Source organism: Streptomyces sp. NPDC088785 (assembly GCF_044750685.1).
GTDB lineage: Bacteria > Actinomycetota > Actinomycetes > Streptomycetales > Streptomycetaceae > Streptomyces.
In genome coordinates this window covers 1-56,258 of record NZ_JBIVKH010000017.1, presented here as the reverse complement: position 1 = coordinate 56,258, position 56,258 = coordinate 1, and the positions used below count along the sequence as shown (strand labels likewise).

Sequence of the window (56,258 nt, the reverse complement as noted above, 5' to 3'; positions counted from 1 at the left end):
ACACCAGCCTGCAAGGAGATTGCACGAATGGCCGGGGCGCCCGCGCGGAGACGAAGCTCGCGCCACAGGAGTCGTTCCTCTGCCCCCCGCGCCTCCCCGAGCGAGTACACCTGGCGTGATTCCAGCTCCCTCACGATCTCATCAGTCGACGCTGCCCCGATCGCCGACTTGAGAGCGTCAGAGACCTCGCGGCTGCTGTTGCTGTTCGAGGGAGCCGGCGGCTCCTCCACCGGCTCACCTGTCACCGGCCTCGACAGTAGTACGTCGAGCCACTCTTTCAACCGCTCATTGTCCGGATCGCGGTCGAGGGAGCGCCTGGCCTCCCGAATTGCGTGGAGCACTTCGTCGTCTTCCGATACACGGAGCTGCATCCTGTCCGACTCCACAGTCCGCGCCACCGTGGCACCATCCGGAGCTTCCAGGGACAACTCCCCGCGTGTCCGCAGTCGTGAACGCTCGACCTCGTCCTCGACCTGGGTTCTCTTCTGCATCCACTCAGCCTCGTCGCCATCCCAGGCGCGCACGAGTGCTGCGAGTACAGGGACTGACGGAATGCGCTGGCCTCGCAGAGCGGCATGAAGGGTCGACGGGGGCATGTCGTTCCTGGCGGCGATGGCCTGGATCGTCATGGCGTCGAACCCCGCGCTGTCACGCAACTGGCGCAGGGCAATGGCAAACCGGGCCTGAGGACCGTCATCAGGCGAGAGGGGCGTGGCACGACGTGGCATCTGGTCTACACCTGTTGTCTCGCGTAGAGCGCGTTTTATGCGCGGATTATCTCGCCCCTCTTATGCAGCGCCAAGGTCCTTGCGAGACTTCAACTCTCAATCCAGCGGCCGCCGGACGTCCCTAGCCTCGCAAGCATCATGAGGACGACCGGCGGCAGACCGCCGCTCTCGCGGCAGACAGGACGCAATGGTGCTGACGCCCTCTCCCCATGATGACCCCCGTATCCCCCTTCGCCGCAAGCCCCGTCTCAAGCTCGTCGTGATCGGCGTGATCGTGCTCGGGGCGGCCGCGGTGCTCCCGCCGGAGCATGTGAGCGCGGTCGCCGAGGTCGTAGGCGCCGCCGCCGCGTCATCGGTGATCCTGCGCGGCAAGCGCGGGAACGAACCGGCACTCGGCTAAATCTGTGCACGTCAAGGGCTCACCAGTTGAGGCTGGTGGGCCCTTGACGTGTGCGCCTTCCTGCCTACCTGGTCTTGGGGTCGTGCTCGCGGATGGTGCTGCCGGGGTACCGCTTGGAGACGCCCTCAGCGACGCTCCTGTGCTGCGAGGAGAACACGACCTTCTCCTTCGGCTGTTGCGTCTTCGGGTCGGTCACGGTGGTGACGACCTCGAGCTTCTTCTTGTTCTGGCAAGCGCACGGCATCAGTTGCCTCCCTTCGGTGCGGCGCTCGCGGTGAGCGCGGCGTCGGTTCCGGCGACGAGGGCGGCCATCTCCTCGATCTCGGCGCGGCGCTCGTCCTGGAGTGGCTGGTCGGGGGACTCGCGCTGGTCGAAGGAATCGACCTCGTTGCCAGCCGCGTCACGACGTCCGTGCTTCTCAGGCCGGACTCCGAAGACCCCAGACACACCGTGCTGCGCGCGCTGACTCCAATCCCGGCAAGGAATGACGACTTTGCTGCGATCGCAGAACTGACGGAGTTCCGCACGACACTGTGGAAAGAGTCGCCCACCGTTTTCCTGCCGCCCGCAAAAAGCTCGATCGCCTGAAGATGGGCAAGACCAGCGCCGGATAGACGCCTGGTCACTACCCGCGCTCAGAACAGGGCCATCGTGCCGAGCGGCCCCATGAGTGCCTCTTCCTGCTCGGTCTCGTCGAACTCCAGTTGTGCGGCGAACCGGGCAGGTCCACGATGTCGAGAGAGCCCTCGCAGGACACCAGGGCGCTGCCGAAGCGCTCGGGGCGCTCGCTCGGGTCGTGGCCCCACGGGCGGCCCTTGCTGGGCCGTCCGGCCACTATCCCGGCGGCGATCTTCCTGCCGCATGTTCCACACGCGATACGGGGCATCTTCACGCAAGCCAGTCTGACGTTGCCCGGCCTGCCGCGTACAGTGGAATGGCTCTCTAATCGCCTCCGTCGCTGAGCCAGACGTGCGCGTCCTCACCTCTGTCAGTTCGCGGTCATCGCTCACCTGTTCGGGCTCAGCTCGCTTCCCGATGACGTAAGCGGAATCAACCACTTCCGCAAGCCGGGGCTTTCTTCACCTCGGGATTATCGAGCATGAGACTAAACCATTTCCTCTCTACGGGTATTTCCATGCGGGTTTCGAGGGTGAGATGGCCGTTACCGGCACGTCGCCACTTCCGTCCATTGGCATCCGTGAAAAAAGCAAAGCTCACCCCCTGCACTATCGATGCATCGATAATGACCTCTCCGCCAGGCGCCCCCGCAAGCTCCCACCACTTGACACTGCTCTCCCTGAAGACTAGTTCCGTGCAGGGCGCCAGACGGGAAGTAGTCAGGCTGATTTCTGCCCCTTGATCATCAACCACGCTAGGGATCCGAACAAGTCCATAAACCCGCACATATATCGTGGGAACCGGATCTGGAGATCGGTTCAAAAGGTGCACTTCCCAGAGGCTTGTGGGCTTTTCGCAGCCCTTCTCCCGGCACTCTCCGCGGCCCGTCACCGACTCATAGGAATGATCGACTATCCAAACAGAGACGTTCTCCGCCTGAGCGCGTTCCTTTTGACGGCTCTCCTCCTGGGACTGGTGGAGCTGGTCTTTCGCGGTCTGCTGCCCCAGTAGGTTGTGACAGCTTGAGCCCAGAGCCCTCCGATGGCGGCGAGAGCGGCGATGCTAGTGGCGGTCATGGTGAGGATGTGGGACCACCTGGCGTTATGAAGACGAGCGAGTATCCGCCTCAACCGGGACGTCTCGGGGACAGAGTCGGGAGTCGGGTCAGGGTCGGGAGCCGGCTCCGGGTCTGGTCCTGGGCCTGGATCCGCCGCTGGAACGGGGCCTTCTTCACGCACACGGGCTCGCACCCGGGCGGGTGCTGTGCGCTGCCTGGCCAGTCGTAGCCGGACGCGCCTCTGCGGCTCACCAGTCATGTTCGCCCCCCACACGCTCAACTACTGTTCTACAAGACGCTAGTTCGGCTCGTGCGGCTCCAGTTAGTTTCCGATTCTGCGCCCGTAAGCGGCTGCTGCGCTGTTCGCCGGGTTGGGCCGGATGAACCGCCCTGGCTGCGGGGCCTGCGGGAGCGGCGGGTGCACGATCGCGCCCTGGTTGGCCTCCGGGATCAGGCCGTAGATAAGCACGCACGAGGAGTCGATGCGGCCCGGCGAGTCCGGGTCGGTGGGCTGCCATGTCGCCCACTCGCGCTCGAGGTCAGTGAACAGGCTGCGGAAGCGCACCTTGTCCTGCACCATCTGCTGCGCGATCGGCTCCGCGCGCAGCAGCTTGCCCTGCTTGGCGTGCACCGGCTGGATCGCGGGCATCAGCACGTCCTTCGGGATCGTGCCTTCGCGCTGGAGCATCTCCCACGACGTACTGATCGCGAGGACGCACATGTCGCGGCCGAAGTTCCACTCGACGTAGATGATCGCCGCGTTCGTCTCGTAGGCGAGCATCGCGGCCACGGAGGACCACTCGGCCGACGGCATCGACCCGGACCTGTCGTGCGTGACCCACACGCGGCCGTCGTCGCCGAGGAAGCCGCCGATGACGCCGGCGACGTCACGGCCGCCGCCGGACGGGTCGATCGACACGGCGATCTTCTGCGGCTCGACCTTGGTGGATCCGTCGCGGATGAGGCGCAGCAGGTCCTGGGAGACCAGGGCGCCTTCGGACGGCTGCGGGTCGCCCTGGGCCATGGAATGCCAGTCACGAACGTCGGAGGTCTTCTTGACGTCGGCCCACCAGGCGAGCAGCGCCCGCCGGTTCTTCGTGCGGATCTTCGGGTGCGGAAGCGGATCGCCGTCCTCGCGGCCGAGCGGGTCCGGCCCGAACTTACTGGGGTTGGCGATCGCTGGAAGGTGGTCGACCTTCCACCGGCCGCCGTCCTCCAGCCGTCCCTCCTCCTGCAGACGCCGACCGCAGAAGTCGTCGGGGTGCCAGCGTGTCTGGATCGCCACGACGGCGTTCCGGTCCGGCTGCAAACGGCGCAGGGCGGCCGACGACCACCAGTCATGGACGTGTTCACGCAGCCGCGGTGACTCGGCGTCCGCGCGGTCCTTGTGCGGGTCGTCCACGACGAGCGCGTTCACGTCGAAGCCGGTCAGTCCCGAGCCGATCGACACCGAGCGAACACCGCCGCCCTTCGTGGTGTCGTAGTCCTGCGCGGCCGCCGAGCCGGCGAGCAGCGACAAGTCGTACTCGCCGCCGTACTCGGCGATGTACCGGCGAATCGCCTTGCCGCGCCGCATGGCGAGGTCGTCGGAGTACGAGGTGACCGCGACACGGTCCTCGCCGTGCAGGCACAACCGCCAGAACGGGAACCACTCCGCCGCCAGCGACGACTTGCCGACCTGGGACGGCGTCCACACCATGAGCCGGTCGAAGTCACCGCGCTCCAGGCCGACCAGGGCGTCGGCGATGACCCTCAGGTGTGGACGCACCCGGTAGACCCGTTCCAGGCCCCGGGCGAGCGTCACCGGGTCACGCAGCAGGTCCCGGGCCACCGCCTCCTTCGCGGCGGACAGCCGCTGGTACACCTCAGTGTCGTCGAGGTGCGCCATATCGTCGTCGGCCAGCAGATTGCTCATTCGGCAACGCCGCCTTCGCCGCCCGGATCAGGCAGGTCGTCGTCGTCCTCGTCGTCCCCGTCCAGCGCCTTAGTGCGACGCTGCACCGCGCTGGTCAGCTCCTCGATCCGGGCCATGCGCTGCTCCGCCGGCATCTGCGCGAACTCGGCGAGCTGCACGGCGAGCGGGTTTCCGCCGGGGCCGGTCACCGCGATCGTCGCGCCCGGGTCACCGAAGAGGACGCGCCGGTGCCGCATGGCGACGTCGAGGACGCGGATGAAGTCGCCGACGGACATCGACGCCGCGTCGAGCGTCCCGAGGCGCTGCGCCGGCTTGCCGACCGCCGCGCCCAGGATCCTCGCGTCGCTCTCGGCGGCTTTCCGCCGCTCCTCGACCCACCCGGCCTCGTACAGCTGGTCGAGATGTCGGTCCCACGACTCTGCGCGCTCCCGCCACCGGCAGGTGGCCGCTGCCTTCCGGACCGTCACCGCGTGGAGCTGTAGCCCGTCCGCAGCCTTCTGTAGGGTCCGGGTCCGGCCGAGGTCACGGTAGGTGACGAACTGGCCGTGCTTGCGAGGCGTCTCGTCGGGCTGCTGCTCCCATGGGTCGAGGGTCGAACTGAGCGTGATCGCGGGCTTGGTGGCGGTCATGGTGGCCTGCGCGGGGGTGTCGAGGTACTGGGTGGCCCACAGTTCGAGGGCCTTGTACCGGTGCTCGGCGGGGACGTCGCCATGGGCTACAGCCTGCTGGAGTGCCTTTTCGACGACTGCGGCGGCCTTGGTGGGCATGGCGTCGGTGTGGAAGAGGGTGAAGAGGGGGGCCATGCCGTGGTGCTTGGGCTCTCCTGTGTCGCGGTCGTACCAGACGTCGACGAGTTCGTCTGCGTGGTTCTTTGAAGCTCTCCAGGATGAGGCCGAAGGCGGTGGCGACGTTGGTGACGTCGGCGCTCTTGGAGGCGAGGTCGAGGGCTGCCATGGTCTGGTCGTACTGGCGGGGGGGGCGGCGACCCAGATCGCGTCGGAGGACGCGGCGAGGCCGAGGGCGTCGTTGAGGACGCCTTGGGCTTCCTTGAGGTCGTCGGGGAGGAACACGATCGCGAGGGTCTGGAAGGCGAGGTTCGCTTCGCCGAGTGAGGGGCTGTCGAGGTCGGCGAGGAGTTCGAGGGTGGCGTCGTCGAGGCCTGCGTACTGGCGGAGGTCGAGGTCGTCGATCTGCTCGGACAGGGTCTTGAGGATGGCGGGGTCGTCTTCGCCGGCGATGGCGTTGTGCGACAGCTGGATGGCGATCCGCTGGGATTCGGTGAGGGGGTCGCTGGTCTCCAGCCAGGTGATCTCTTCGATCCCGGCCTCGACGGACGCCTTGGTGCGGTGATTCCCGGACAGGACGATGCGGTCGCCGGAGGCCACGTCATGCCAGACGAACGGGGTGGACGTGAGGACCTGGTCGCGGCGCAGGTTCCTGACGAGCTGCTGGTACTGCTCGTGCCTCATGAACCGGGCGTTGAGGTCGAGGGTCTTGAGGGTGCGGAGGTCGCCGGTACGGATGTCGATCTTCACTTCTTCACGTCCTTGCCGTAACAATTCTTCCACTCGCGGAGGACCTCGGCGAGCGGCTTGCCGGAGAACGGCGCCCCGTACTGGAGCTGGTACTGCTGCGCGTAGTAGGAGTCGTTCGGGTCGATGCCCTTGGCCCAGTCCTCCTTGAGCACGTCCTTCTGGTCGCGCTTGAGGAGGCGGAGCACGCCGCGGTACTTCATCGACACCGGCCGCTTCGTGACGCCGTGGTGGCGAGCGACTGGTAGCGGCGGTGGCCGTGCCGCCACGTGAGCAACTGGGCTTCCCGGCTGATGGCGGCCATGACGATCAGCTTGGAAAGCTTGGCGTAGCGGCTGGTGGAGACCGGGAAGTCGGACAGCATGTAGACGGTGGGCTTCTGGGGCAGGTGTGCGCCCCAGTTCCCGAGGGTCGGCGCCCGCGAGTAGGCGAAGACGCCGACGAGCTTCTTGTCGACGAGGACGGCGACGCCGAGCGACTCGGAGCCGGGCCGGATGTTCGCGTTCATGTACGCGGAGCGCAGCGCGGCGAACTGGCCGCGGGTGAGGACGGCCAGGCTGTCGTCGGCGCAGCAGACGTTGTACACGTCGGTGACGTTGGTCCAGAGGGATACGTGCTCGCGGACGATGAGGCACATGTCGGATGGGATCGAGCCGTGGGACATGGGGCGGCTCCGGAGGGCGGTCGGCGATCAAGGGGGCGCAGATGGTAGCCGAACAGGCAAAGCGCGCATTCCGCCGCTTCGAGGAGGCCGACAAAGGGGCGAGGCCCTCGGTCCGCCGCGGGAGGGGCGGGCCGAGGGCCTCGGCGTGGAGCACCGGCCGGCGCGGCCGGATCTACGACATCGGCGTGCCGTCGTCTTCGCCCTTCCTAGCGCGCTTCTCGGCGAGCACCCTCTGAAGGGCCCGATGGCGGAACGTCCAGGAGGAGCGGTCCCCCCTATGGGAGCCGGTGAAGACGCCCAGGATCTTCAGGATGCCGTTCACGACTGCCTGCCTGACGGGCGGTGCACCGAGGACGGCCCCGACCGTCGCCAACATCTGCACATAGCCGAAGCCGTCCCTGAAGAACCCGTCCCGGATGCCCTGCACCACGAACGGGATCATCAAGAGGCCACCCACGATCGCGGCTGCACCGGCGCCACCAATCGCGGTCTTCCGCATGGTCCGCGCCGTATCTCTGGCGGCCGACGCCTTGGATGCCCGCCGACCAGCAGCCCTGCCGGGCTCTGCGGCTGCCGGGCGGCCGGAACCGGTCTCGGACCCGGACCGTCCCTCGTTCTCGTCGCGAGGCCGCACCACCTCGGGCTTGCGGCCGCTTTCGACTCGAGCTGCGTTGAGAAGTTCAATCCAGAAGGCGTCGCCGGGGAAGTCGAGATCGCAAATCCCGTGCCAGGTCCGAAGCACATCGATCATCGGCCTGAAGAAGCCGTCCCAGGTCGGCCACCGCGGGTTGCCCGTCAAGAACCGGGACAGCCCCGCCTCGGAGATGTAGGCCCGCGCGGCGAGCTCCTTCCCGTTCATGTCGGCCTGATCCATGTACTTCCGGAGCGTGCGGATCAGTTCCGCGCGGTGAGGCGGCACGCTGTCCGGCAACGGCTTAGGAGGGCGGCCAACTGGTCGCGGCGCCTCGTCATGGATGTCGGTCACAACCACCCCAGCGCGTGCGCTACGCCCAGAGCTACCAGGACGGCGAGGATCTGCATCGCGAAGAAGATCAGGGGCTTGGTGACGTCGACGGACTTGAGGCGCGGGAAGATCAGCTCCGGGTGAGAGTTGACGATCTTCGCGAGCGCGGCCAGCCGCTCGGCCACGACGGCCAGGAGGAGGGCGAGCAGGAACTCCCCCCAGACACCCCAGTCTTCGAGTAGCACTTCCAGAAAGTGAGTCATCTCTTCCTCATGCAGTGCACACATCTCGTGCGGGCGTGCCGTCATTCGGCCTTTGTGTACCGATGGCGGCGGGAGATGCGAGACTGCGGGGGCTGTGGGAGGGGCACGGATGCGCCGCGCGTTGTGGAGACCCGATGGAGCTGGTGCCCCTCCCAGGTGTACTGAACTGCCGCTGAACTACCCGGTGCCCAGCGGTTTTCAGTGACCCTAGCGCCGCCCGAGACCGGAAAGCGCCAAAGCGGCCCCTACGGGCAAGACGGGCAATTATTCGGCGAGTTGGAAGATCCTCTTCCGCTGTCGCGACGGCCCCGGCCAGCGCATCGGTATCTGAACGCCGAGGCCCCCGCACCCGTCGCGTACGACGGGCCGGGGGCCTCCGTGGAGCGCCGGCCAGGACTTGCACCTGGATCTCTCGGCCGGAAGCCGAGCGTGCTGCAATTGCACCACCAGCGCGCGGTTCGGCTGCGCCGCTGCTGAGGACAGCCGATCCGTCCGGGACTATACACAGCACTCCGATTCGGGGGCTTTGATCCGCGTCCGTCTGGTGGATGGGTGCAGGATTCCGGCCGCTGGGAGGGCGTGGATACGTCTGTGGCCGCCTTTTGGCGGCCACGTGGAGAGGGAGAGTGCTCGGGGGGTTGTTCGGCTTAGGCGGGCATGGACGCTTCGAACAGTCCGGTCTGGACCGGGGTCGGAGGCGGAGCGGGCGCCTGGGCCGCGCGGTGGGCGAGGTGCTCGGCGACCGTCCAGTTCCACCAGCCGAGCCGGTCCGAGCGCGGGCCGCCTTCGAGGGGCAGCCGGTCGGCGCGCACCTCGTGCACGGTGCCGTCGAGGATCAGCCACACCTCGCACCAGTCGCCTACTGCGGTGACCATGGCGAGGTGGTGAATGTCGCCCCAACCGGGGTGGAGGCCAGCGGGCCTGACCCACGTCCAGGTGCCCGCGCCGACGTCGCCCGGGCCGCCGATTCGGTGCCGTGGGATCGGCGGGCTCTGACGTCGCCGGCGAGCGAGCTTCGGTGGGTAGGAGTGGCTCGGCGGGTAGTGCGGGCGGCGGCCAGCTCGGCGGCCTGCCACAAGACGGTGTCCTTCTCGCCATAGCAGCGCTCCCCCAGGTGCCAGCTTCTCGGGCCGCGCTTCTCGCGGTAGACGGTCTGGCCGCACGTGCACGGGTCGGAGGTCAGGTGGTCGGCTGCCTCCCGGCATGGCCAGGTCGTGGAGCAGGCGCGGCAGATTCAGCCGTCGCGGATGCTGGGCAGGTGCTCGTCGGGCAGGCGAAACGGACGCATCGGGGTCCTCTCTGGGCATGGGCGAGGCCCGGGACGGTGCGTCCCGGGCCTCAGTTGGTCTGCTGCTCAGCCGCGGTCGGACCAGCGCATCCACGGCCACAGGCCGCCGATCGGGTAGCGGCCTTCGGCGTCAGGGGTGACGGTCTCGGTGCCCTCGTCGTCCCGGTAGGTCTTGTCCCAGGTGAAGATGAGGCCGGAGCCGCCGTCCCAGGTGACCGTCAAGCCGCAGCCGGCGTTCAGGGTGTTCAGGTGGTCGGCGATGCGCGCGGCGACTTCGCCGGTGACGCTGATCGGCTCGTGCGGGCCCCAGACAGGCGAGGCGGGTCGTGCCGGGTAGGGGCCGTAGTCGCTGCCGTCGACCGTGAACAGCTCGTTGGCGCCGTCGGGTTGCGGGGTGCAGGGCCAGACGCGGCTGAGGCCGTACTCGGCGAAGATCGCGGCGTCGGGCTCGTGCTCGAAGCGCACACCGTCCACGTCGTGACCGCATCGGGCGTGGAGGACTCCGATGCTCGTGGTGCGCAGGGTGACCCCGTCGGCTTGCCGGAACGTCAGCAGCGTCGCCAGCCCGGTATCGACGCGCTGCGCTGGACCCGCCCGGTCCGGCCCGGCGACCGGCTGTCGATCCGGGCGACGGTGCGCGCGGCACGGCGGTCGCGCTCCAAGCCGGACCGGGGCCTCGTGCACACGGACGTCGAGGTGCTGAACCAGCACGACGCGACCGTGCTCACGCTCACCGCGATGAACCTGCTGCGGGTCCGCGACGCCGGCTGACCCGGGTCGCACAGAGCGCCCGAACCGGTCCAGGAACGTTCCTGCGAACGGTGTCCCAAAGCGGCGCACCAGCCGTTACGGTGTGCCCGAGTCCCCGACGGGCGGCCGCCACCGGCCCGCGCGTCCGGGGCCCGTCTCAGTCGGGGGGCGACGGGGTTGGGATCGACGGGGTGGTCGACGAGCGCGGGTCCGGGCGTGGACCGGCGGCGGCGCGGGCGCTCGGACGTCGCGGGCATCGCCGTCCTCGGCGCCTGCGCGATCTGGACACTGATCTCGGCGACCGCCCGCGCGGGCCGCCCCGAGGGGGTGCTGCTCGCCGTGCTGGCCGTCGCCGCGGGGTACGCGGGCGGGCGCATCGCCGGTGGGCTCGCACCCGTCGCCACGTGCGGCGCGGTCGCCGCCGGCGGCCTGGCTCTGGCGGTCGCGTCCCCGCAGACGGTGCCCGTTCCGGACAGCTCGGCACCGCTGGGCGGCGCCGGGGCGACGGCCGCGCTGCTCGTCCTGTCGACGGGCGCCCTGTGCTGCGCGGCCTGGTCGGCACGGACCCGGCGCCCGCGGATCACGTTGCACCTGCTGTCCGCCGGGACGGTCGTGGTGGGCGTCCTGGCCGGTTCGGCGGCCGGGGCCGCGGCGAGCTGCGCCGTCGCCCTGTGCTCACTCGCGTCCGCCCGCAGGCGGCGCCGGGCGAGGGCGCTCGCGGGGCTCGGCGTCGGCACGGCCGTGGTGGCGGGACTCGGCCTCGCGCTGGCCGACGGCGCCCTGCCGCCGGGATGGGCGTCGTTCCTGACCGACGGGCTGTCCGAGCGCCGGGTCCGGCTGTGGCGCCGGGCGCTGGAGCTGGCCGAGGCCCATCCGGCGCTCGGCACGGGACCGGGCCGGTTCGAGGACGTCAACGGGGTGCCGGCGCCGTCGGAGGTGCCGGACGCCCGGCCGCACTCGGCGGTGCTCCAGACCGCGGCGGAGCAGGGCTTCGTCGGGCTGGCGCTGCTCACGGCCGCGTACGGCTGGCTCCTGTACGTCCTGTGGCGCTCGACCCGTCCGACACCGGTGGTCCTCACCGCTGGTGCGGCCCTGACGGCGGTGGCGGTGCTGGCGACGCTCGGCAACGCCCTCAGCTTCACCGCGGTGACCGCGGGCGCGGGCCTGCTGGCGGGCATCGCGACCGCCGTGCCCCTCGGCGACGACGGGGCGCCCGCACCGGCCCGTCCCGGGGAGGGCTCCCCCGGGAAGCCGTCGTGAACCGCGTCGCGCCGCGACCGCGCCGGGTGTCGGGATCCGGTTCCGTGTCCGCGTTCGTCTCCGGGAACGACGCGGCCGCCCCGGAGGAGCTCCGGGGCGGCCGGGTCGGTCGTCGGACGGGCGTCAGGCGGCCGGGCGGGCGGGGGACGGCTTGAGGAGGTCGCGGATGTGGCGCACCGCGCTCTCCGCGTCGTCGACGGTCACCGTGAACTTCCTGCCGTCGCCGAGGCTGAGCACCAGGCCCTCGCCGCGCCGCACCACGACGGCGGTGCCGATCTCGGGACGCCAGCGGTAGCCCCAGCCGCCCCACTGGCGCGGCGTGACGCGCGGCGCGAAGTCGGCGTCGACGACGTGGGCGAGCGGGATCCGGCGGCGCGGCAGCCCGACGTGGCCGCAGCGCACTTCGAGGTGGTCCTTGTCGACCTTCACCGCGACGTGCAGGAAGGCGAGCGTGCCGAAGAGCACGAGCAGGCCGACGGCGATCAGCCCGACCACGGACATCGCCAGGGCGGCGATACCGGTGGCCCACGAGTTGTCCACGGCCAGCTCGATGCCGAGGGCCAGGCAGGCGAAGCCGCCCAGGGCCAGCAGCCACTGCACACGGTTGTGTGCGCGGCCGGTCCAGATCTCGGTCACCCGCTCGGACGTGCGGCGCCCGGGGTGTGCGTCGGCGGCGTCGTTCCTCATGCCTTCGAGACTACTCATGTTCCGCCGTGCAGGCACCGCCTCGCGGAGAGTGACTGCTCCGGATCGGTGCTCCTGGTCACCCGGCGTGGCTGACGGCCTGGAGCGCCCGCCCCTCGGCATAGGTGAGCGCCGCCTGCGGAAGCGTTTCCGCACGGCCGCTGAGGAGGACGGTGAGCCCGCTGCGCCCGGTGGCCGCGCGGGCGCTCCCGCCGGCCCGGCGCAGCGCCTGCGCGGCGACGGCACCCGCGCTGCCGTGCAGCGTCGGGGGCTCGGCGCCGGGGCGCCGCACCGCCGCGCGGATCCGCTCCGCCACCAGCTCGTAGTGGGTGCAGCCGAGGACGACGGCCCGCACGTCACGCGGGGTGAGCGCGGCGGCGGCGGCGATGGTCCGGTCGATGGCGTCCTCGTCGGCCCACTGCACCGCGTCGGCGAGTCCGGGGCAGGGCACCTCGGTGACCTCGACCCCGGCCGCGAAGTCCCGGATCAGTCCGCGCTGGTACGGGCTGCCGGTGGTGGCCGGCGTGGCCCAGATGGCGAGCGGCCCGCCGAGGGACGCCGCCGGCTTGATCGCGGGGACGGTGCCGATGACGGGGATCCCCGGCTCCAGGCGGTCCCGGACCGCGGGCAGGGCGTGCACGGACGCCGTGTTGCAGGCGATGATCAGGGCGTCCGGGCGGTGCGCGGCGGCCGCCTCGCACACGGCCAGCGCCCGCTCGGTGACGTCCTGCGGGGTGCGCGGGCCCCACGGCATGCCGTCCGGGTCCGAGGAGAGCACGAGATCGGCGTCGGGCCGCAGGCTCCGTACCGCGGCGGCGGCCGCGAGCAGTCCGATTCCGGAGTCCATGAGCGCGATCTTCACCCGGAAACCATAGACGATCGCTCCGACAGAACCGCGCCGGTGGGGCAGACTGCGGCGGATGGACGTCGTTGTGTGGATCACCGCGGCCTCGCTCGCCGCCTGGCTGTGGCTGCTGCTGTGCCAGGGGTTCTTCTGGCGCACCGATCTGCGGCTGCCCGCGCGGACGGACCCGGAGCGCTGGCCGGACGTCTGTGTGGTGGTCCCGGCCCGCGACGAGGCCGAGGTGCTGCCCCGGAGCCTGCCCTCCCTCCTCGCCCAGGACTATCCGGGCCGCGCGGAGATCTTCCTGATCGACGACGGCAGCTCGGACGGCACCGGGGAGCTGGCCCGTGCCCTGTCCGACCGGTGCGGCGGGCTCGCCCTGACGGTGGACTCCCCCGGCGAGCCGCCCGCGGGCTGGACCGGGAAGCTGTGGGCGGTGCGGCACGGCATGGCGCTGGCACGCGCGCGTGGCCCGGAGTTCCTGCTCCTGACCGACGCGGACATCGCGCACGAGCCGGAGAGTCTGCGGGAGTTGGTGGCGGCGGCCCGCACGGGCGGGTTCGACCTGGTCTCGCAGATGGCCCGGCTGCGGGTGGCCAGCGGCTGGGAGCGGCTGGTGGTGCCCGCGTTCGTGTACTTCTTCTCGCAGCTGTACCCGTTCCGCCGGATCGCCGACCAGCGCTCGCGCACGGCCGCGGCGGCGGGCGGCTGCGTCCTGATCGGCGCCGAGGCGGCCGAACGGGCGCGGATCCCGGACGCCATCCGGCAGGCGGTCATCGACGACGTGTCGCTCGCGCGGGCGGTGAAGCGCTCCGGCGGCCGCATCTGGCTGGGGCTCGCCGAGCACGTGGACAGCGTGCGCCCCTATCCGCGCCTGACGGACCTGTGGCGGATGGTGTCGCGCAGCGCGTACGCGCAGCTGCGGCACAACCCCGCGGTGCTGCTCGGCACCGTGCTCGGGCTCGCCCTGGTGTACCTGGTGCCGCCCGCCGGGGTGCTCTGCGGCCTGGTGGCGGGCAACGGCGCGGTGGGCCTGTCCGCCGGACTCGCGTGGGCGGTGATGACGGCGACATACATCCCGATGCTGCGCTACTACCGGCAGACGCTGTGGCTGGCTCCGCTGCTGCCGTTCACCGCGTTCCTGTACCTCCTGATGACGGTGGACTCCGCCGTGCAGCACTACCGGGGCCGGGGCGCGGCGTGGAAGGGCCGGACGTACGCCCGGCCGGACGCCACGGCCTGACCCCCGCCACCGTCCCACTCGCCTCCCTGCGGGCGTCCTACTTGCGGCCCGGGGTCCAGTCCATGCCCCAGTCGTAGGCGCGGTCCACGGTGCGCTGCGGGCTGACGCCCCGCTCGGGCACCAGGTAGCGGGCCTCGCGGCGGACGGTCAGGTCGGCGCCGTCGTGGGTGATGAGGGCGAGCGCGCACACCGTGGAGGGGACCGTGCACTCGTCGAGGGAGAAGTCGATCGGCGCCCCGCCCAGGGGCGAGAGGGTGACCGTGGCGTGCAGGTCGGCGAAGCTGCGCGCGCCTTCGTAGATGGTCACGAAGATGAGCACGCGCCGCAGCGCGGCCTTGTGGTCGAGGTTGATCGTGAGGTTCTCGCCCGCGGCCACGCCGCCGGTGCGGTCGTCGCCGTCGAGGTGGATGTACGGCGGCTGGTGCAGCGCCCCGAAGGCGTTGCCCAGCGCCTGGACGACGCCCTTGCGGCCGTCGGCGAGCTCGTACAGGGCGCACAGGTCGAGATCCAGGTCGCGGTGGCCGGCGGTCGCCCGGCCGCGCCTGCCGCCCCAGCCGCTGAACTGCTTGCGCGTCTCCCAGTTGAGGTTCACGCGCATCGCCCCCGAGGTGCCGCCCTGCTTGGCCAGGGAGACCGAGGGGGCGGCCTTGGTGAGCGTCACCTTGGTGAGGCGGACGGGCCCGGCGGCGGGCGGCGGCGTCGCGGGCATCGGCGGTGGCGTGGCGGGCGCCGGTCGGGCGGCCGTCCGCTGCGGCTCGTCGACCGTGATCCCGAAGTCGGTGGCGAGTCCGGCCAGGCCCGTGTCGTAGCCCTGGCCGACCGCGCGGAACTTCCAGCCGCCCTGGCGCCGGTACAGCTCCCCCAGGACGAACGCCGTCTCGACCGTGGCGTCCGTGCTGTCGAAGCGGGCGAGCTCGGCGCCGGAGGAGGCGTCGAGGACGCGGATGTGGAGCCCGGGCACCTGGCCGAAGGCGCCGCCGTCGGCCGACGCGGCGAGGACGATCCGCTCGATGTCCGGCTCCACGCGCGCGAGGTCCACGGACAGTGTGTCGGTCACGGCGCCGGACGTGGTCGTCTTGGCCTCGTGCCGTACCGCGCCGGACGCGTGGGCGGGCTGGTTGTAGAACACGAAATCCGCGTCGGAGCGGACCCGCCCGGCGGCGAGCAGGAGCGCCGAGGCGTCCGCGTCGGGCACGCCGGGGCCGCCGCGCCACCCCAGTTCGACGCGGACCGCCGACGCCCCCACCGCGACGTTCGTTCCCTTGCCCATGCTCATGTCTGTCCCCTTCACCGGCGGGACCGGCGACGTGATGACCCGCCGAAAACTCGCCCTTTACACGAATCTAACGCCGCACAACGACCGTTTTTGCCGAGTTCGCTCGCATTGGGGATGCACGGTCACACCCGACCCGCAAAAGAACCCTCTTATCGGGCTACCCCATCGACCACATCGTGGGCTTAACTTATGTGCCATGACCTCCCCCCGCTCCACCTATGGCGGCGGTTACTACTCCGCGCCGTCCTTCCCGGACACCCCGATCTACGACTCCCTCGTCGCAGAGCGGGGCACACCCCAGATCGCCCCGATCCGGGTCCCCTCCGCGTACGACACCGGTAGCCATCTTCCCGCGCTTCCGGCCGCGTTGCCCGCACTGCCTTCCGGTCCCTCCGCCCAAGCGCCGCAGTACGGCTACCCGCCCCAGCAGTCCGCGCACATGCAGCCGGCGCAGATGCAGCCCGCGCACATGCAGGCCGCCCCGACCGCGTACATCCCGCAGCAGACGGCCGCGCCGCGTGGCTACCAGGGCCAGCAGCACCAGCCGCAGCGGCAGGCTCCCGGCACCGGCTACGAGGCGATGCGCCCGGCCGCGCCGCGGCCCGCGCCCGCCCCGTACGAGGATCCGTACAACCGTCAGCAGTACCGGGGTTACTGAGCGGGAGGCCGTCGCGACGGCCTCCACGCACGGCCCGCACATGGGGTTGTCGGTGCCTGCTGGCAGGATGGCCCCATGTCGCAGCAGCCTGTGCTCAGTTCGATCCATGTCTACCCGTTGAAGGCGGTTCGGGGGCACGCACCGCGCGAGGCGGTCGTGGAACCGTGGGGGCTCGCGGGGGACCGGCGCTGGGTCCTGGTCGACGCGTCGAACAAGATGATCACCCAGCGGCCGCATCCGCGGCTCGCGCTGGCCGCCGCCGGTCTGCTGCCCGGCGGCGCCCTCAGGGTGTCCGCGCCCGGGACGCGGTCCCTGACGGTCGAGGTGCCCGCGCCGGGTCCGACGGCCACCATCGAGGTGTGGCGCGACAAGGTGGAGGCCGTGCCCGCGGCGGACGCGGCGCACGCCTGGTGGAGCGCCCGCCTGGAGACCGAGGTCCGCCTCATGCATCTGGACGATCCGGCGACCCGTCGCCCGGTCGATCCCGCGTACGCCCGGCCCGGCGAGACGGTCAGCTTCGCCGACGGCTATCCCCTGCTGCTCACCACCCTCTCCTCCCTCGACGCCCTCAACTCCCTCATCGCCCAGGGCGACCACGCGGACGAGGGCCCCCTGCCCATGAACCGTTTCCGGCCGAATGTGGTCGTCTCGGGCACCTCCCCCTGGGCCGAGGACGACTGGACCAGGGTCGCGATAGGCGAGGTCACGTTCCGGGTCGCCAAGAAGAGCGGCCGCTGCGTGGTGACCACCACGAACCAGGAGACGGCGGAGCGCGGCAAGGAACCACTGCGCACCCTCGCCCGGCACCGCCGCTTCGGCGACCAGCTGTGCTTCGGCACGAACCTGATCCCGGAGTCGACCGGCCCGGTCCGGCTCGGGGACCCGTTCACCGTCATCGAATAGCGTCGAATAACCGTCACCCGGAAGGGGAACCCGGCGGCACGTCGGACGGGTTGGGGGACAATGGGCAGGGCCGGAGACACCGGCGCGTGGGCGCTGCCGTCCGGGCTGGGACGGACGCGGAAGGGGGGCGGACTGTGCGGGCGATCACCGGGATCTGGCGCTGGCGGCACAATCCACTGCGCCGCGGGACCGATCGGGCCGAGGCCTGGATCGCGCTGGCCGCACTGGTCCTCATCGTCGTCGCCGCACCGGTCGCCGGTGTGGTGGCGGGCTCCCTCTCACGCGACGCGCTGTACCGCTCCGTGAGCGAGCAGCACCACCGGCGGCACGAGATCACCGCGACTGTCGTGCGCACCGTGGCCCAGCCGCCCCTCGACTCCGACCCCGAGACCTCGACCGCGCGGGACGCGCACAGCCGCGTGGTCGCGACCTGGACGGCGCCGGACGGCACGGCGCACCGCGACCGGGTCGTCGCCGCCCTCCGGTCCCCGCACCGGGGAGACACGTTCCCGCTGTGGACCGACGAGCGGGGCCGCGTGGTGGGCCGTCCGCTGGACCGGGCGACCGCGGCCACCCACGCGGTGCTGGCCGGGTTCGGCACGGCGGCCGCCGTCGGCGCCGTCCTCGAGGGCACGCGCCGGCTGGTCGTGTGGCGGATGGTGCGTCGCCGGTACGCGCGCTGGGACCACGCCTGGGACATCGCGGGCCCCGACTGGGGCAGGACCGGCACGGGCAGCTGACGGGGTCGCCACTCCGGTCAACTGCCGTGCCCCGCGCGCGCTACGGTGGACCCACCTTTCTCAGGAAGTGCGCCCGTCAGGGCGTGAGCAGGACCCGCGTACGACGAGGTGGGGGCACAGCACCGTTATGGCACAGGGCACGGTCCAGGTGACGCACACCGGCACATCACGGTGGCGGCGTCGCACAGGTGAGTACGCGTCGTTGGCCGCCGCTCTCGAAGCGGCCGGAGACGGCGACGTGCTGACCGTCGCCCCGGGCACGTACCGGGAGAATCTGATCGTGCAGCGCGCGGTGACGCTGCGCGGCCCCGAGGGCTCCCCCGGCTCGGTGCGCATCGCGCCGGTCGACGGGGTCCCGCTGACCGTCCGCGCGTCGGCGACGGTGCAGGACCTGCACGTGGAGGGCCAGGACTCCGCGGCCCCCGCGCTCCTCGTCGAGGAGGGCGCGCCCGAGCTGATCGACGTGCGGGTCGTCACCCGCTCCGCGTCCGGCATCGAGGTGCGCGGCGGGGCCCGCCCCACCGTGCGGCGCTGCACCGTCGACAATCCCGGCGGCATCGGCATCGCCGTCCTGGACGGCGGGGGCGGCGTCTTCGAGGAGTGCGAGGTCGTCGCGGCCGGGCAGGCGGGCGTGGCGGTGCGCGGCGGCGCGCACCCGCGCCTGGAGCGCTGCCGGGTGCACCACGCGTCGGGCTCCGGGCTCTCGGCGACGGGCGAGCACAGCGGCCTGGAGGCCGTGGGCTGCGAGATCTATGAGATCAAGGGCTCGGGCGTGCAGATCACCGGCCGGGCCACCGCCCACCTGACCAACTGCGACGTGCACCGCACGACGGGCGACGGTGTCACCCTCGACACGGACGCGGTGCTCACCCTCGCGGACTGCCACATCCACGACATCCCGGAGAACGCGGTGGACCTGCGCTCCCGGTCCGTCCTGACGCTGACGCGGTCCACCGTCCGGCAGTTCGGGCGCAACGGCCTGTCGGTGTGGGACCCGGGCACGCGCGTGGACGCCAATCAGTGCGAGATCCACGACAGCACGGGCGACTACCCGGCGGTGTGGGTCAGTGACGGCGCGACCGCCGTCCTGGACGCGTGCCGGGTGCACGACGTGCCGGACGCGCTGTTCGTGCTGGACCGCGGCTCGCGCGTGGACGTCGTCGACAGCGATCTGTCGCAGGTGCGCAACACGGCGGTGTCGGTGAGCGACGGTGCCACGGCGCAGCTGGACGACTGCCGGATCCGGGAGGCCGCGACCGGCGCCTGGTTCCGCGACCACGGCAGCGGCGGCACGCTCGCCAACTGCACGGTCGACGCGATCCAGACGGGTGTCATCGTCACCAAGGGCGCCGACCCGACGATCGACCGCTGCACGGTGACCTCCCCCGCCGAGGCGGGTTTCTACGTCTCCGCGGGCGGCCGGGGCACGTTCCAGGGCTGCCGGGTGACGGGCAGTGAGGGCTACGGCTTCCACGTCATCGACGGCTGCCGCACGACCCTGAAGAAGTGCCGTACGGAGCGCTGCTCGCGGGGCGGCTACGAGTTCGCGGAGGACGGCCCGTTGGTCGAGGAGTGTACGAGCGACGAGAGCGGCGGGATAAGGCCCGGGGCGCCCGCCGCCCCGCAGCCCGCCGTGCAGACGCAGTCCGCGACGCAGACCGTGGGCCTGCTCGGCGGGCTCCCCGAACAGCGGGCCGAGGCGCCCGTCGAGGAGCCGCCCGCCCGCTCGTCGGACGCGGTGCTCGGCGAGCTGGACACGCTGGTGGGCCTGGAGAGCGTCAAGCGCGAGGTGCGGGCGCTCACCGACATGATCGAGGTGGGGCGCAGGCGGCAGGAGGCCGGGCTCAAGGCGGCCTCGGTCCGCCGCCACCTGGTGTTCACGGGCTCCCCCGGTACCGGCAAGACGACGGTGGCCCGGCTGTACGGCGAGATTCTGGCCTCTCTCGGTGTCCTGGAGAAGGGGCACCTCGTGGAGGTGTCCCGGGTCGATCTGGTCGGCGAGCACATCGGGTCGACCGCGATCCGCACCCAGGAGGCGTTCCAGCGGGCGCACGGCGGTGTGCTGTTCATCGACGAGGCGTACGCCCTGTCCCCCGAGGACTCGGGGCGCGACTTCGGCCGTGAGGCGATCGACACGCTGGTGAAGCTCATGGAGGACCAGCGGGACGCGGTGGTCGTGATCGTCGCCGGGTACACGGCGGAGATGGAGCGGTTCCTGTCGGTCAACCCCGGGGTGGCGTCCCGCTTCTCACGGACCATCACGTTCTCCGACTACGTGCCCGACGAGCTGCTGCGGATCGTGGAGCAGCAGACGGACGAGCACGAGTACCGGCTCGGCACCGGGACGGCGGAAGCGCTCCTGAAGTACTTCACGGCGCTGCCCAAGGGCCCGGCGTTCGGCAACGGCCGCACGGCCCGGCAGACGTTCGAGTCGATGGTGGAGCGGCACGCGGGGCGGGTCGCCCAGCTCGGCGAGCCGAGCACGGACGACCTGACGCTCCTCTACCCGGACGACCTGCCCGAGCTGCCCTGAGTCCGCGGGGTGGGCACCGCGTGCCGCAGGCGGGCCAGCAGGCGGGCCCGCTCCTCGGCGAAGACCGGGTCCGCCTGGTAGTCGCCGTGGCCCAGGATCGGGGCGGGCAGCGGGTGCCGCTCGGTGCGGCCGTAGGCGAGCGGGTCCCGGAGGGCGGGGTGGTCGACCGCGGGGCCGCAGTCGCCCGGCAGGTCGATCGGGCCGCCGATGGGGTCGGTCTCGCGGTGCAGGTTGCGCCAGCAGTCGACCTGGCGGTGCAAGGACGCCAGGGCGGCCGGGCCGAACTGCGCCGGGAACCAGCGCCCGTAGAGCCGCTCCAGGGGCGAGCCGTAGGTGAGCAGGCCGACGCGTCGCCGTACCGACGGCGGGAGCTGCCAGGCGGCGGCCGCCGCGAGGACGCTGCCCTGTGAGTGGCCGGAGAGGATGAGCCGGCCGCCGGTGGTGCGGGTCCAGGCGGCCATGCGCCAGGTCAGGTCGGGCACGGCGCGCTCCGCGTAGCAGGGCGGTGCGAAGGGGTGGGCGGCGCGCGGCCAGAAGGTGCCGACGTCCCACAGGATGCCGATGGTGCGGCGGGCCGAGGGGTCCTTGTAGGCGCGGCGGCCCCAGGTCACGAACAGTATGAAGCCGACGCCGATCAGCCAGGAGCCGAGCGCCTGTGCGGTGTCGGCGGCGCCCTCCAGCAGCGGGAACGTGCCCTCGGCGGCCGTTCCCGGGACCTGGTCGGTGGCCCAGGCCCCGGCGACGGCGAGGCCGCCGAGGAGGAGCGTCACGGACGAGACCACGCCGATGATCACGGGGGTCCGGTCGGTCAGGACAGCCCGCGCGCGCGTGCCGGCGATGGCCGACGTCCGGGCGTGGTCCGGGCGTTCGCCGTCCGGGCCGGCGTGCGCGTCCAGGTGGTAGTCGCTCACGACGCGGCGCGTCTCGGCCTTCTTCCTGCGCAGCGTGCCCACGGCGAGGACGGCGCACACGACGGCGAGGACGACGAGCAGCGGCGGGATGACGGACGCCTGCCAGGACAGCAGCACCGGCGGGCCCGGGATCAGGCCGCTGGTGCCGTCCAGCCAGTCGGCGACGCGCTGTGCGACGCCGCCGGTCATCACGCCGCCGAGGGCGCAGGCCAGCATCGCCGTGGCGGGTCCGCCGAGGCCCCGCAGGGCGGTGCGCCGGTCGACGGCCGTGCGGTAGATCGCCTTCGCCACCACGGCGAGGAGGACCACGAGGGCGACCTGCGCGAGGGCGATCGCGCCGAACGCGGCGTCGCCCGGCAGCCGTCCCGAGGAGTGCCAGCGGGGGCGGGACCAGCCCGCGTAGAGCATGGTCAGGGCGAGGAGGGTCAGGGCTCCGTAGGGCAGGACGCGGGCCAGGGTGCGGTCCAGGTCGAGGTCGAGCCGCTCCTCGGTGCGGCCGCGCAGCACGACGACGGCGAGGACGGCGAGGAGGCCCGCGAGGAGGGCGCCTTCGAGCACCCGGCCAAGGACGTCGAGGAGCACGGGGCCGCCCGCGCGCCGATCGTAGCGGGCGGCCGAGGTGCCGACGGCCGCCGCCACGGTCAGCAGGCCCGCCGCGGTGTGGGCGGCGCGCAGCCGGGAGACCAGCCGGCGTCCGTACCAGAATCCGGGCCTCGCCAGCGCGTTGTCCGCGGAGCCGTCGTCCGGTTCGGGCTGGTGCGGCAGCGGGCGCTGGGCCTCGTACGCGCTCCAGGTGCGGTGGGCGAGGTACCAGAGCAGGACGGTCAGTCCGGTGGGCACGAGGGCGGCGAGGGCGAGCCTGCGGCCGGGCTGGCTCCACCAGCCGTCGGCGAGGAAGCCGAGCCAGGTCCTGCGCGCGGCGCAGGCCGGGGTGCCCGCGCACTGCCAGGCGGTCAGGTCGAGCGCGACCTCGCAGGCGGTGGCGACGAGCAGCACGGTGAGGGTGAGGCCGGCGAGGCGGACGAGGAGGCCGTAGAGGCGGACGGTGCGGGTCCTGCGCAGCGCGTTGGGGCGCATCCAGTGGGCGAGGTTCACGACCATGAAGGGCAGCAGGATCAGCCACAGGGCCCGTGAGCCGTTGCCCGACGTGAGGTTGCACCACACGTACGCTTCGGGGACGGGTCGGCCGCGGTAGTCGTCCGGTCTGCTCTCGGCGTCGACGTCCTCGGCGCGGCGGTAGACGGCCGCGGTCCCGTCGCCCGAGACCCGCACGGTGCGCGGGTCGCCGAGCATCTCCGCCGGTGTGGTGCCGCCCACGCCGTGCACGAGGAGTTCCAGCGCGGTCCCGTCCGCGACCGTGCTGGTGGTGTGCTGTTCCGGCGTCGTCGCCATGTGGGTCCCCCGTTCCGACGGACACCAGGATTCCGCCTCCGCACCCCCGCGCGCATCCCCCGTCACGGAATCTCCTCGCTCCTTTCGAGCCGAACCTCCTGGTGGCGGGTGCGGGTGGTGGGACGGGTGTCGGTGGCGCGTGCGAGGATGACGGGATCCCCGCCCCGGTGGACCGGGGCCAAGGGGACGATGCGAAAGGACCCGACGGGACGTGAGCGAGAATCAGAACCTCCTCGCGGAGCAGCGCCGCGCCCTGATCCTCGACGAGGTGCGGCGCCGCGGCGGCGTGCGGGTCAACGAGCTGACGAGGAAGCTCGGCGTCTCCGACATGACGGTCCGGCGGGACCTGGACGCGCTGGCCCGGCAGGGCGTGCTGGAGAAGGTGCACGGCGGGGCGGTCCCCGTGGTCGAGGCGAGCAGTCACGAGCCGGGCTTCGAGGCCAAGTCGGGTCTGGAGCTGACGGCCAAGGAGGACATCGCGCGGGCCGCGGCCCCGCTGGCCGCGCCCGGGACGGCGATCGCCCTGTCCGGGGGGACGACGACGTACGCGCTGGCGCAGCACCTGCTCGACGTGCCGGACCTGACGGTGGTGACCAATTCGGTGCGGGTGGCGGACGTGTTCCACGCCGCGCAGCGCACCGCGGGCACCCGGCAGGGCGCGGCGACGGTGGTGCTCACCGGTGGGGTGCGTACGCCGTCGGACTCGCTGGTGGGGCCGGTGGCCGACCAGGCGATCGCGGCCCTCCACTTCGACGTGCTGTTCCTCGGCGTGCACGGGATAAGCCCGCAGGCGGGTCTGTCGACGCCGAACCTGGCGGAGGCGGAGACCAACAGGCGGCTGGTCCAGTCCGCGCGGCGGGTGGTCGTGGTCGCCGACCACACCAAGTGGGGGACGGTGGGGCTGAGTTCCTTCGCCGCGCTCGACCAGGTGGACACGCTGGTGACGGACGCGGGGCTGCCGGTCGAGGCCCGGCTGGAGATCCCCGAGCAGCTGCGGCTCGTCGTCGCCGGTGAGCCGGACGGCCCGGGGCACCGCGCGCCCGGCGCGGACGGATGACCCGTCGTCCCGGTGTGTTCCGCGTCCGTACGGGACGCGGCACACACCGGGGCGACGGGTGGAGCCGCCGCCTCAGGACTCGGTGGGCTGGTGCACCGCGTCCAGCGCGTCCGCCGCTGTCGGGCAGAAGGTGAACACCTGGTCCAGGCCGACGATGCGGAGCAGGTGCATCAGGTCGTGGTGGGGCGCGGCGAAGACCAGCCGGGTGCTGGTGTCGTGGGCGCGCAGATGGGCCTTGATCAGCGCCGTGATGCCGGTGGAGTCGCAGTACGTGAGTCCCGCCAGGTCGATGACCACCGGGGTCTCGGGGGTGAAGGGTGCCTGGTCCACGACTGCCTGGAACTCCGGGGCCGTGTGGTGGTCCACTTCCCCCACCAGGGTCAGCACACTGGCTCCTGAGGCGTGTGGCAGCAGTGTGACGGTCAAGGTGTGGTCAGTCACCTGTTCTCCTGTGAGGACGTGCTGAGGAAGGCTGTGGGACGGGCCGCGCGGAGGCGGCACCGATCCCCCTGCCCACAACGGCGTGAAGTGTGCGTACGAGGTGGTCGATGCGTTCCGGCGGTCCGCCCGGGCGCGAAGAGCGGTGGGCGCGCCGCAGCGCCGCGCCCACCGGCCCGGTGCGGACGACTCGCTGCACAGCTGTCATGGTGCCCCTCCACTTTGAGCAGGACCGATGCGGCTGCCGCCCCCCGTTGCGGCTGGCTTATCCTACGGAACGCGTCAGAGCCTCCGGAACGAGTACAGGGCCGGGAGGCCCGGTCCGATGCGCGTACCGCCCCGCGGCACCCCGCACCGACCGCTCGCGCTGTTCTTCAGGGGTCGGGTGAACGAAAGGGTGTCCGGTGACCATCAGGGATGAGGGCGGGTCCGCTGTACCGACAGGACCGGGGACCGGTGTCTTCGCCGCCGACGAGAGGGTCGGCGCGGATCTCGCCAGTGTCGACTGGGCGGCGACGCCGCTCGGCGCGCCGGAGGACTGGCCGCAGAGTCTGCGGACGGCCGTCAGCATCCTGTTGTCCTCCAAGTTCGCCATGTGGATGGCGTGGGGGCCGGAGCTGACGTTCTTCTGCAACGACGCCTACCGCCGCGACACGCTCGGCCAGAAGTACCCCTGGGCGCTGGGACGGCCCTCGCGGGAGGTGTGGGCGGAGATCTGGGACGACATCGGTCCGCGGATCGACGCCGTCCTGACCACGGGCGAGGCGACCTGGGACGAGGCCCTGCTGCTGTTCCTGGAGCGCTCGGGGTACCGCGAGGAGAGCTACCACACGTTCTCCTACAGCCCGCTGCGCGACGACGACGGCCTGGTCGTCGGCATGCTCTGCGTGGTCAGCGAGGAGACCGAGCGCGTCATCGGCGACCGCCGGATGGGCACCCTGCGCGACCTCGGCTCCGACCCCAGTGTCGTCACCACCGAGCACGAGATGCTCGACTTCTCCTGCGCGCAGCTGAGCCGCAACCCGCACGACCTGCCGTTCACCCTCACCTACCTCTTCGAGGACGACGGCAGCGCACGCCTGGCCGCGTCCACCGGGGTGCCGGCCGGCCACCCCGGGGCCGCCGAGCGCGTCCCGGCGGACTCGCACACGCCGTGGCCGAGCGCCGCCGCGGCCCGCGGCGAGACGACCCTGATATCCCTGGCCGAGGGCTGGCCGGCGCCGGCCGGTGCCGCGGACGCGCAGGCGCCCACCCAGGCGCTCGCCCTGCCGCTGCAACGCCAGGGCGGATCCCCGTACGGCTTCGTGGTGGCCGGCCTGAACCGCTTCCGGGCCCTGGACGAGGGCTACCGCGGCTTCGTGGAACTGGTCGCCAAGCACCTGGCGACGGCGGTGGGCAGCGCCCGCAGCTACCAGGCGCAGCAGCGCCGCGCCGAGGAGCTGGCCGAACTCGACCGGGTGAAGACCGCGTTCTTCTCCAACGTCAGCCACGAGTTCCGCACCCCGCTGACGCTCATCATGGGGCCGCTGCAAGAACTGCGCGGCCGGTTCGCCGCCTCCGACAGCGATGCCGACGCGCAGGTGCGCGAGGAGCTGGACCTCATCCACCGCAACGGGCTGCGGCTGGGCAAGCTCGTCAACACGCTGCTGGACTTCTCCCGCATCGAGGCCGGCCGGATGCGGGCCAGCTACGAACCCGTCGACCTGGGCGCCGTCACCGGCGAGCTGGCCAGCGTGTTCCGCTCCGCCGTCGACCGGGCCGGGCTGGACTTCCAGGTGGCGTGCGACCCGCTGCCCGCGCCGGTGTACGTCGACCGGAGCATGTGGGAGAAGGCCGTCCTCAACCTGCTCAGCAACGCGCTGAAGTTCACCTTCGAGGGCGCGATCCGGGTCACGGTGGAGGCGGAGGACGGCGCCGCCGTGGTGCGCGTCGCCGACACGGGGATCGGCGTGCCGGCCGCGGAGATGCCGCGTCTGTTCGAGCGGTTCCACCGCATCGAGAACGTCCGCTCCCGCTCCAACGAGGGCAGTGGCATCGGACTGGCCCTGGTCAAGGAGCTCATCGGCCTGCACGGCGGCGAGATCACCGCCCGCAGCGTCGAGGGCGAGGGCACCTGCTTCACCATCCGGCTGCCCTTCGGCTCCGCCCATCTGCCCGAGGACGCGGTCCGCGGCGGTACGGTCACCGGCGCGCCGTCGCTCACCGCGGACCCGTACGTCCAGGAGGCCCTGCGCTGGCTGCCGGGCGAGGCGCCCGGCGGCACCGCCGCCGGGGGGCCGGTCCTGTCCGACGCCCCCGCGCCGTCCGCCGGGCCCGGGGACGGCGTGCCGGCCCGGGTGCTGGTCGCCGACGACAACGCCGACATGCGCGAGTACCTGAGCCGGCTGCTGCGCGGCGCGGGCTACCGGGTCGACACCGTCGGCGACGGCCGCGAGGCCCTGCGGGCCGTCCGCGCGCAGACCCCCGACCTCGTGGTCAGCGACGTGATGATGCCGCACATGGACGGCCTGGCCCTGGTGGCCGCCCTGCGCGACAACCCGCGCACGGCGTCCCTGCCGGTCGTGCTGCTGTCGGCCCGCGCCGGTGAGGAGGCCTCCATCGAGGGCCTCCAGGCGGGCGCCGACGACTATCTCGTCAAGCCGTTCGCCGCCGCCGAACTCCTCGCCCGGGTCCGTGCCAACGTCGAACTGGCGCGGCTGCGCACCCACCACGCCCGCTGGCGCACCGCCCTGGTCGACTCGCTCCAGGAAGCCTTCTTCGTGTGCGACGAGGAGGGCGCGGTCATCGAGATCAACACCGCCTTCACCACCATCCTCGGCTACGGCACCGACGGTCTGCCCTACCGGCCCGTCCACCCCTGGTGGCCGGACGCCGCCGCCGACCCGGTCGGGCACCAGCAGGTCGCCGAGGCGTTCGGCACCCTCCTGGACCGCGCGCAGGGCAGCTACACCATCCCCGTGGACCACCGCGACGGCCACCGGCTGTGGGTCACCGCCACGTTCAACCAGGTCCAGGATCCCGACACCGGCCGCACCGTCGTCGTCGGCACCTTCCGCGACGTCACGGCGGAGCATTACGCGATCCAGCGCGAGAGCGCCCTCGCGGCCCTGCACACCACCCTGTCGCAGGCCACCAGCCTGCCCGAGGCGCTCGCCGGCGCGCTGGCCCAGCTCAAGACCCTGTGGCGCGCCCAGTGTGTGACGGCGGCCGTCTTCGAACGCGGTGACGAGCCGACCCTGACCGCCACCGATCCGGCTCCGGAATGGCGGCAGCTGTCCGCCGACCGCCGCCACGCGCTCGACGAGCTGCGCGGCCGGACACCGCTGACGCCCGCCGCCGCGCCGGGTTCGGCCGCCATCGCCCTCGAACACCCCGACGGCCCGCTCGTGCTCTGGGTGGACCTCGGCGAGCAGCGGCCGTTCTCCGAGCAGGACCAGCTGCTGCTGTCCCTGCTCGCCGGGCACCTGGCCCAGGGGCTGGTCCGCGCCCACCAGATCGACCAGCAGCGCGAGACGGCCATCGCCCTCCAGCGCGCCATCCTCGGCCCCTCCCACCTCCCCGACGGTTTCGCCGTCCGCTACGAACCCGCCACCCAGCCCCTGGAGGTCGGCGGGGACTGGTACGACACGGTCGCCCTGCCCGACGGGCGCATCGGCATCGTCGTCGGCGACTGCGTGGGCCGGGGTCTGGAGGCCGCCAGCGTCATGGGCCAGCTGCGCAGTGCCTGCCGCGCGCTGCTGCTCCAGGACGGCAGTCCCGCGCAGACGCTGATGGCGCTCGACCACTTCGCCGCCGGTGTGCCCGGCGCCCTGTGCACCACGGTCTTCTGCGGAGTGCTCGATCCCGGGACGGGGCGCCTGACGTACTCAAGCGCCGGTCATCCCCCGGGGATCCTGGCCCACGCGGACGGCACCACCCAGCTCCTGGAGGACGGCCGCTCCACCCCCCTGGCGGTCCGGCCCGGCACCCAGCGTCCGGAGGGCACCTGCGTCATTCCCGCCCGCTCCACTCTGCTGCTGTACACCGACGGGCTCGTCGAGCGCCGGCGCCGCCCGCTCGACGTGGGGATAAGGCAGGCGGGCGCGGCGCTCCAGGACGGCCGGGAGTCCTCGGTCAACGACCTCGCCACCGACGTCATGTCGCGGCTGGCCCCCGCCAACGGCTACGACGACGACGTCGCGCTGCTGCTGTACCGCCACCCCGCGCCGCTGGAGCTCTCCTTCCCCGCGGAGTCCGCCCAGCTCGCGCCCGTCCGCAAGGCGCTGCGCACCTGGCTGGCCCAGTGCGACATCCCGCCGGGCACCGTGCAGAACATCCTGGTGGCCGCCGGCGAGGCGTGTGCGAACGCCATCGAGCACGGACACCGCGACGCGCCGGGCGCCGCCGTCCGCTTCCGGGCCGAGGCCCTCGTCGGGGACCTGCGTCTGACGATCGCCGACTCGGGGCGATGGAAGACGCCCGAACCCGAGCAGAACTCCCACCGTGGCCGGGGGCTGGGACTGATGCGTGCCCTGATGCAGCAGGTCACCGTCACCCCGGCGCCCACCGGGACCACCGTCCACATGCACACGAGGATCGCCTGATGACCACACCTCTGACCCTCACGCCGGGCCGCAGGCCGGACGGCGTCGCCGTCCTCACCGCGGTCGGCGAGATCGACATGAGCAACGCGGCCGACCTGGTCGCCCTGCTCGACAGCACGCCCGGCCCTCTCGTGCTGGATTTCAGTGCCGTGGAGTACCTCGACAGCGCGGGCCTGAGCGTGCTCTTCCCGCACGCCGACCGCATCGAGCTGATCAGCAATCCGCTCCTCGACCCGGTCCTGACGGTGTCCGGCCTGTCCGACCTCACCACGACCCACTCCGCCGGCTGACCCGGGAGGCTCCCGGGTCAGCCGCCGGATCCCGCGCCCTCGCACCGGGGGGCGCTCTCGCGGCCGATACCGCTCGACGGACGCGGTACAGACATCTGACGGGTCGCCAGCTAGGGTGACCGCACCCGGTCGACCGGGCCGTCGCCGCTGCCGCTCGGGCGGGCCCGACCCCGGGATCGTCGTCCTGTCTGGGGGCTGAGCGCTCATGGCACGTCATCTTCTCCCGGTCGGTCTCGACTTCGTCGAGACCGCTCCCCTGCGGCTGGTGTTCGCCCGCGAGGTGTCCGCGCCGCCGGGGGCGGTGTACCGGGCGCTGGCGGACGACGTCGAGGGCTGGCCGCAGTGGTTCTCCGCGGTGACCCTGGCGCGGCCGGCCGGGACCGGCCCGGACGGGCCGCGGCGGGAGGTCCGGCTCAGGGGCGGCGGGCGCTTCCTGGAGACGATCGTGGCCGCCGTGCCCGGCGAGGTCTACGCGTACCGGGTCGACGAGGCCAACGCGCCGGGGGTGCGGGCGCTGCTGGAGGAGTGGCGGATCACGCCGGTGCCCGGCGGGGCCCGCGTGCAGTGGACGTTCGCCGCCGACGGTGCCGCGCTGTTCCTCGCGGGGATGAGGGCCGGCCGGTCCGGGCTCGGCCGGGCGTTCCGGGACGCGGTGGGGAACCTCGAACGCCGGTTGTCCACCGCCGCCGCGTGACGGCCCGGCCCCTGTCGGGGCCCGGCCCCCGGCGCGGCCGGTCCTCGCGGCGGCGCCCTCAGGCCGCGGGGTCGCCCGACGCGAGCAGCCGCTCGATCGCCTCCCGGTACGGCGCCACGTCCAGTCCCTGGTCCGCCAGCCACTGGTCCGAGTAGTACTTGTCCAGGTAGCGGTCGCCCGGGTCGCACAGCAGGGTGACCACGCTCCCCCTGCGGCCCTCCGCGACCATCTCGGCGACGATCTTGAGGGCGCTCCACAGGCCCGTACCGGTCGAGCCGCCCGCCTTGCGGCCGATGACGGCCTCCAGGACGCGGACCGCGGCGACGCTCGCCGCGTCGGGGACCTTCATCATCCGGTCGATCGCCCCCGGCACGAAGCTCGGCTCCATGCGGGGACGCCCGATGCCCTCGATGCGGGAGCCGCAGTCGCTGGTGGCGTCGGGGTCGTTCGTCGTCCAGCCCTCGAAGAAGCACGAGTTCTCCGGGTCGGCGACGCAGATCCGGGTGTCGTGCTGCATGTAGTGGACGTAGCGCGCGAGGGTCGCCGAGGTGCCGCCGGTGCCGGCCGTGGCGACGATCCACGCCGGACAGGGGTAGCGCTCCAGCTCCATCTGCCGGTAGATCGACTCGGCGATGTTGTTGTTGCCGCGCCAGTCCGTGGCCCGCTCCGCGTACGTGAACTGGTCCATGTAGTGGCCGCCGGTGCGCGCCGCGAGCGCCGCCGCCTCCTCGTACATCGTCCGGGAGTCGTCGACGAAGTGGCAGCGCCCGCCGTGGAATTCAATCAGCCGGCACTTCTCGGCGCTGGTCGTCCGGGGCATCACCGCGATGAAGGGCACCCCGATGAGCTTGGCGAAGTACGCCTCGGAGACCGCCGTCGAACCGCTGGACGCCTCGATCACGGGGCGGTCCGGGCGGATCCATCCGTTGCACAGGCCGTAGAGGAAGAGCGAGCGGGCCAGGCGGTGCTTGAGGCTGCCGGTGGGGTGGGTCGACTCGTCCTTCAGATAGAGGTCGATGCCCCAGTGCTCGGGGAGCGGGAAGCGGAGCAGGTGGGTGTCGGCCGAGCGGTTGCTGTCGGCCTGGACCTTGCGCACGGCTTCTTTCAGCCAGCTTCGGTAGCCCGGGTCCGTGTGATCGACGTCCAGGGTCGGCATCGGCTCCGCGGGCGGCTGCTCCCCGCCCCCGGTGCGGCCCTGCTCCATGGTGCTCACCACGCGGCTCCTTCGCGTCGTTCCGAGCGTCGGCCCCGCGGACATCCCCTGCGGGGAGCGCCGGTGGAACCGCTGCCGGGTCGGTCGAAGATGACCGGACGCCTCGATCATAGACACCTTCCACACGCTTCTCACCTGCATAAACGCACCTTTGGGAGCCTCAAAGGCACGCCTGGCCACGCGGGCGGGCGCGGCGGGGGACAGGCGCGGATTCCGGATGCGTCCCCTGGCGCGCGCGGCGGCCACCGGCACACTGGTGCTCCCGGCGCGGTGCGTGCAGACTGCACCGCACACAGGCACTCGGAGGGGGCGACGCGGCATGGCGGAGCCGGAGTTCACGGCGACGGGCGTGCGGATCGGGCGCGGACTGCGCTCGCTGACCCGGGCCGGTCAGGTCCGGATCACGGACGGCAGGCTGGAGCTGCTCACCAGCTACGGCAGCGAGATAGACAGCGCGCCGCTGGGCGAAGTCCGTGCGGGCAGGCCCTGGTTCGGCGCCGAGGACCGCGCGACCGCCGAGGTCGACGGCAGGCGCTATCTGCTGCGGCTCGGCGCGGAGCGCCAGGGGGACGCGGGGCCGCCGTCGGCCCGCCGGTTCATCGACGCGGTGCGCAGGGCGACGGGGGGCGCGGCGTAGCGTCGCCGGCCACCCGCACCCCCGCTCCGCCCCCGCGTCGGCGCGGGCCGAAGTTGCACGCCCGCACCCCCTGGGTCACTCTGGTCACACATCACTACTCAGGGTTTACCGGCGATCACGCTGCGAACCAGCCCGCCGGTCACCGCAGCGGGCGACCCTGCCGTGTCACGGTCGCTCCGCTCGATCCGATCTCGTCTTCTTCCGGACCCAATTCGGGGAGTCGCAGCCGTGATCAGCCAGCCGAGCAGGCATTGCATGGTGGAGCTTCAGGCCCTGCCGTCGCGGATCGGCCAGGTCCGCAGAATCGTTTCGGCGCAGTTGCGCCACTGGCATCTCGATCCGTTGATCGACCTGGCGGCGCTCGGGATCACCGAGCTGCTCACCAATGTCCACCGGCACGCCGAGCCGGACAAGCGGTGCACCGTGGAGCTGGAGCTCTTCCGCAACTGCCTCACCCTGTCGGTGCGCGACCACGATCCCCGGCTGCCGGAGGTGCGGACCGCGGACTCGCTCGCGACCTGCGGACGGGGGCTCGCCATGGTCGCCTCGGTGAGCAGGAGCTGGGGAGTCAGGCCGCACATCGACGGCGGCAAGGTCGTCTGGTTCGCCCTTCCGGTACCCTCGCCCGCGGTGGCGCTGCCCTCCCTCCCGGTGTACGCGACGGCGGCCGCGCTCCGCGCCGAAGCGCCCCGGCATGCTCCCGCCCGGTCGGCCGTCGCAGGCTGACCGGGCGGTGATGTCCTTCCGGCCGTCCCCCGGCGAGGGTTCCCGGGGTCGACGGCGGGCGTGAACCCGCCCTGCTGTCCGGCGTGTCCGGCCGGGTCGCGCCCCACGCCACGACCACGCACCCGCGTCCGCCGCCGCGCCCTGAGCGCGGCGGCGGACGCGGGTGCGTGGTCGTGGGGAGCCGGTGCGTGGGGGCGCGGGAGGGGGCCGGGGCGAGGACGGGCGCCTCGGCCCGACGGGCCGCCGGGGTCGGCGTGGGCCCGTGTCGGGTTCACCCGTTCGGCTCAGTCGGGGTGACTCGCCCGAGGCCGCCCCCTCCCCAGCAATCACGCCCCGAACGGCCCTCCGCCCGGCATTCTCGCTACTGGGGGTGAAGCTCCTTGTTGCGCGCCGTCCGGTTGTCGCGCGCCATGGAGACAAGGCACATGGCCAAGCAGGTGGCTCCCGGCCGCCCCCATGTTCCGGAGGGAGTGATCACGCATGACGCAGGGCGAGATCAACAACCCCGATGCCCTTGTCGGGCTCACGGCCTACGACCGCACCGGGGAGAAGATCGGCAGCGTCGAGCGGGTCTACCTTGACGACCGGACCGGCAAGCCTGGCTGGGCGACCGTCAAGACCGGCCTCTTCGGTATGAAGGAGACCTTCGTTCCGCTCAACGGAGCGTCCCGCACGGACGACCGCCTCCAGGTGATGTACACCAAGGAGGCCGTCAAGGACGCGCCCCGCGTCGAGGCCGACCAGCACCTGGACGAGGACGAGCAGCAGGAGCTGTACGCGCACTACGGCCTGACCAGGCCCACCGGCGCCGCTGCCGGTGCCGCCGGAGCCGCCGGCAACCGCCCCGAGCGCCCGGCCGCCGCCCCCGGTGTCCACGGCGCGGCGGGAGCGGCGGGTGCGGGCACGGCGGCCGGTGCCGCCGGCCACGCCACGGGCGAGTCCACCGGCCGGCACGCCGCCGGTGCGCGGGAGCCCGCGCTGCGCGGCGCCGCCGACACCCCGGAGAAGGAGACGGAGCTCATCCGCTCCGAGGAGCGGCTGCGCGTCGGGGTCGAGGAGCAGGAGGTCGGCCACGCGCACCTGCGCAAGGTGGTCGAGACCGAGAACGTGACCACGTCGGTTCCGCTGTCCCACGAAGAGGTCCGCGTGGTGCGCGAGCCGATCACCGAGGCCGACGGCAGGCGCGGCACGATCGAGGAGGCGGAGACCGAGGTGACCCTGCACGCCGAGCGTGCGGTCGTCAGCAAGGAGACCGTCCCGGTGGAGCGCGTCCGTCTGGAGACGGAGAAGGTCACGGAGACGAAGGAGGTCTCCGACACCGTGCGCAAGGAGCGGATCGAGTACGACGACCCGAAGCACGACCGCGGCCTGCCCGGTGAGGGCAAGCCCGGCCGGGGCGGCCCGCGCCGCTGACGCGTCGCGCACCCGTCACCGGCACCGCACGACGAGGGCGGGCCCGGCCGTGAGGCCGGGCCCGCCCTCGCGCCCGACGGCTCAGAGCGCGCCGCCCTTGCCGCCCGCGGCGCTCCGCCCGAACTCGGCGTCCAGGACGGACAGCCGGCGCCAGTACTCGTCCTCGTCGATCTCACCGGCGGCGAACCGGCGGCCGAGCACCGCGATCGGCGAGCGCTCGTCGACGACCGGTCCGGGGCGCCACGGGCCGCGGCGCCCGCGCCAGACGGTGCGGCGCAGCAGCGTGCCGACACCGATCGCCACGGCCGCCCAGATCAGCGGCAGGAACAGGATCCACGGCCCGGGGCCGTCGCCGGGGCCGAACTGCGCGAGGGTCTGCATCTGACTCAACTCCCTTGATGGTGGTGGTTCGAGCCTCCCGCCGCGAGGGGGTCCCCGTCGTCGTACGGCCAGCGGCTCTCCGCGTACCCCCGTGGGAGTACGTCCGGGAGGCGACCGGACTTGCCGTTGTAACTACTAGTATGTACGGTACGGTCATGAAGACCAGTACGCAGGAGCGGTTGATCGAGACCACGCGCGAGCTGCTGTGGGAGCGCGGTTACGTCGGCACCAGCCCGAAGGCGATCCTCGAAGGTGCGGGGGTCGGGCAGGGCAGCATGTACCACCACTTCACCGGCAAGCAGGACCTCGCGCTCGCCGCCATCCGCCGCACCGGCGAGGAGATGCGGGCGGCCGTCGACGGGCTGCTCGGCGCGGACGGTCCGGCGTACGACCGTATCGCGTCGTACCTGCTGCGCGAGCGCGAGGTGCTGCGCGGCTGCCCGGTCGGGCGGCTGACGATGGACCCGGACGTGATCGCCAGCGAGGCGCTGCGCGCCCCGGTCGCCGAGACGATCGCGCACGTCAGGGACCGGCTCGCGGCCATCGTCGAAGAGGGCGTCGACAGCGGCGAGTTCGCCGCGCACCTGGTGCCGGGCGACATCGCGGCGGCGGTCGTGGCGACGGTGCAGGGCGGATATGTGCTGGCGCGCGCGTCCGGCGGGACGGACGCCTTCGACGCGGGCGTGCGCGGCCTGCTCTCCCTGCTCGAGCCCTCCCCCGCTCCGGCCGCCTGAGGACCCGCCGTGGACATCACCCGCAGCCGCCCCGAGACGCGACGGGGACCGGCCGAGAACTTCACCGGCCTGGTCTGGCTGGACGAGATCGCGGCGCCCGCCCCGCCGTCCCGGATGCGTCTGTTCACCGTCCGGTTCGCCCCGGGCGCCCGCACCGCCTGGCACACCCACCCGCACGGCCAGGTGCTGCACGTCCAGGAGGGCGAGGGCCGGGTGCAGCGCGAGGGCGGCGCGGTGGAGGTGATCCGGGCGGGCGACACCGTGTGGATCGAACCGGACGAGTGGCACTGGCACGGCGCCGGACCCCGGACGTTCATGACGCACCTGGCGGCGGTCGAGGCCGCCGCCGACGGGACGACGGCCTGCTGGGGCGCGCACGTCGACGACGCCCACCGAGCCCACTGAGAGGCCCACGAGCATGCACGCGATGCAGTACGAGATCACCCTGCCCGCCGACTACGACATGGGCGTCATCCGCGAACGGGTCGCCCTCAGGGGCCACTTGCTCGACGACTTCCCGGGGCTCGGCGTCAAGACGTACCTGATGCGCGAGCGCGGGGTGCAGGGATCGCCGGTCAACCAGTACGCGCCGTTCTACCTCTGGACCACCGCGGCGGGGATGAACTCCTTCCTGTGGGGCGCCGGATTCCAGGGCATCGTGCGGGACTTCGGCCGCCCCACGGTGCAGCACTGGACGGGTGTCGCGTACGGGGAGGGCGCCGCGCCGGACGGGACGGCGCGGGCCGCCGTGCGCGAGCGGACGCCGATCGGCGCCGCGGTCCCGCTGCCCGACCTGGCGGCCCGCGCCGCGGCCAGGACGGACGAACTGGCCGCCACGGACGGCGTGTTGTACGCGGCCTGCGGGATCGACCCGCGCACCTGGGAGCTGCTGACGTTCTCCCTCTGGGAGCACGCGGAGCCCCGCGCGTCCGGTGACGTCTTCCAGGTCCTGCACGTCTCGCAGCCCGAGCGCGACCGGCTCCCGCGGGGACGGCAGTGGTGAAGACGCCATCTGCCGTCGTCCGCAGTGTGCAGGGGGACCTCGATCCGGCGCGGCTGGGGACCGTCGACGCCCACGACCACCTCTTCTTCCGCAGCCCGCTCCTTCCCGGGCAGGAGCTGGACGACGTCGGCCTGGCGCGGCGGGAGCTGGCCGCGTTCGCCGCCGCGGGCGGCGGGACCGTCGTGCAGTGGACGCCCCACGGCCTGGGCCGGCGGGCCGCGGAGCTGCCCGCCCTGGCACAGGCGACCGGTGTCCGGATCGTCGCCGCGACGGGGCTGCACCAGAGCGCGCACTACCCGCCGGAGCTGCTCGCCGAACGGCGGACCGACCTCGCCGGGCTGTTCGTGCGGGAGCTGACCGAGGGCATCGCGGCCAGCGGGGTGCGGGCCGGGCTGATCAAGGTGGCGGGCGGGTTCCACGCGCTGGACGCGCACGCCCGCTGGACCATGCGGGCCGCCGCGGAGGCGCACCACGCGACCGGGGCGCCGATCGCCGTCCACCACGAGCTGGGGACGGGCGCGCTGGACGTGCTCGACCTGCTCTGCGGGGAGTTGGAGGTCCCGGCGCACCGGATCCTGCTCGGCCACCTGAACCGCTCCCCCGATTTCGTGACGCACCGGGAGGCCGCGCGCTCGGGCGCCTATCTGGCCTTCGACGGGCCGTCGCGGGCCCAGCACGCGACGGACTGGCGGATGCCGGACGCGATGGCGGCGCTCGCCGAGGCCGGGTTCGCGCACCGGCTGCTGCTCGGCGGCGACACGACGACCGCGGGGGCCCGGTCGGTCGACGGCGGGCCCGGCCTGCCGTATCTGCTGCGGCGGGTGCGGCCCCGGCTCGTGGCGGCGCTCGGCGAGGACGTCGTCGGGCAGGTGCTCGTCACCAATCCGGCGGCGGCGTTCGCCGTGGAGTGGCGCTGAGCGGCGGCCCGCGGCGGGCCGGGCCCGTCACGGGGCCGCGAGGGCTCCGAGGGGGTCGTCCAGGACCGGCTGCCAGGCCAGTTCGGCCGCCCCGACCAGGCTGTTGTGGTCGAGGGTGCAGGCCAGGATCGGGACGCCGCCGCTGCGGCCCCACAGGCTGCGGTCGGCGACGACGGCGCGCAGGCGTTCGGGCGCCGCGTCGAGCAGGGCGCGGTGCAGGCCGCCGAGGATGATCCGGTCCGGGTTGAGGATGTTGACCAGGCCCGCGAGCCCCAGGCCGAGCCGGTCGACCAGGGCCTCGGTGGCGGCGCGGACGGCCGGGTCGTCGCGGCCCGTGAGCAGCAGTTCGCGCGCCTGGTGCAGGAGCGAGCCGTCGGAGTCGGGGGTGCGGCCCGCCGCGAGGAGGAAGGCGAGCGGGTCGGTCTCGACGTCCAGGCAGCCGCGGCTGCCGCAGTGGCAGGGCCGGCCCTCGGGGTGGACGGTGAGGTGGCCGACCTCCAGGGCCAGTCCCGAACTGCCGGTGTGCAGATGCCCGTCGAGGACGAGGGCGCCGCCCACGCCGCGGTGCCCGGTGGCGACGCAGAGCAGGTCGCGGGCGCCGCGCCCGGCGCCGTGCCGGTGTTCGGCGAGCGCGCCCAGGTTGACGTCGTTCGCGGCGAACGCGGGTACGCCCAGGCCCGCTTCGCGCACGCAGTCGGCGAAGATCTCGCGGACCGGGGAGCCCGCGGGCCAGGCCAGGTGCAGCGGGTTGAGGGCGGTGCCGTCGGGTTCGGCGACGGCGGAGGGCACGGCGAGGCCCGCGCCGACGCAGACCCGGCCGCTCGCCGCCAGCAGCCGGACGCCGGCCTCCACCACGGAACGCAGGACGTCCGCCGGGTCGGGGTCGATGATCTCGCAGCCCGGCGTGGTGGCGACGACCCGGCCGCCGAGCCCGACGAGCGCCACCCGGTAGCCGTCCGAGTGGACCTGCGCCGCGAGCGCGACCGGGCCGTCCTCGGCGACGGAGAGGCGGTGCGAGGGGCGGCCCTGGGAGCCGGCGGCGGCGCTCGGCCGGGCGTCGATCCTGATGAGGCCCAGCGCCTCCAGTTCGGCGGCGACCGCGCCCGCCGTGGCGCGGGTCACCCCGAGTTCGGCCGTGAGCACGGCGCGGGTCGGCGCGCGTCCGGTGTGGACGAGTTCGAGCGCGGGTCCGAGGGCGCTGCGGCCCCGCTCCAGGCGCGGTGGCCGTGCGGGGCCCCCGCCCGTCGTCTGGCTCCCGGTTCCGGAGGCCGCCCTGCCGCCCATCAGCAACTCCTCGCCCTGATCACGGTCTGGAATGGTAGCCGGTGCACGGCGACCCCTCACTCCGTGTGGTCACCAGCCGCTGACCCGTAGCGTGATGTTGAGCCGCCCGGTGAGACCGAGACCGGCGGGCGCGGTGCCGGGATGGATGCGCGGCACGCCGTGGAAGGCGAGGCGGGCCGGGCCGCCGAAGACGAACAGGTCCCCGCTGTGCAGGTCCACGTCCGTGTAGGGCTTCGTGCGCGTCCGCGGGTTCCCGAACCGGAAGACGCAGCGGTCGCCGAGGCTGAGCGAGACGACGGGTTCGACCGCGTCCTCGTCGCGGTCCTGGTGCATGCCCATGCGGGCCCCAGCGTCGTAGTGGTTGACGAGCGCGATGTCGTACGCGGCGCCGGGCGGGCTCCCGAAGGCGTCGGTGACGGCCCGTGCGGCGAGTGCGGCCAGCTCCGGGGGCATGGGTTTGACGGGGGCGCCGTCCCCGTCGACGGCCGTGCGGGAGTAGCCGCGCGGGGTCCAGTGCCAGCCGAGGCCGAACTGGCGCGCGCTCATCTCCCCGCCGCCGGGGGTGCGGACGGTGCGCAGGCCGGCGGGCGGCCGGGCCCAGGCGCGACAGGAGGTCAGCAGGGTGCGCTGCTCCTGCGGGTCCAGCCAGTCGGGGACATGGACGGCGCCCGGGGCGACCTCGCGCCGCTCCCGGGGGAACAGACCACTCACCGGCCACCGCCCTTTCTCGCGCCCCTAGCTGGTCGGGGTGTCGTCTCTCGGCGCGTTCCAGCGTAGGCGGACGTCGAGGTGGGTGCTGGCCTTGGCGGTGCTGATGATGGCGCCGAGCGACGCGTCGAGCGTCACGCCGAAGGAGACCTCGATCTCGTCGGGGCGTTCGGCGTGGGCGCGGAACTGGTCGATGACCTCGGCGGCGGCGGAGGTGATGGGGGCGAGGGCGGTGCGCAGGGACCGCTGGGCGCGGCGCAGCCCGTCGCCGGTTCCGACGGTGCCGGATCCGTGGCGGGGTGCGGAGACGAGGACGGTGGTCTCCCCGTCGGCGAGAACGAACTGGACGGCTTCGGGCACGGGTCTCCTCGGGCGGTGATGGGCGGCGATGAGGCGTGATGGGCGGGTGGACAGGTGTGCGGGTGGGCGGGGTGGTCAGCCGGGGTCGGAGCAGATGTCGTCCTGGCGCACCTGCTGCGCGCCGAGGCTGCTCTGGACGCGTTGCAGCCGGTCCATCAGCTTGGGCACGTCCGCGCCGCCGTCGGCGTAGTCGAGGACGGCCCGGTAGAACGCGGCGGCGGTGTCGGGGCTCATCGTGTCGGCGGCGCCGAAGCACAGCGGATGGCCGGAGGCGGGTGACAGCAGGGCGGCGACGCGGCGACGGGCCTCGTTGCGGTAGACGATGCCGCGGGTCCTGGCCGAGAAGGCGGCCGAGCCTTCCGCGTCGACCCATTTCTGCTGGGCCCGCGCGCCGGACAGGTAGTGGACGAAGGTGCGGGCGGCGGGGTTGTCGTCGGTGAACATGCCGATGAAGTCGCCGGAGACCTCCAGCGGGGCCCGGTCGGCGGGTCCGGCGAAGTCGAAGCGGGGCTCCTTCTGGACCGCGGCGGCGAGGGCCGAGCGGGCCCCGTGGGCGAGGCGGCAGGCGGGCTTCGCCTCGGCCATGGAGCGGGTGGCCTCGGTGAAGCCCTCGTCGGACGCCTTGCCGAGGGTTCCGGCGCCGACCAGGTCGCCCCAGCGGCTCCAGGCGCGCTCGACGGCCGCGGTGGTCCAGGGCAGCCGGCCGGCGGCCCAGCCCGCGTACACGTCGGGGCCCGCGTCGGCCAGCACGATGTCGGCGATCCAGTCGGCGCCCGGCCAGCCGGAGGTCGGTCCCGAGGCGAGACCGAGGCACCAGCCGAGCCGGCCGTCCCGCGCGTAGCGGTCCAGGGCGTCGGTCGACCGGGTGCGGGGCCGGTCCGTGGTCGTGGTGTCGTACCAGACGAGACTCTTGACGTCGATCTTCACGGGGACGGCGTACGTGACGTCGTCGACCCGGGCCAGTGAGCGGAACGGCTCCAGGTAGGCGCCCGAGTCGGCGGTCCGCGCGTCGAGCGGTTCGAGGTCGCCCGGCGCGTAGCGGGCGATGGCGGCGGGGCTGGGCAGGACGGCGAGGTCGGGCGGGGCGTCCGCGGTGACCGCGGCGTCGAGCTGCTGGGTGAGCGCGCGGGTGACCTGGACGTCGATCTGGATGCCGGTGTCGTGCTCGAAGTCCTTGACCACGGAGTAGAAGGCGCCGAACTCGTCCTGCGCGGTCCAGGGCACCATCACCGTCACGTGCCGGTCGTCGGAGCCGGCGCACGCGGTCAGCCCCACCAGGAGGGCCAGGATGCCGAGGAGGTGGGCGACGGCCCGGTGCCGTACGGGTGTGGTCATGAGCGCCCGTACCGGTACTCGGCGAGGCGGGGGCGGTGGGCGAGGTGGTTGAGGACGCCCGCGACGACGAGGGCCGGCAGGACGAGCGCCATGACGGCCGGGTGGCCGGCGGCCGGGTGGAGGGCGAGGCGGGACTCGTCCCACGAGGTCAGGCCCACGGAGACGCCGGTGACCGCCAGGGTGAGGGCGAGGGTGGCGACCAGGTGTCCGCCGACCGGGCGGCGGAAGTGGGCGGCGAGGACGCGGGCGGTGGCGCAGAACAGGGCCAGCGCGGCGACGGCCGGTGCGAGGGCGAGGCCCCAGAGCTGGACGGGGTCGAGCCAGCCGGTGTCGCGCTGGCGGGCGAGACCGGCGCTCTGGAGGTGCCGGAGGTCCTCGATGGAGGCGCCGAGGCCGCCGGTGCCCGGGGTCTCCCGGCCGGTGTCCGGGTCGCGCAGCCGGGGGGCGGTCAGGGTGGCGCGGGCGCTGTCGACGCCCACCGTGCCGTTGTGCGGGTAGTCGCTGACCGCCGTGGTGACGAGCTGCTGGCAGATGAGCAGTTTGCCGAGGACGAACTGGAACTGGGCGCGGCCGGTCGCGCCCGCCGCGTTGCCCTGGGCGGCGGCGGTGAGCAGCGTGCCGATGCGGGCCGTGGCGTTGGCGAACGTGGCGCCGGGGCCGATCAGTTCGATCTGGCCGGTGCGGGTCGCGTCGTCGAGCGCCCGGTCCGCCGTCGTGACCGCGTCGCGCGCGTCGCTGAGCTGGTCGTCGGCCGTCCTGCTGTGCCGGGCGGTGGTGACCTCCTGTCCGCCCTGGGTGGCGGTCGCGAGGTAGACGACGGCGGTGGCGCACACCATGGCCAGCAGTCCGGTGCGCAGCAGGCGCAGGATCCGGACCGGGTGCGCGGTCCGCAGGTCGCGCCAGCCCGCGGACAGCTGGGCGCGCCGGCGCGCCGTGGCCGTGGCGGTCATGCGCCGCCGCCGTCGACGCTCTTGCCGCACTCCTCGCAGAACCTGGCCCGGGGCGTGGGCAGGGCCGCCCGGCAGTGCGGGCAGCGGGCGGGCCCGTCGAGGGGGTCACTGGCGACCGAGTCGACGGGCGCCGCGCCGGTCGGGCTGTCGTCCGGGTAGCCGGTCCGCGTCGAGTCGAGGGCGAGGCGCTGCATCTCCGCGCGCGTGACCGTGCGGCGCAGGACGAGCCGGCCGTCGGGGCCGCGTTCGGCGACGGCCCGCAGCTCGGCCGCCTTCTGCGGCCGGCCGAGTTCCTCCGCCAGGCCGAGCGCCGCCCGCAGTTCCTGGTCGGCGCGGGCGAGGTCGCCGGCGGCGTACGCGTCGGTGCAGGCGCGGATGGCCGTGCCGAGGGCGCGCATCCGCTCCACGCGGGTGAGTTCGGGGGACGCGGTGGCCGGGCCGGACGGGATCGACCTGCGTCGTACGTCCATGGGGACGGTCGGGGCCAGCTCCGGCCCGTCGCCGGCCTCGGCGTGCAGGGCGATCCAGGCGGCCCGCAGGTCCGTGTCGAGGGGGGCCCGGGCCCGGTCGAGGCGGAGGGTGATCTGGTACTGGCGCAGGCCGGGCGACCAGGCGCCGAGCGGGATGTGGACCGTGTCGTCCGTCGCGGAGGGCAGGAGGCGGCCGGTCAGGTCGGCTTCCACCGGGGCGGTCTGGCGTATCCGGTCGAGGGTGAACAGCTCGCTGCACCGCAGCCCGAGATACACGTGCGGCACGACGACCTGCCGTGCCGCGTGCATGAGGGCGCGGAAGTCGGCGGTGAGGTCGGCGATGTCGATGACGGCCTCGGACGAGCCGTGCAACGCCTCGGCGATGCGGTGGAGTTCGCGGTACTCCCAGTCGCCGCCGAGTCCGCGGACGTCGCAGGTGAACCGGTCGGTGCAGGCGTCGAGGACGGCGTCGAGCTGTTCGCGGGTCTCGTGCTCGTCCTTGCCGTCGGTGTAGAGCACGGCGTGCCGTACGCCGTCGACGGCGGCGGCGTCGAAGAGGCGGCGGGCGCACTCCAGCCAGGCGCCGATCCGCGTGCCGCCCTGGGCCCGCACGGCGTGCACGGCGGCCTTCGCCTCGCGTCGTGCGGTCTCGTCGGCGGGGACGGGGGCACGGCCGTCGGGCGGGTGCACGACCGTGGCCTCGTGGTCCCCGGCGACGACGGCGAACAGGGTGCCGTCGCGCAGGGTGTCGATGGCCGCGCACACCGCGCGTCTGGCCTCGTCGAGCCGGCCGGCGCCGGACATGGACAGCGACCGGTCCATGAGCAGGATCTCGGCGGTGGCGGGCGCGGCGCCGGGTCCGGCGCCGGGCGCGGTGGGGTCCCGCGGGCGGGCGTGCACGGTCACGAGCGCGTCCGCGCGCTCGGCGGCACGGCTCAGGTCCCCCGGCGCGTGCAGCTCCATGGTGAAGTCCAGCGCCGCACGTGGTGCGTCCCCCATCGATCTCTCACGACTCCCTCGTCGCAGCTGACGGCTGCCTGTGTCGTGTGTGTCCTGTGCGGACCAGGGGAGCGTAGTCCCTCCGGTCACGTTCCGGAACGGAAGAGGCGCTCATTGTTGCCTCCCGCAGGCATCTTTCGGCCCGGCCGGGCCGGAGGGCCGGCGTCCGTCCCGGCCCGCGGTCTGCGGCCCGCGTACCACGGCCAACTCCTCTCGGGGCGCAGTTCGTTGGCGAGGTCGACCAGGGCGAAGAAGTCCCGCTCGTCCGCGCTGTGCGGGGCCAGTGCGCGGATCGCGTGGGAGAGCGCGAGCCGGTCCCCGGTGCGCAGGTACTCCGCGTACGCCGACTCCGCGGCCAGCGAGGCCCGTTCGGCCTCGGCCAGTCCGAGGCCCGCCGCGGCGGCGGGGTCGGGCGCCGGTCCCGGCTGCTCCAGCGAGAGCCGGAACCGCGCGATGTGCGCCTCGCGGGCGAAGCGGAACTCCTGGGCCAGTCCGTCGACGATGCGGGCCGCGGCGGCGGGTCCGTCGGCGCGGTGGGTGGTTCTGGCCAGGCCGAATCCGGCGGCGCCCAGTGCGGGGCTGGTGGTGAGGACGGTGCGGTAGTGGGTGGTGGCGAGCGTGGGGTCGGCGGCCTCGACGCACAGGCCGAGCACGAGCTGCGGCACGAGTTCGCCGGGCAGCGTCTCGCGTACGTGGGTGAAGTGGGTGGTGGCCCGGGACAGGTCGGTGGCGCGCAGGGCGAGCAGGCCGCGGTACCAGTGGGTGAGCCAGTGCGCGGCGGGCAGGGGCAGAGCGTCGAGGACGGTGGCCGCCTCCTCGGTCTCGTCGGCCCGCAGCAGTGTCCGGCAGGCGTCCAGGCGGCTCTGCACGGCGGTGGTGACGTCGGCGTCGTCGGGGTCGTGGACGGGCATCGGCAGGGCCGCCGCGACCGCTCGCGGTCCGGGGGTCTCGAAGAGGGGCGGCAGGGTCAGCCGGGCCGGGGCGTCGGCGGTGGGCCGCTCCAGGGCGGCCCGCGCCCAGTGGCCGAGGGGCCGGGGCGCGCCGAGCCCGCCGTGCAGCGCCTCGGGCAGCGTGCCGAACAGCGCCGAGGCGCGGGTGACGCGGCGGCCGGTGGCGGGCGCGGCCACGACCTGCCGGATGACGCCGCTGAGCTGCTCGCCGAACTGCCGTGCCGAGGTGAACCGGCGCTGGGGCCCGGCGCCGTGCACGGCCCGGTCCAGGAGCAGTTGGAGGGAGCGCACGCCGGGGGCGGACGGGTCCTTGGTGAGGTCGAGGGAGGTCTCGGCCAGGGTCACGCCGAGCCCGTACAGGTCGAAGCCGGGGGTCGGCCCCTGGGTGTACTCGGCGTCGCCCGGGGGCGGTGCGTACCGCTCGGTGTACTCGGACAGCGGCGCGGTGTCGGTGACCGAGCGGACCGCGCCGAAGTCGATGAGCCGGACCCGGTCGAGGGCGCCGGACGGTGCGGTCTCGGCGAAGCGGATGATGTTCAGCGGTTTGACGTCGCAGTGCAGCAGGCCGCGGGCGTGCAGGTAGTCGAGGGCCTGGAGCAGGCGCAGGCCGTGCGCGAGGAACGTGGCGAGCCGGTCGCCGCCCGCGGCGCGCAGCGCCTCGCCCGGCACGTACTCCAGGACCAGGTAGGTGCGGCCGTGCTCCTCCTCGTAGCCGAGGATGCGGACGATGGCGTCGTGCCGCAGGCCGACGAGGACGTCGCGTTCGCGGTCGGACCCGGCCAGCGCGGTGCGCAGTTCCTTCAGGACGACGTCGGTCTTGAGGTTGCGGTCGTACGCGAGGTAGGCGACGCCGTACGAGCCCTGCCCGAGGAGCCGGCGCACCTCGTAGCGGCCCGCGATGAGGAGGCCCGCGACCTGGGTGAAGTCGAAGCGGGTGCCGCACAGGGCGCAGAATCCGGTGATCCGGCCGGGGCGGCCGTCCGCGCTGCGTCCGACGGGCCGGCCGCAGCCGGGGTTGTGGCAGTAGCGGTGCTCCTCCGCGACGGGGCCGGTCTCCTGGCCCGGCTCCCCCGCCGCGGCGGCGCCCGGTGCGTCGGGCAGCCGGGTGTCGTCGACGAGGGTGAGGCCGTACCAGGGGTCGGGCCGCACCTGCGCGACGCCCCGGCCCGCCGCGGAGGACGGGGCGGGCGGCAGCGCCTTGAGGCCGCAGACCGGGCAGAACCCGTCGGTGTCGAGCGTGCCGCGCCCGCACGCGGGGCGGTTGCATCGGGTCATGGCGTCACCCTTCGGCGATGCGGCGGTTGACGGCCGCGGCGTAGCGCGGGACGCGCCGGGCGGCGGCCGCGAGGTCGACGGGGGCGGCCCGCAGGGCGCGGTTCGCCGCGGTGAACAGGGTGCCGAGTTCGGGGTCGGCGGCGCCGAAGTGCTCCTCGGCGAGGGCGCGGTAGAGCTCCAGGCGGACGGTCAGGTCCTCGTGCGCGGCGTCCATCGCGCGCACCTCCGTGAGGTAGGCGTCGACGTCGGCGGCGGCGGCCAGGGCGCGGTCCTCGATGGCGGCGATCTCGGCGTGCGGGAACGTGGCGCGGGCGACGGCGAGCCGCACTTTCAGCCGGGGTGCGCGGCCGTGCGGCAGCCGGGGCGGGGCCAGGAAGCGGCGGGCCGTCGTGCGTTCGGCGGCCAGCGCCTCGGCCTCGGCCCGCGCGAGCCGCACGACGGCCGCCCGCGCCCGGTCCTCGGTGACGGTGCGCGGGGGGTCGGCGCCGGGCAGCGGCGTCGGGTCGAGGTGCACGTGGTACGGCAGGTCGGCGGGCGGTTCGCCGCCGCAGCCGAGGACGAGGCGCAGGCCGCGGGTGCGGGCGTCGCGGGCGAGCGGGATCAGGAGGTCGGCGAGGAGGCGGCCGGGGTCGGCGGCGCCGTCGACGCCGTCGAGGATGACGAACGGCGGGGGTCTGCGGCGCAGCAGCCGGCGCACCAGGTCCGCGGGTTCCCCGTCGTGGCCGAAGCCGAACCGGTGGGCGAGATAGGCGCCCACCTCCTGCGTGGTCCTGCCGCGGGCGTCGTAGGCGGCGTCGACGGCGCCGAACGGCAGAGCGGTGCCGCGTGGCGCGCCGCCGTCGGGTGCCGGGGCGCGCGAGGTCTCGGTGAGGCGGACCAGCCAGGAGGAGCCGGGCCCGGTCCGGCGTCCGGTGGCGACGAGGGCGACGCCCGCCCAGCCGCCGGTGAGGAGGCGGGCCAGCTCCTGGGTCAGGGCCAGTTGCAGCGGGTCGCCGAGGTCGGCGGCGGGGTCGCCGCGCGAGGGCACCTCGATGCCGACGCCGCGCACGTAGGGGTCGATCCGCCGTCCCAGGTAGGTCTGCATCGTGTCGACCGGGACCATCCAGGCGGCCCTGCCGTTCTCGTCGATGTAGTCGGCGACGACGATGCCGATGACCTGTCCGGCGAACGCGCCGTCGAGGGCCATCACGCCGGCGCCGGAGTAGCCCGGCTGGATCCAGGGCCGCCCGTCGTGCATGCGGTTGAGCAGGCCCCATTCGCCGGCCCGGCCGCCGGACCCGGCGAGTTCGGCGTCGACCCCGATGCCGTAGGGCTCGAAGGTGGGGAAGCCGTAGACCCGTACCTGGCCGCCGGAGATGGGCACCTTCCACAGTTCGGTGAGCCCGGCGTGTTCGACGGGCTCGTCCAGGCGCAGCAGGGCGACGTCGCCGCGCCGGGAGCCGTCCTCGAAGGCCCAGGCGTCCTCGACGACGCGGGCGGTGCGTCGCCACTCGGGTGCGCAGACGGCGCTGCGGACCCGGAGGTACGCCGAGGGGCCCGCCGCCGGGTGGGCCTCGGCCTGCTGGACGACGTGCGCGCAGGTCAGCACGGATCGGTCGTCGAGCAGCACGCCCGCCCCGCAGGGGCCTCCGTGCCGGTCGTCGATCCGTACCCGCCACGGCCTGTCCGGCCGCTGATCCGGCGTCATGTCGCCACGCTAGTACAGGTGTTGACGTCCGAGACAGAAGGCGTCGGGCGGCCGGTCCCGGCACGGGAGCGGTTCGCTCCCGTGCCGGGGCCGGCCGAGGGGTTCGGGTCAGCGGGTGAACACCGCGACCGTGCGGGCGGGCACGGCGAAGGTGCCGGACCCCTTGTCGTACGCGGCGGTCCTGACGACGGGGTCGGAGCCGCCCGCCTGGACCGGGTGCAGGCGGTAGCCCGTGCCCGCGAGGTCCGGCACCGTCTGCCGCTGCGCCTTGGGGGTCGCGTTGAAGACGATGACGAGGTCGCCGAGGCGGGCGGTGACGACGCCGGGGGTCTCGTCCTCGCCGGAGAGCGGGAAGGACAGCTTCCGCTGGACCTCGGCGGCGGTGGACAGGTGGAAGGCGGACTCGCCGGTGCGGATCCGCAGCAGGTCCTGGTACGCGGCGGAGGTCCCGTCGATCGCCGCGCAGTCCGGGACCGGCACGGAGGCCAGCAGGGGTCGGGCGTAGGGCCACTTGGCCCGGTTGTCGGCGGCCGGGGGCAGCCCGCGCCCGAAGCCGTTGCCCGTGCGGCAGTCCCAGTGGACGGCGTTGAACCAGTCGCCGCTGTCGTACGCGTTGCGGTCGAGGGACTTGGAGCGCAGCAGGTCGGTGCCGGCCTGGGAGAGCGCCGGTCCCTGCGCGAGGGCGGCGGTCGCCAGGGCGACGACCTGTATGCGGGAGCGGTCGGCGGTGCCGGTCGGGGCGGGCAGCTTGTAGGTGAGCGCGTCGTAGAGCGATTCGTTGTCGTGGGCGTCGGCGTAGGAGAGGGCGTCGCCGGGGGCCGCCGCGTAGCCGGCGGCTGCGCCGTTGTAGTCGACGTCGGAGCCCTTGACCTGCTTGCCGTCGGTGTCGGTGAACCGGTATCCGGCCAGGTTGCCGCTCAGGCCGACCTTGATGAGGTCCTGGTAGTGCAGGAGGCGGGCCCGCTGTTCGGCCGCGGTGCCGTTGGCCGCGGATGCGTTGGGGTCGGTGTAGAGGCCGCTGGCGAAGCCCTGGACGCCGGGGTCCTCGTCGAACGGGGAGCCGCCGCGCACGGCGTCGCGGGAGCGGTCGTTGAAGGTGGCGATGCCGGTGCCCGCCATGTTCTTCTGCGTGGCCTGCACGAAGCGGGCGTCGTCGGCCACCTCGCCGAAGTTCCAGCCCTCTCCGTAGAGGATGATCTTCTTCCCGTCGACGCCGTCCTTCTGCACGGTCAGGGCGTCGAGGGCGGCGCGCACGGCCAGGATGTTGGCCTTGGGGTGGTGGCCCATCAGGTCGAAGCGGAAGCCGTCGACCTTGTACTCCTTGGCCCAGGTGACGACGGAGTCGACGACGAGTCTGCCCATCATCGTGTTCTCGGGCGCCGTGCCGGAGCAGCAGGTGGAGGTGGCGACGGAGCCGTCGGCGAGGAGCCGCTGGTAGTAGCCGGGCACGATCTTGTCGAGGACGGAGGTCTTGTCCTGGCCGCTGCCGGCGGTGTGGTTGTAGACGACGTCCATGACGACGCGCAGGCCGTCGTCGTTGAGGGACTTCACCATCTGCCGGAACTGGACGGTGCGGGCGGTGCCGTCGGGGTCGGTGGCGTAGGAGCCCTCGGGGACGGTGTAGTGGTAGGGGTCGTAGCCCCAGTTGTAGGCGTCCTCTGCGGCGCTCGCGGCGACGCACTCCTGCTGCCGCTCGCTGTCGGCCGGGTACGCCGCGAGGTCGCAGCCGGGTGCGGCGGGGCGGGACGTGCCCTCGGGGACGGTGGCGATGTCGAAGGCGGGCAGCAGGTGCACGTACGAGGTGCCCGCCGCGGCGAGCTTCCTCAGGTGCCTGGAGCCGTCGCTGTTCCTGTCGGTGAAGGCGAGGTAGGTGCCGCGGTGCTTCTCGGCCGCTGTGCGGTCCTCGACGGAGAAGTCGCGGATGTGGAGTTCCTGGATCTGGGCGTCCTTCATGGCGACGGCCCGGGGTTTGGTCAGGGACGCCCAGCCCTCGGGGGCGAGGGCAGGGTCGTCGAGGTCGGCGACGAGGCTGCGTCCGGAGCCGGCGGTGAGGGCGACGGAGTAGGGGTCGGTGACCTTGTTCACGACGGTCCTGTGCACGCTGGGCGCCCAGACCGTCACGGCGTACCGGTACTCCTCGCCCTTCCAGGCGGCCGCCGGTCCGGTGGCGGACCAGACCCCGCTCGCGTCGTCGCGCCGCATCGCCAGTTTCCTGCCGCCGAGTTCGAGTGCGACGGTGTGCGCGGTCGGCGCCCACACGGACAGGGTGACCCTGCCGTTCCTGAACACCGGCCCCAGCGGGGTCCGTCGGGCCCGGGCGGCGTACAGGTCGTCGAGGACGCCCTGGGTCTGCACGCCGGTGGCGGCGACGAGCGCGCCGTTCGCGAGGCGCTGGGTGAAGACGATCTGTCCGTCGAGCGCCCGGCGCACGCGGTCGCGGTCGCGCGGGTCGACGGTGAACGCCGTGTACTCCTTGAGGTGCGGGTACGCCGTCTTCTGGGCGTCCGTGAGGGTGGCGGGGGTGAGCCGGAGCCAGCGGCCCTCGCTGCTGAGCGCGCCGTCCTCGACGGTGATGCCGCCGTCGCGGGCGTACACGAGCTGGGTGGAGGCGGCGGCCCCGGAGGCGACGGAGCCGGGGACGGCCACGGTGGTGGCGTCGATCCACTGCGCCCGCGCCGCGCCGAGGTCGAGGTCGGGGGCCGACCCGACGGACGGCAGCAGGTAGTCGGTGTCCCCGGAGTTCAGCCACACCTCGTGGCCGTACGTGGTCAGGTCCAGGGAGCGGTCGCCGGGGACGTCCTTCTCGTCGCCCTTGTGGAGGATGTAGCTGAGCGAGGTCGCGCCCTCGGCGAGGGGCACGTCGAAGGTGATGCCGTAGGCGTCCTTACCGGTCGGCGCGAGCGGCTTGGTCCAGTCGGTGCCCTGGGCGGCGCCGGTCCAGGTGTGCAGTCCCCAGCCGGCGTAGTCGCCGTCGGCGCGGTGGACGTGGATGATCGCCCTGGTCGTGTCGGGGGCGGGGTAGACGCCGTCGGGCCGGGTCGTCGACTGCCCGTCCTCGCCGTGCTCGACCCAGACCTCGCCGGTCCTCGCCAGGTCGACGGTGCGTTCGGGTCCGTCGGCGGTGCCGTCCTTGCGGACGGTGTACGTCAGCGAGTTCGCGCCGTCGGGGACCGGCACCCAGGCGAAGGCTCCGTAGGCGTCGCGTCCGGTGAACGCTCCCGTGCTGTCGCCGGACGCGAGGGTCCAGCCGGCGTAGTCGCCGTCGGCGCGCCGGTAGTGCACGACGGCGTGGGCGCGGTCCACGGCGCTCGGTCTCTCGGCCGCGGGGGCCTGTCCGGCCGTCGTCGACGCGAGGGCGTGCGCGGTGCGTCCGCCGCGGTCCACGACCACGGCCTTGTAGCGCAGGGCGGTGCCGGCCGCGACCTTCGCGGAGAGCGCCTGGGTGACCTGGTAGGGGGCGTGGTCGGCGGTGCCGAGCGTCTTCCAGCGGCCGGTTCCGACCTGGGCGGCGAACACGACCCGGGCGCCGGTGGTGGCGCCGGGGTCGGCGGTGACGGTGACCGTGCCGGTGGCGCCGGCCCGCGGGGCCTTCAGGGTGAGCGTGGGCCTGCCGTGGGCGGCGGGCAGTCGGCCGTCGGCGCGCAGCACGGCCGACGCGAGGGCCGGGACCGTGACCTCCACCGTGCCGTTCCGGGCGGTCGCGGTGCCCGAGCCGCCGTACACCTTCGTGAACGTGGCGGACTCGACGGGCAGTTGCACGGTCTTCGGCTCGTCGGCGTTGTTCACGGCGACGACGTACTCGCGGTCGTCGCCGGTCCGCGAGAACGCGTATACGGAGCCCTTCGCGTACAGCTCCTTCTGGACGCCGTCGGCGAGCGCGGGGTTGTTCCTGCGCAGCTTCGACAGGGCGGCGATGTCCCGGTACAGCGGGTGCGCGGGGTCGAAGGCGTCGTCCGCGTGGGTGCGGTCGGTGCCGATCTCGTCGTCGTCGAGGTAGTCGGCGACCTTGGAGGCGAACAGGGTCTGGCGGGCGTCCTTGTCGCCGCCCGCGCCGGTGAAGCCCTGCTCGTCGCCGGAGTAGACGACGGGGTTGCCGCGGGCGAGGAACAGCAGTTCGTTCGCGAGCCGGTCGCGCCGCAGGAGTTCGGTGTCGTCCGCCTTCGGGTTGTCGGTCTTCAGGAAGGAGCCGAAGCGGCCCATGTCGTGGTTGCCGAGGAAGGTGACCTCGTTGTAGGCGTTGGCCTTGTCGGTGGTGTAGCGGTAGTCCTGCGCGAGGACGCCGGCCAGTTCGCTCGCGGCTCCGCCCTGGGAGACGTAGCGGCGCAGGGCGTCCTGGAGGGGGAAGTCGAGGGTGGCGTCGAGGCGGCCCTCGGTGACGTAGGGGGCGGTGACGGCCGGGTCGGCGGAGTAGGTCTCGCCGAAGATGAAGAAGTCGTCGCGGCCGTGGCGCGCGGCGTACGCGTCGAGGGCGGTGGCCCACTGCGTCCAGAACGTCATGTCGACGTTGCGGACGGTGTCGACGCGGAACCCGTCGATGTCGAAGTCCTCGACCCACTTCTCGTAGATCCGCTCCAGGCCGCGGACGACCTCGGGGCGTTCGGTCCACAGGTCGTCGAGGCCGGTGTGGTCGCCGTTCAGTCCGCTCTCGCCGGCGAAGGTGGAGTCCCCGCGGTTGTGGTACATGGTCGGGTCGTTCAGCCAGGACGGTCTTTTGACGTCCTTCTCGGCGGGCGCGGTCGTCGGTGTGTACGCGAACGAGTCCTCGTCGACCGGGCGGCCGGGGTCGGCCGTGTCGTCGAAGGGGCGGCCCTGGGTGTCGAGGTAGGGGTAGGCGCCCTTGCCTCGGTAGGCGTGGGTCTGCTCGGTGTCGGTGAGGACGTCGGCGGTGTGGTTGGTGATGACGTCGAAGTAGACCTTCATGCCCTTGGCGTGCGCCCGGGCGATGAGGGTCTCCAGGTCCTGGTTGGTGCCGAAGTGCGGGTCGACGCGGGTGAAGTCGGTGATCCAGTAGCCGTGGTATCCGGCGCTCGCGCTGTCGCCGCTGCCCTGGACCGGCTTGTTCTTGAAGATCGGCGCCATCCAGATCGCGGTGGTGCCGAGGCCCTTGATGTAGTCGAGCCTGCGGGTCAGGCCCTTGAGGTCGCCGCCCTGGTAGAAGCCCTTGTCGGTGGGGTCGAAGCCGGTCGCGGTGCGGCTTCCGGTCAGTCCGCCCCGGTCGTTGCCGGTGTCTGCGTTGTCGAACCGGTCCGGGAGCACGAAGTAGTACTGCTCGCGCGTCGCGTCGTCGCGGGCGGGCTGCGCGGCCAGCGCGGCGTCGGACGGCGGCCGGGGCGGGGCGGGCGCCGCCGACGCCGTGGTGGCGGTGTGCAGCGCGGTGGCGAGCAGCGCGGTGACGGCCGCGACCGTCACCGCCCTGGTGCGGGACGCGCCGCGCGCGCCGGTTCTTCGGTTCACCTTGTCGGGCCTTTCTGGAACGGTTCCGCGGGTGCGGACGGCCATACGGAGCCGGACCGCCCGGTGCCTGCGGGGAGGCGGGGCACCGGGCGGTCGGTGGAACAGGTGGGGCGGGTGGGATGGCAGGGGTTCAGGTGGTTGGTGTGACGTGCCGCTGCGGTGGGGTCGGCGAGGTCAGTTGCGCCAGGTGTCCGTGAGGGCGACGACGCCGGACGAGGTGACGGTCGCGGTGCGGTTGGCGCCGCTCTCCCAGGTGACGTTGCCCGCGGCGTCCTTGCGCAGGTACTTGTACGCGAAGGAGGTTCCGGCGGGCAGCGGCACGTCGAGCTTCCAGACCGGGTAGGCGCCCGGGTCGAGCTTCAGGGCGTTGCCGGTGTTCCAGTTGCCGAGCTGGTCCTTGTCGCCGGTGACGTAGATGTTCTGGCCCCAGGAGGTGGTGGCCGTGACGTGGAAGGAGGCTCCGGTGGTGGGGTTCGTGGGGGTGCCGCTCCCGCCGCCGCAGGTCCTGGCTCCGGTCTGGACGGCGAGGGCGGTGTTCGGCGCCAGGGTCGCCGTGAACTGGCCGGCGGAGTTCACGGTGACGCCCTTGCCGCTCTGCACGTCGCAGTAGTCGCCCGCGGGCAGGGACGTCTGGAAGGTGCGGGTGAGCGCGGACGACTCGTGGTTGAGGGCGACGTACGCCTTGGCGCCGCGGCCGAACGCGATCTGGTTCGCGCCGTTGTCCCACCAGTCGGTGACGGCCTCGCCGCGGGCGGTGTTGCGCCAGGCGACCATGCCCGCGATCTCCCGCCAGGCGTGCTGGCACTTCCAGCCGTCCGTGTAGCAGGCGCCGACGGCACCGGAGTCGGGCGGGCCCGCGTCCTTGTCGGTCCACTCGTAGCCGGAGTGCACGTCGGGCGAGCCGTACGGCCAGGCCAGCATGAAGACGCCGGCGAGGGTGTAGGTGGCGCCGTCCTTGTAGGTGAGGGTGTCGCCGCCCCGCTCGGTGTCGTGGTTGTCGACGAAGACGCCGGCCCGGCCGGAGGGGAGGTAGCCCCAGGACTCGCCGAAGTTCTTCAGGCTCGCGAGCTTCTCGCCGCTGAAGACGCGCTTGAGGTCGCGCGCGTAGCGGAACTCCTGGACGTCGCCGGTGCCGGTGTACTCGCCCGGCGAGACGGCCTCCCCCGCGCCGTAGATGACCTCCTGCTTCCAGTACGCGTCCGGGTTGGTCAGCCGCGACTTGATGTTCGCGAGGTCGGCGGCCGCCATGTGCTTGGCGGCGTCGATGCGGAAGCCGTCGACGCCGAGGGAGAGCAGGTCGTTCAGGTAGCCGGCGAGGGTGGCGCGGACGTGCTCCTCGCCGGTGTCGAGGTCGGCGAGACCGACCAGCTCGCACTCCTGGACGTTGGTGCGGTCCTGGTAGTTGCTGATCGTCGCCGTGCAGTTGTCCATGTCGGCGGCCGAGTAGACGCCGGGATAGGCGTACTTGGTGTACGAGGTCCCGCCGGTGCCGGTGCCCGAGCCCGCGGCCATGTGGTTGATGACGGAGTCGGCGACGACCTTCACGCCCGCCGCGTGGCAGGTGTCGATCATGTTCTTGAAGGCGGTCCGGTCGCCGAGCCGGCCCGCGATTCTGTAGCTGACGGGCTGGTACGAGGTCCACCACTGGGAGCCCTGGATGTGCTCCTGCGGCGGGGAGACCTGGACGTAGCCGTACCCGGCGGGGCCGAGGGTGTTCGTGCACTCCTTCGCCACGGAGGCGAAGTTCCACTCGAACAGCACGGCGGTGACGTCCTTCGTGCCGGGTGCTGCGGCCTGTGCGGGGGCCGGTGCCGTGACGGCGGCAGCGGCTCCCGCCAGCACGGCGAGTGCGGCAGCCACGGACTTTCTGGCCATGGTTCCTCCTGTTCGGAAGGGCAACGCGCCATGCCCGTACGCCTGTCGGGGGGATCGGTTGAATCTTGCTGCAAGTGATTGCGGGGCGACCGTATGAGGGACCGTCAGCACGGTCAACCCTTTGGACAGAGCGTTCTCAACTCGCTGGGGAAAACCGCGGATTCTCCCTGCAAGGACTTACGCAAATATTCCAGCGGTGTTACGTTCGACCACGCTTCCGGTCCGGCGCCGGGGGCCCGGCCGCGCCGGGCCCCACGCGCCCGGCGTCCGGACCGGCGGCACCCGGCACCTCCGGTCAGGCGGTGCGGCGCGCGCGCTGCGCGGTCGACCCGCGCACGACCAGCTCGGGCTGGAACACGAACTCCGTGCGCTGTACGGGCGTTCCGCCGATCTCCTCCAGGAGGGCGCCGACCGCCGCCGTGGCCATGGCCTGCACGGGCTGGCGCACGGTGGTCAGGGGCGGGTCGGTGAACGGGATCAGCGGCGAGTCGTCGAAGCCGGTGACGGAGACGTCGCGCGGCACGTCGAGACCGCGTTCGCGCACGGCCCTGATGACGCCGAGCGCCATGGGGTCGCTGCCGCAGACGATGCCGGTGCAGCCGAGGTCGAGCAGGGCGCCGCCGGCCGCGTGGCCGCCCTCGACGGTGAACAGGGTGCGCTGGACCAGCTGTTCGGCCTCCTCGCGCGGCCGGCCGAGCATCGCGTGCAGGGCGGCGACGAATCCCTCGGCCTTGCGCCGGGAGGGCACGAACCGGGTCGGGCCGATGGCCAGGCCGATGCGTTCGTGCCCGAGGTCGACGAGGTGGCGGACGGCCATCCGGGCCGCCGAGCGGTCGTCGGGCGACACGAACGGCGCGTCGATGTGCTCGTTGAAGCCGTTGATGAGGACGTAGGGCACCTTGCGCTCGGTGAGCCGCAGGTAGCGTGCCGCGTCCGCCGTGGTGTCGGCGTGCAGCCCGGACAGGAACACGATGCCGTTGACGCCGCGTTCCTCCAGCTGCTCGACGAGTTCGTCCTCGGTGGCGCCGCCCGGCATCTGCGTGCAGAGCACGGGCGTGTAGCCGTACCCGGCCAGCACCTGCTCGATGACCTGTGCGAACGCCGGGAAGATCGGGTTGGTCAGCTCGGGGATGACCAGCCCGATGAGTCCGGCGCTGCGCCGGCGCAGGCGCACCGGCCGCTCGTAGCCGAGGACGTCGAGCGCGGCGAGCACCTTCTGCCGGGTGGCCGCCGCGACGCCGGGTCTGCCGTTGAGGACCCTGCTGACCGTGGCCTCGCTGACCTGTGCCTGCGTCGCGACGTCGTGGAGCCGCAGGGTGCCGCCGCTCTCGGCGGCACCCTGCGGCGGGGAGAGCGTCACACGGTCCACCAGACGGTGCAGTCGGCGGGCAGGTCGACCACGCCGTCCGCGACCTCGACCGCACGCGACGCCAGCAGCACCGCCCCCGGTGCCGGGAGCCGCACCGCATCACCGGTGGTGTTCACCGTGCACACGAAGCCCGGCCGCTCGAAGACCAGCACCCCCGCCGGCACATCCTCCCGCCACACGACACGGTCCCCCGCCCCCAGACCGTCCTGGGCACGGCGCACCGCCAGCGCCGAGCGGTACAGCTCCAGCGTCGAGCCCTCCCGACCGGTCTGCGCCTCCACACTCAACTCCCCCCAACCGTCGGGCTGCGGAAGCCAGCTGCCGCCCTCACCGAACCCGTACGACGCTCCCCCGCGCGTCCACGGGATCGGCACCCGGCACCCGTCACGGAACCCGTCCTGGCCCTGCGCCCGGAAGAACGACGGATCCTGACGCACCTCGTCGGGAAGATCCGTCACGTCCGGCAGCCCCAACTCCTCACCCTGATACAGATACGCCGACCCCGGCAGCGCCAGCATCAACAACGTCGCCGCCCGCGCCCGCCGCAACCCCACCTCCCGGTCCCCGGCCGTCCGGATCTGCGTGCCCAGACCCGGCGGATTCGCATACCGCGTCGCATGCCGCGTCACATCATGGTTCGACAGCACCCACGTCGCCGGCGCCCCCACCGGACGCATCGCGTCCAACGACGAGTCGATGATCCTCCGGAGTTCGGTCGCCTCCCACGGAGCGCTGAGGTACTGGAAGTTGAAGGCCTGGTGCAGTTCGTCGGGCCGCACGTAGTTCGCCGTGCGCTCGACGGTGGGTGTCCATGCCTCCGCGACGAAGATCCG

Annotated in this window: 49 protein-coding genes and 1 tRNA gene (1 of these 50 running past the window's edge); 19 read left to right on the top strand and 31 right to left on the bottom strand. The window is 73.1% G+C overall.

The annotated features are described in order from the left end of the window. Nucleotides 1–728: the 5' portion of a helix-turn-helix domain-containing protein gene (locus tag ACIP5K_RS31855; protein WP_401415145.1), read on the bottom strand. It extends 115 nt beyond the left edge of the window; 728 of the gene's 843 nt are visible here — the first part of the coding sequence; it begins with the start codon at nt 726–728; its stop codon lies beyond the left edge, outside the window. Between the two features lie 187 nt (nt 729–915). Here ACIP5K_RS31855 and ACIP5K_RS31850 point away from each other — a divergent pair, with 187 nt between their 5' ends. Beyond that, entirely contained in the window at nt 916–1,128 is a 213-nt protein-coding gene (locus tag ACIP5K_RS31850) for a hypothetical protein (RefSeq protein WP_401415143.1), read from the top strand. Between the two features lie 64 nt (nt 1,129–1,192). Here the strand turns inward: ACIP5K_RS31850 and ACIP5K_RS31845 are convergent, their stop codons facing one another. From ACIP5K_RS31845 to ACIP5K_RS31795, 11 genes are all read right to left on the bottom strand, one after another. Continuing rightward, entirely contained in the window at nt 1,193–1,372 is a 180-nt protein-coding gene (locus ACIP5K_RS31845; protein ID WP_401415142.1) for a hypothetical protein, read from the bottom strand. Then, nucleotides 1,372–1,575: a hypothetical protein gene (locus tag ACIP5K_RS31840; RefSeq protein WP_401415141.1), complete on the bottom strand. Its 204-nt coding sequence runs from the start codon at nt 1,573–1,575 to the stop codon at nt 1,372–1,374. The genes ACIP5K_RS31845 and ACIP5K_RS31840 overlap by 1 nt, the downstream gene beginning before the upstream one ends. Before the next feature lie 1,550 nt (nt 1,576–3,125). After that, nucleotides 3,126–4,718 (bottom strand): hypothetical protein, encoded by a 1,593-nt coding sequence (locus ACIP5K_RS31835; protein ID WP_401415139.1) that lies wholly within the window; start codon nt 4,716–4,718, stop codon nt 3,126–3,128. After that, nucleotides 4,715–6,253, bottom strand: coding sequence for a hypothetical protein (locus ACIP5K_RS31830; protein WP_401415137.1), 1,539 nt, complete (start codon nt 6,251–6,253; stop codon nt 4,715–4,717). Before ACIP5K_RS31830 ends, ACIP5K_RS31835 begins: the two co-directional genes overlap by 4 nt. Beyond that, nucleotides 6,250–6,453 carry a hypothetical protein gene (locus ACIP5K_RS31825; RefSeq protein ID WP_401415333.1) on the bottom strand — a complete coding sequence of 68 codons (204 nt, stop codon included), beginning with the start codon at nt 6,451–6,453 and terminating at the stop codon, nt 6,250–6,252. Before ACIP5K_RS31825 ends, ACIP5K_RS31830 begins: the two co-directional genes overlap by 4 nt. Continuing rightward, nucleotides 6,450–6,914, bottom strand: coding sequence for a hypothetical protein (locus tag ACIP5K_RS31820; RefSeq protein WP_401415135.1), 465 nt, complete (start codon nt 6,912–6,914; stop codon nt 6,450–6,452). The genes ACIP5K_RS31825 and ACIP5K_RS31820 overlap by 4 nt, the downstream gene beginning before the upstream one ends. Before the next feature lie 172 nt (nt 6,915–7,086). Next, on the bottom strand, nt 7,087–7,899 hold the full coding sequence (locus ACIP5K_RS31815) for a helix-turn-helix domain-containing protein (RefSeq protein ID WP_401415133.1): 813 nt from the start codon (nt 7,897–7,899) through the stop codon (nt 7,087–7,089). Further along, nucleotides 7,896–8,123, bottom strand: a complete 228-nt coding sequence (locus ACIP5K_RS31810; RefSeq protein WP_401415131.1) for a hypothetical protein — start codon at nt 8,121–8,123, stop codon at nt 7,896–7,898. The genes ACIP5K_RS31815 and ACIP5K_RS31810 overlap by 4 nt, the downstream gene beginning before the upstream one ends. A gap of 397 nt (nt 8,124–8,520) precedes the next feature. Then, a tRNA-Gly gene (locus ACIP5K_RS31805) sits at nt 8,521–8,594 on the bottom strand. A gap of 194 nt (nt 8,595–8,788) precedes the next feature. Further along, complete coding sequence (locus tag ACIP5K_RS31800) at nt 8,789–9,016, bottom strand: hypothetical protein (RefSeq protein WP_401415129.1); 228 nt, start codon at nt 9,014–9,016, stop codon at nt 8,789–8,791. Nucleotides 9,017–9,495: 479 nt separating this feature from the next. Continuing rightward, nucleotides 9,496–9,903: a hypothetical protein gene (locus ACIP5K_RS31795; protein WP_401415127.1), complete on the bottom strand. Its 408-nt coding sequence runs from the start codon at nt 9,901–9,903 to the stop codon at nt 9,496–9,498. Between the two features lie 63 nt (nt 9,904–9,966). Here ACIP5K_RS31795 and ACIP5K_RS31790 point away from each other — a divergent pair, with 63 nt between their 5' ends. After that, nucleotides 9,967–10,200 (top strand): hypothetical protein, encoded by a 234-nt coding sequence (locus tag ACIP5K_RS31790; protein ID WP_401415125.1) that lies wholly within the window; start codon nt 9,967–9,969, stop codon nt 10,198–10,200. A 156-nt stretch (nt 10,201–10,356) separates the two neighbouring features. Beyond that, complete coding sequence (locus ACIP5K_RS31785; RefSeq protein ID WP_401415123.1) at nt 10,357–11,439, top strand: O-antigen ligase family protein; 1,083 nt, start codon at nt 10,357–10,359, stop codon at nt 11,437–11,439. A 123-nt stretch (nt 11,440–11,562) separates the two neighbouring features. On the opposite strand, the gene ACIP5K_RS31780 is transcribed toward ACIP5K_RS31785, so the two are convergent. Both ACIP5K_RS31780 and ACIP5K_RS31775 read right to left on the bottom strand, forming a co-directional pair. Then, a complete protein-coding gene (locus ACIP5K_RS31780; RefSeq protein WP_401415121.1) occupies nt 11,563–12,126 on the bottom strand; it encodes a hypothetical protein in 564 nt (187 codons plus the stop codon). A 76-nt stretch (nt 12,127–12,202) separates the two neighbouring features. Then, nucleotides 12,203–12,985 (bottom strand): glutamate racemase, encoded by a 783-nt coding sequence (locus tag ACIP5K_RS31775; protein ID WP_401415119.1) that lies wholly within the window; start codon nt 12,983–12,985, stop codon nt 12,203–12,205. A gap of 58 nt (nt 12,986–13,043) precedes the next feature. Here ACIP5K_RS31775 and ACIP5K_RS31770 point away from each other — a divergent pair, with 58 nt between their 5' ends. Next, nucleotides 13,044–14,210 carry a glycosyltransferase gene (locus ACIP5K_RS31770; RefSeq protein ID WP_401415117.1) on the top strand — a complete coding sequence of 389 codons (1,167 nt, stop codon included), beginning with the start codon at nt 13,044–13,046 and terminating at the stop codon, nt 14,208–14,210. 37 nt (nt 14,211–14,247) lie between these two features. Here the strand turns inward: ACIP5K_RS31770 and ACIP5K_RS31765 are convergent, their stop codons facing one another. Next, the gene (locus tag ACIP5K_RS31765; RefSeq protein ID WP_401415331.1) at nt 14,248–15,480 is read right to left on the bottom strand and encodes a TerD family protein; all 1,233 of its coding nucleotides are present in this window, start codon (nt 15,478–15,480) and stop codon (nt 14,248–14,250) included. 202 nt (nt 15,481–15,682) lie between these two features. On the opposite strand from ACIP5K_RS31765, the gene ACIP5K_RS31760 reads away from it, so the two are divergent. The 4 genes from ACIP5K_RS31760 to ACIP5K_RS31745 all read left to right on the top strand — a co-directional run bounded on the left by ACIP5K_RS31760 (nt 15,683) and on the right by ACIP5K_RS31745 (nt 20,320). Further along, on the top strand, nt 15,683–16,144 hold the full coding sequence (locus tag ACIP5K_RS31760) for a DUF6643 family protein (RefSeq protein WP_401415115.1): 462 nt from the start codon (nt 15,683–15,685) through the stop codon (nt 16,142–16,144). A 75-nt stretch (nt 16,145–16,219) separates the two neighbouring features. Beyond that, nucleotides 16,220–17,047 carry an MOSC domain-containing protein gene (locus ACIP5K_RS31755; protein WP_401415113.1) on the top strand — a complete coding sequence of 276 codons (828 nt, stop codon included), beginning with the start codon at nt 16,220–16,222 and terminating at the stop codon, nt 17,045–17,047. 134 nt (nt 17,048–17,181) lie between these two features. Further along, complete coding sequence (locus tag ACIP5K_RS31750; protein ID WP_401415111.1) at nt 17,182–17,787, top strand: hypothetical protein; 606 nt, start codon at nt 17,182–17,184, stop codon at nt 17,785–17,787. Between the two features lie 127 nt (nt 17,788–17,914). Then, nucleotides 17,915–20,320 (top strand): right-handed parallel beta-helix repeat-containing protein, encoded by a 2,406-nt coding sequence (locus tag ACIP5K_RS31745; RefSeq protein ID WP_401415109.1) that lies wholly within the window; start codon nt 17,915–17,917, stop codon nt 20,318–20,320. On the opposite strand, the gene ACIP5K_RS31740 is transcribed toward ACIP5K_RS31745, so the two are convergent. Further along, nucleotides 20,290–22,623 carry a hypothetical protein gene (locus tag ACIP5K_RS31740; RefSeq protein ID WP_401415107.1) on the bottom strand — a complete coding sequence of 778 codons (2,334 nt, stop codon included), beginning with the start codon at nt 22,621–22,623 and terminating at the stop codon, nt 20,290–20,292. The two genes, ACIP5K_RS31745 and ACIP5K_RS31740, sit on opposite strands and share 31 nt — an antisense overlap. Nucleotides 22,624–22,834: 211 nt before the next feature. Here ACIP5K_RS31740 and ACIP5K_RS31735 point away from each other — a divergent pair, with 211 nt between their 5' ends. Then, a complete protein-coding gene (locus tag ACIP5K_RS31735) occupies nt 22,835–23,680 on the top strand; it encodes a DeoR/GlpR family DNA-binding transcription regulator (protein WP_401415105.1) in 846 nt (281 codons plus the stop codon). A gap of 72 nt (nt 23,681–23,752) precedes the next feature. Here ACIP5K_RS31735 and ACIP5K_RS31730 read toward each other — a convergent pair whose 3' ends face one another. Beyond that, on the bottom strand, nt 23,753–24,121 hold the full coding sequence (locus tag ACIP5K_RS31730; RefSeq protein ID WP_401415103.1) for an STAS domain-containing protein: 369 nt from the start codon (nt 24,119–24,121) through the stop codon (nt 23,753–23,755). Between the two features lie 590 nt (nt 24,122–24,711). Here ACIP5K_RS31730 and ACIP5K_RS31725 point away from each other — a divergent pair. The 3 genes from ACIP5K_RS31725 (at nt 24,712) to ACIP5K_RS31715 (ending at nt 29,685) form a co-directional block, all read left to right on the top strand. Beyond that, nucleotides 24,712–28,701: a SpoIIE family protein phosphatase gene (locus ACIP5K_RS31725; protein ID WP_401415329.1), complete on the top strand. Its 3,990-nt coding sequence runs from the start codon at nt 24,712–24,714 to the stop codon at nt 28,699–28,701. Further along, nucleotides 28,701–28,991 carry an STAS domain-containing protein gene (locus ACIP5K_RS31720; protein WP_401415101.1) on the top strand — a complete coding sequence of 97 codons (291 nt, stop codon included), beginning with the start codon at nt 28,701–28,703 and terminating at the stop codon, nt 28,989–28,991. The genes ACIP5K_RS31725 and ACIP5K_RS31720 overlap by 1 nt, the downstream gene beginning before the upstream one ends. Nucleotides 28,992–29,196: 205 nt before the next feature. Further along, nucleotides 29,197–29,685: an SRPBCC family protein gene (locus ACIP5K_RS31715; protein ID WP_401415099.1), complete on the top strand. Its 489-nt coding sequence runs from the start codon at nt 29,197–29,199 to the stop codon at nt 29,683–29,685. Between the two features lie 58 nt (nt 29,686–29,743). Here ACIP5K_RS31715 and ACIP5K_RS31710 read toward each other — a convergent pair whose 3' ends face one another. Continuing rightward, a complete protein-coding gene (locus tag ACIP5K_RS31710) occupies nt 29,744–30,889 on the bottom strand; it encodes a PLP-dependent cysteine synthase family protein (RefSeq protein WP_401415327.1) in 1,146 nt (381 codons plus the stop codon). Nucleotides 30,890–31,217: 328 nt separating this feature from the next. Here ACIP5K_RS31710 and ACIP5K_RS31705 point away from each other — a divergent pair, with 328 nt between their 5' ends. The 3 genes from ACIP5K_RS31705 to ACIP5K_RS31695 all read left to right on the top strand — a co-directional run bounded on the left by ACIP5K_RS31705 (nt 31,218) and on the right by ACIP5K_RS31695 (nt 33,674). Beyond that, nucleotides 31,218–31,535 (top strand): hypothetical protein, encoded by a 318-nt coding sequence (locus ACIP5K_RS31705; RefSeq protein WP_401415098.1) that lies wholly within the window; start codon nt 31,218–31,220, stop codon nt 31,533–31,535. Between the two features lie 228 nt (nt 31,536–31,763). Beyond that, nucleotides 31,764–32,261, top strand: coding sequence for an ATP-binding protein (locus ACIP5K_RS31700; RefSeq protein WP_401415096.1), 498 nt, complete (start codon nt 31,764–31,766; stop codon nt 32,259–32,261). Between the two features lie 480 nt (nt 32,262–32,741). Further along, on the top strand, nt 32,742–33,674 hold the full coding sequence (locus tag ACIP5K_RS31695) for a PRC and DUF2382 domain-containing protein (RefSeq protein WP_401415094.1): 933 nt from the start codon (nt 32,742–32,744) through the stop codon (nt 33,672–33,674). Nucleotides 33,675–33,755: 81 nt separating this feature from the next. Here the strand turns inward: ACIP5K_RS31695 and ACIP5K_RS31690 are convergent, their stop codons facing one another. Continuing rightward, nucleotides 33,756–34,055, bottom strand: coding sequence for an SHOCT domain-containing protein (locus ACIP5K_RS31690; RefSeq protein ID WP_401415093.1), 300 nt, complete (start codon nt 34,053–34,055; stop codon nt 33,756–33,758). 155 nt (nt 34,056–34,210) lie between these two features. Here ACIP5K_RS31690 and ACIP5K_RS31685 point away from each other — a divergent pair, with 155 nt between their 5' ends. Genes ACIP5K_RS31685 through ACIP5K_RS31670 form a run of 4 tightly spaced genes read left to right on the top strand, consistent with a single transcriptional unit; the run spans nt 34,211 to nt 36,709 of the window. Then, entirely contained in the window at nt 34,211–34,789 is a 579-nt protein-coding gene (locus tag ACIP5K_RS31685; RefSeq protein WP_401415091.1) for a TetR/AcrR family transcriptional regulator, read from the top strand. Between the two features lie 9 nt (nt 34,790–34,798). Beyond that, nucleotides 34,799–35,194 (top strand): cupin domain-containing protein, encoded by a 396-nt coding sequence (locus ACIP5K_RS31680; RefSeq protein WP_401415090.1) that lies wholly within the window; start codon nt 34,799–34,801, stop codon nt 35,192–35,194. A gap of 13 nt (nt 35,195–35,207) precedes the next feature. Further along, entirely contained in the window at nt 35,208–35,792 is a 585-nt protein-coding gene (locus ACIP5K_RS31675; RefSeq protein ID WP_401415089.1) for a DUF4865 family protein, read from the top strand. After that, on the top strand, nt 35,789–36,709 hold the full coding sequence (locus tag ACIP5K_RS31670) for a phosphotriesterase (protein WP_401415088.1): 921 nt from the start codon (nt 35,789–35,791) through the stop codon (nt 36,707–36,709). Before ACIP5K_RS31675 ends, ACIP5K_RS31670 begins: the two co-directional genes overlap by 4 nt. Nucleotides 36,710–36,736: 27 nt before the next feature. On the opposite strand, the gene ACIP5K_RS31665 is transcribed toward ACIP5K_RS31670, so the two are convergent. From ACIP5K_RS31665 to ACIP5K_RS31610, 12 genes are all read right to left on the bottom strand, one after another. Further along, the gene (locus ACIP5K_RS31665; RefSeq protein WP_401415086.1) at nt 36,737–37,993 is read right to left on the bottom strand and encodes an ROK family protein; all 1,257 of its coding nucleotides are present in this window, start codon (nt 37,991–37,993) and stop codon (nt 36,737–36,739) included. Between the two features lie 69 nt (nt 37,994–38,062). After that, nucleotides 38,063–38,704 (bottom strand): alpha-ketoglutarate-dependent dioxygenase AlkB family protein, encoded by a 642-nt coding sequence (locus ACIP5K_RS31660; protein ID WP_401415084.1) that lies wholly within the window; start codon nt 38,702–38,704, stop codon nt 38,063–38,065. A 24-nt stretch (nt 38,705–38,728) separates the two neighbouring features. Further along, entirely contained in the window at nt 38,729–39,061 is a 333-nt protein-coding gene (locus ACIP5K_RS31655; RefSeq protein ID WP_401415082.1) for a CU044_2847 family protein, read from the bottom strand. A 75-nt stretch (nt 39,062–39,136) separates the two neighbouring features. Beyond that, complete coding sequence (locus tag ACIP5K_RS31650; protein WP_401415081.1) at nt 39,137–40,396, bottom strand: ABC transporter substrate-binding protein; 1,260 nt, start codon at nt 40,394–40,396, stop codon at nt 39,137–39,139. Next, nucleotides 40,393–41,346, bottom strand: a complete 954-nt coding sequence (locus ACIP5K_RS31645) for a hypothetical protein (RefSeq protein ID WP_401415079.1) — start codon at nt 41,344–41,346, stop codon at nt 40,393–40,395. The genes ACIP5K_RS31650 and ACIP5K_RS31645 overlap by 4 nt, the downstream gene beginning before the upstream one ends. Further along, nucleotides 41,343–42,815, bottom strand: coding sequence for a VWA domain-containing protein (locus ACIP5K_RS31640; RefSeq protein ID WP_401415077.1), 1,473 nt, complete (start codon nt 42,813–42,815; stop codon nt 41,343–41,345). The genes ACIP5K_RS31645 and ACIP5K_RS31640 overlap by 4 nt, the downstream gene beginning before the upstream one ends. Nucleotides 42,816–42,901: 86 nt before the next feature. Beyond that, the gene (locus ACIP5K_RS31635; protein WP_401415075.1) at nt 42,902–45,040 is read right to left on the bottom strand and encodes a tetratricopeptide repeat protein; all 2,139 of its coding nucleotides are present in this window, start codon (nt 45,038–45,040) and stop codon (nt 42,902–42,904) included. A 4-nt stretch (nt 45,041–45,044) separates the two neighbouring features. Beyond that, nucleotides 45,045–46,727 carry a trypsin-like peptidase domain-containing protein gene (locus ACIP5K_RS31630; RefSeq protein WP_401415073.1) on the bottom strand — a complete coding sequence of 561 codons (1,683 nt, stop codon included), beginning with the start codon at nt 46,725–46,727 and terminating at the stop codon, nt 45,045–45,047. A gap of 108 nt (nt 46,728–46,835) precedes the next feature. Then, nucleotides 46,836–52,226: a pullulanase-type alpha-1,6-glucosidase gene (pulA, locus tag ACIP5K_RS31625; RefSeq protein WP_401415071.1), complete on the bottom strand. Its 5,391-nt coding sequence runs from the start codon at nt 52,224–52,226 to the stop codon at nt 46,836–46,838. A 129-nt stretch (nt 52,227–52,355) separates the two neighbouring features. Beyond that, nucleotides 52,356–54,056: a carbohydrate-binding module family 20 domain-containing protein gene (locus tag ACIP5K_RS31620; protein WP_401415070.1), complete on the bottom strand. Its 1,701-nt coding sequence runs from the start codon at nt 54,054–54,056 to the stop codon at nt 52,356–52,358. 295 nt (nt 54,057–54,351) lie between these two features. Continuing rightward, nucleotides 54,352–55,428, bottom strand: coding sequence for a LacI family DNA-binding transcriptional regulator (locus ACIP5K_RS31615; protein ID WP_401415325.1), 1,077 nt, complete (start codon nt 55,426–55,428; stop codon nt 54,352–54,354). After that, the coding region (locus ACIP5K_RS31610; RefSeq protein ID WP_401415069.1) for an alpha-amylase family glycosyl hydrolase at nt 55,413–56,258 on the bottom strand (846 nt) is incomplete at its 5' end. The genes ACIP5K_RS31610 and ACIP5K_RS31615, both read right to left, overlap by 16 nt.

What these genes read in the sequence shown, in the direction of transcription:
- ACIP5K_RS31850 (WP_401415143.1), top strand. Translation starts at nt 916, where the DNA reads ATGGTGCTGACGCCCTCTCCCCATGATGACCCCCGTATCCCCCTTCGC.
- ACIP5K_RS31845 (WP_401415142.1), bottom strand. Translation starts at nt 1,372, where the DNA reads ATGCCGTGCGCTTGCCAGAACAAGAAGAAGCTCGAGGTCGTCACCACC.
- ACIP5K_RS31835 (WP_401415139.1), bottom strand. Translation starts at nt 4,718, where the DNA reads ATGAGCAATCTGCTGGCCGACGACGATATGGCGCACCTCGACGACACT.
- ACIP5K_RS31825 (WP_401415333.1), bottom strand. Translation starts at nt 6,453, where the DNA reads ATGAAGTACCGCGGCGTGCTCCGCCTCCTCAAGCGCGACCAGAAGGAC.
- ACIP5K_RS31820 (WP_401415135.1), bottom strand. Translation starts at nt 6,914, where the DNA reads ATGTCCCACGGCTCGATCCCATCCGACATGTGCCTCATCGTCCGCGAG.
- ACIP5K_RS31800 (WP_401415129.1), bottom strand. Translation starts at nt 9,016, where the DNA reads ATGGTCACCGCAGTAGGCGACTGGTGCGAGGTGTGGCTGATCCTCGAC.
- ACIP5K_RS31780 (WP_401415121.1), bottom strand. Translation starts at nt 12,126, where the DNA reads ATGAGGAACGACGCCGCCGACGCACACCCCGGGCGCCGCACGTCCGAG.
- ACIP5K_RS31770 (WP_401415117.1), top strand. Translation starts at nt 13,044, where the DNA reads ATGGACGTCGTTGTGTGGATCACCGCGGCCTCGCTCGCCGCCTGGCTG.
- ACIP5K_RS31765 (WP_401415331.1), bottom strand. Translation starts at nt 15,480, where the DNA reads ATGGGCAAGGGAACGAACGTCGCGGTGGGGGCGTCGGCGGTCCGCGTC.
- ACIP5K_RS31760 (WP_401415115.1), top strand. Translation starts at nt 15,683, where the DNA reads ATGACCTCCCCCCGCTCCACCTATGGCGGCGGTTACTACTCCGCGCCG.
- ACIP5K_RS31755 (WP_401415113.1), top strand. Translation starts at nt 16,220, where the DNA reads ATGTCGCAGCAGCCTGTGCTCAGTTCGATCCATGTCTACCCGTTGAAG.
- ACIP5K_RS31745 (WP_401415109.1), top strand. Translation starts at nt 17,915, where the DNA reads ATGGCACAGGGCACGGTCCAGGTGACGCACACCGGCACATCACGGTGG.
- ACIP5K_RS31740 (WP_401415107.1), bottom strand. Translation starts at nt 22,623, where the DNA reads ATGGCGACGACGCCGGAACAGCACACCACCAGCACGGTCGCGGACGGG.
- ACIP5K_RS31725 (WP_401415329.1), top strand. Translation starts at nt 24,712, where the DNA reads ATGTGGATGGCGTGGGGGCCGGAGCTGACGTTCTTCTGCAACGACGCC.
- ACIP5K_RS31720 (WP_401415101.1), top strand. Translation starts at nt 28,701, where the DNA reads ATGACCACACCTCTGACCCTCACGCCGGGCCGCAGGCCGGACGGCGTC.
- ACIP5K_RS31715 (WP_401415099.1), top strand. Translation starts at nt 29,197, where the DNA reads ATGGCACGTCATCTTCTCCCGGTCGGTCTCGACTTCGTCGAGACCGCT.
- ACIP5K_RS31710 (WP_401415327.1), bottom strand. Translation starts at nt 30,889, where the DNA reads ATGGAGCAGGGCCGCACCGGGGGCGGGGAGCAGCCGCCCGCGGAGCCG.
- ACIP5K_RS31705 (WP_401415098.1), top strand. Translation starts at nt 31,218, where the DNA reads ATGGCGGAGCCGGAGTTCACGGCGACGGGCGTGCGGATCGGGCGCGGA.
- ACIP5K_RS31695 (WP_401415094.1), top strand. Translation starts at nt 32,742, where the DNA reads ATGACGCAGGGCGAGATCAACAACCCCGATGCCCTTGTCGGGCTCACG.
- ACIP5K_RS31690 (WP_401415093.1), bottom strand. Translation starts at nt 34,055, where the DNA reads ATGCAGACCCTCGCGCAGTTCGGCCCCGGCGACGGCCCCGGGCCGTGG.
- ACIP5K_RS31685 (WP_401415091.1), top strand. Translation starts at nt 34,211, where the DNA reads ATGAAGACCAGTACGCAGGAGCGGTTGATCGAGACCACGCGCGAGCTG.
- ACIP5K_RS31675 (WP_401415089.1), top strand. Translation starts at nt 35,208, where the DNA reads ATGCACGCGATGCAGTACGAGATCACCCTGCCCGCCGACTACGACATG.
- ACIP5K_RS31665 (WP_401415086.1), bottom strand. Translation starts at nt 37,993, where the DNA reads ATGGGCGGCAGGGCGGCCTCCGGAACCGGGAGCCAGACGACGGGCGGG.
- ACIP5K_RS31650 (WP_401415081.1), bottom strand. Translation starts at nt 40,396, where the DNA reads ATGACCACACCCGTACGGCACCGGGCCGTCGCCCACCTCCTCGGCATC.
- ACIP5K_RS31645 (WP_401415079.1), bottom strand. Translation starts at nt 41,346, where the DNA reads ATGACCGCCACGGCCACGGCGCGCCGGCGCGCCCAGCTGTCCGCGGGC.
- ACIP5K_RS31640 (WP_401415077.1), bottom strand. Translation starts at nt 42,815, where the DNA reads ATGGGGGACGCACCACGTGCGGCGCTGGACTTCACCATGGAGCTGCAC.
- ACIP5K_RS31635 (WP_401415075.1), bottom strand. Translation starts at nt 45,040, where the DNA reads ATGACCCGATGCAACCGCCCCGCGTGCGGGCGCGGCACGCTCGACACC.
- ACIP5K_RS31630 (WP_401415073.1), bottom strand. Translation starts at nt 46,727, where the DNA reads ATGACGCCGGATCAGCGGCCGGACAGGCCGTGGCGGGTACGGATCGAC.
- pulA (WP_401415071.1), bottom strand. Translation starts at nt 52,226, where the DNA reads ATGGCCGTCCGCACCCGCGGAACCGTTCCAGAAAGGCCCGACAAGGTG.
- ACIP5K_RS31620 (WP_401415070.1), bottom strand. Translation starts at nt 54,056, where the DNA reads ATGGCCAGAAAGTCCGTGGCTGCCGCACTCGCCGTGCTGGCGGGAGCC.